The organism is Streptomyces sp. NPDC059201 (genome assembly GCF_042754585.1).
Taxonomy (GTDB): Bacteria; Actinomycetota; Actinomycetes; order Streptomycetales; family Streptomycetaceae; genus Streptomyces.
In genome coordinates this window covers 1-55,925 of record NZ_JBHZBB010000006.1, presented here as the reverse complement: position 1 = coordinate 55,925, position 55,925 = coordinate 1, and the positions used below count along the sequence as shown (strand labels likewise).

Here is a 55,925-nt window from a genome sequence, read left to right as displayed (position 1 = left end):
ATGCCCGCGCCGAGCTGGTACGAGGTCTCGCCGATCGCCGCCGCCCCGCCCGCGCTGCGCGGCGGCGCCTCGCTGAGCATCGACTCGTACGCCGAGAAGAGGGTCGTCTGGAGGCCGAAGCCGAGCAGGACGAAGCCCGCAGTGAGCAGCAGCGGCCGGTCGTGCTGGCCCATGAGCGTGAGCAGCAGCACCGCCGCCGCGGTCAGCAGGAAGCCCCAGCCGACCATCCGGCGGGGCCCTATCCGGCGCAGGGTGTACGAGCCGGTGGCGCCGGCCGCCATGGCGGCGAAGGTGAGCGGGAGGAGCCGCAGCCCGGTCTCCAGGGGGGTGAGTCCGAGGACCAGCTGGAGGTACTGGACGGCGATGAGCTCCAGGCCGACGAGGGCCAGCATGGCGAGGACGATGCAGCCGACGGAGGTGGTGAAGGCGGGCCGGGAGAAGAGCCGCATGTCGATCAGCGGGTGCGGCCTGCGCCGCTGGCGCCGGACGAAGAGGACGAGCAGCAGCGCCCCGACAAGCAGGGGTCCGGCCGTGAGCACGGAGAGCAGCGGTTCGCCCGCGCCGGCGCGCTTCACGCCGAGGACGCAGCCGAGGACGCCGGCCGCGGCCATCAGCGCGCCGAGGACGTCCCAGGGCCCTTCGACGCTCCCCCGGGACTCGGGCAGCAGGCGGCGGGCGAGCGGGAGGATCAGCGCCATCAGCGGGATGTTGATGAGGAAGACGGAGCCCCACCAGTAGTGCTCGACGAGGAAGCCGCCGAGCACGGGTCCCGCGGCGGCGCCGATCGCGGCGACCGCCGTCCAGATGCCGATGGCCGTCGCGCGCTCGCGCCGGTCCGGGAAGACGGTCCGGATGAGGGAGAGGGTCGCCGGCATGATCATGGCGCCGCCGACGCCGAGCAGGGCGCGGGCCGCGATGAGGACCCAGGGCTCGGTGGCGAGGGCGGCGACGGCCGAGGCGAGGCCGAAGATGCCGTATCCGAGGAGGAGCACCCGGCGGCGGCCGATCCGGTCACCGAGGGTGCCGAAGAGGATCAGCAGCGAGGCGCAGACCAGGGGGTAGGCGTCGACGATCCAGAGCAGCTCGGTGGAGCCGGGCCGCAGGTTCTCGGTCAGGGAGGGGACGGCGACGTGGAGGATGGTCGCGTCGAGGGCGACCAGGAGGAGACTGACGCAGAGGACGACGAGGACGGCCCACCGGTTCGCGCCGCCGCCGGCGGCGCTACGTCCTGTTCGGGCCGTGATCGTCCGCGACATGTGCGTACCTCCAAGTGACGCTCTCGCTCTCGGCAGGCGCCGCCGACCTGGGCTGATGTGCGTGCGGCGGCGCGGCGATGAGGGGCGAGTGAGCCGTCAGCGTACGCGAGGACGGGCCCCTGGAGGGTGGCGCACCTCTCACCCCGACGAGGCTCCCGGTGTGGCGTACGCCACTCCGCCGGGCCCGTGCGTCGCATGGAATTCCGCACGGACGGGTGTTTGAAGTAATTCCGTGCCATACAAACAGGCTTCCGGAATCACCCCCGGCGCCCCTAGGGCTGAAGGTCATCGGATTTTCCGACGGGGGTCCGGAATAAGGGGGCCGCTGAGACCCACTCCACATCACATCGTCATCACGAAGGGAGCGGATCGCCGGGGTCGCCTCCTCACCCCCTGTAACGTCGATTGGGTGCGTACCGACATCTTTGCCCGGCTGGACCGGGAGCCGGTCCCGCCGAAGATAGAGGTCCCGCGGATGACCCGGACGCGTCTCGCCCTCTTCGGCGGGACGTCGGCGTTCTATCTCCTGATCGTGGTGGCGGTGTTGCTGTCCACCTGGCTGGTGACCCTCGACTGGAAGATCATGCTCTTCCGTCCTTACCAGCAGTGGCCGGAGCTGCACGCGTTCCTGGACTACTACGTCGTCCTCGGCCAGCGGGGTCCGACGGCGGTGATGGTGGCGGCCTGGCTGGGCTGGCGCTCCTGGCGCCAGCACACCCTGCGGCCGCTCCTCTCCCTCGGCGCGGCGCTGCTGCTCCTCAACGTCACCGTCGGCGCGGTGAAGCTCGGACTCGGCCGCCTCGGCCCCCACTACGCGACACAGATCGGCTCGGCCGAACTGTTCGCGGGCGGCGACATATTTCCTTCCGGGCACACCGCGAACGCGGTGGTGACCTGGGGCATCCTGGCCTATCTCGCCACCACCCCGCGGGCCCGCCGCTATCTGTCGGCACTGTCCGCCGTGGTCGCCCTCGGCGTGGGGCTCACGACGGTCTACCTCGGGACGCACTGGCTGAGCGACGTGCTGCTCGGCTGGGCCGCCGGTCTGCTGATCCTGCTCGCGCTGCCGTGGTGCGAGCCGGTGATCGGCGTGGTGGAGGCGTGGATCCTGGACCGGCGGGACCGGATCAGGGAGCGGCTGCGGGCCCGGCGCCGGCTGGTTCCCTCGCTGCCGGTGGCGGCCGGCGGGCCGCGCCTGTTCCCCGCTCCGGCGGGGCAGGAGGACCCGGCCCGGGAGTCCGTGGGGGTGGCCGCGAGCCACGCCCGGGCGGCCCGTGCCAGGCCGTCGTCGGACCGTCTCACCGCCTGACCGCGACAGCCCGGTTGCGTACGCGAAGGGCCCCGGCCACACCGGCCGGGGCCCTTCGCGCGTCCGGGTCAGCCGATCCAGCAGCGGGTGACGGTGTCGTCCGCGACCTCGAAGTTGAGGCGTCCGGCGAGGTACTCCATGGTGATGATCGCACCGGGCGGGAGGGGCCGGACGACCCGCCAGCCGCGGGTGCGGGCGAGCTGGGCGGCGGCGTCCGCGTCGAGGCCCACATAGGACTCGGGCGCGTCTCGGGGCGGTTCGGGGCTGCGCGACATGGGTGCCATGGGGTTCACGTTAGTCCTCCCGCGGTCACGCTTGCGTCACAACTTCTCGACGGCCTCCGCGATGACCGTGTCCTCGGTGGGACCCCCCGATTCCGGCTGTTTCTCCGGTCATTCGAAAAGGCGGCCGGAGATTCGCACGAAGTGTTCGGGGCGGATTATCCGGGCGTCGCCCATTCCGGCCGAGGGGCCCAACCGGCGAATTCTGCGCGGACGTGTGCGCGGCTCCCTCACTGTTCCCTTACACAATGCTTACGCTGACCGGATGAGCACCGAGACGGCGGCCGGCACGGTGGATTCGGTACGGGAGCGGCACGGCCGGATCCTGATCGACTGGCTCACCACCACGGACCACAAGAAGATCGGTCACCTCTATCTGGTGACCTCGTTCGTCTTCTTCCTCTTCGCCGGTCTGCTGGCGATGGCCATGCGGGCGGAGCTGGCCCGGCCCGGGATCCAGTTCCTCTCCAACGAGCAGTTCAACCAGGCGTTCACCCAGCACGGCACGATCATGCTGCTGCTCTTCGCGACCCCCACCTTCGCCGGCTTCGCCAACGAGCTGGTGCCGCTCCAGATCGGCGCGCCCGACGTCGCCTTCCCGCGCCTGAACATGTTCTCGTACTGGCTGTTCCTGCTCGGCGGGCTGATGGTGATCGGCTCGTTCCTCACCCCGAGCGGACCGCCCGACTTCGGCTGGACCGCCTACGCGCCGCTGAACAGCGCCGAGCGCTCGCCGGGGATCGGCGCCGACCTGTGGATCATGGGGCTCGCGCTCTCCGGCTTCGGCACGATCCTCACCTCGGTGAACTTCCTCGCCACCATCGTCGCGATGCGCGCCCCGGGCATGACCATGTTCCGGATGCCGATCTTCACCTGGAACGTGCTCTTCACCGCGATCCTGGTGCTCATCGCCTTCCCCGTCCTCGCGGCGGCGCTGCTCGCCCTGGAGGCCGACCGGCGGTTCGGGGCGCTGGTCTTCGCCCCCGGCAACGGCGGGGCGCTGCTCTGGCAGCACCTCTTCTGGTTCTTCGGCCACCCCGAGGTCTACATCATCGCCCTGCCGTTCTTCGGCATCGTCAGCGAGATCCTCCCGGTCTTCTCCCGCAAGCCGATCTTCGGGTACGTGAGCCTGGTGGCCGCCACCATGACGATCACCGGCCTGTCGGTGGTCGTCTGGGCCCACCACATGTTCGCGACCGGGGCGGTGCTGCTGCCGTTCTTCTCCTTCCTCTCCTTCCTGATCGCGGTGCCGACCGGCGTGAAGTTCTTCAACTGGACCGGGACCATGCTGCGGGGCTCGCTCTCCTTCGAGACCCCGATGCTGTGGGCGACCGGCTTCCTGGTGTCCTTCCTCTTCGGCGGCCTGACCGGGGTGATCCTGGCCTCGCCGCCGATGGACTTCCACGTCACCGACTCGTACTTCGTCGTCGCCCACTTCCACTACACGGTCTTCGGCACGGTGGTCTTCGCGACCTTCGCCGGCTTCCACTTCTGGTGGCCGAAGTTCACCGGCAAGATGCTCGACGAACGGCTCGGCAAGGTCCACTTCTGGACCCTCTTCACCGGCTTCCACCTCACCTTCCTCGTCCAGCACTGGCTGGGCGCGGAGGGGATGCCCCGGCGGTACGCCGACTACCTGGCCGCGGACGGCTTCACGGCGCTCAACACCCTGTCGAGCCTCGGCGCCCTCCTGCTCGGGATCTCGACCCTGCCGTTCCTCTACAACGTGTGGCGGACCTGGCGGTACGCGCCGAAGGTCGAGGTCGACGACCCGTGGGGCTACGGGCGCTCCCTGGAGTGGGCCACCACCTGCCCGCCGCCCCGCCACAACTTCACGGCCGTGCCCCGGATCCGCTCCGAGTCCCCCGCCTTCGACCTGCACCACCCGGAGTTCGCCGTCTACGAGCGGATGCGGGTCACCAGCCCGCCCCCGACCCGGCGGGACGGGCGGGACCGGCGGGACACCCCGTAACGCCCGTCAGCGCAGCCCGAGGCGGCGCAGGGTGCGGCCGGCCGCGGCCTTGGCGGTGTACGCGGCGTCGATCGCCCGGCCCGTCCACGCGTGCCACGCGGCGGCGGCCGGGGCGTGCGTGCGGCGGGGCGCGTCGCGGGCGAGGAGTCCGGTCCACAGCTCCTCGTGGCGCGCGGCGATCCGCGCGGGGTCGAAGCGCTCCGCCGAGACGAGGGCCGCCCTGCCCGCCTTCGCCCGCAGCTCCTCGTCGGCCATCAGCTCGCGCAGCGCGCGGGCGACCGCGCCGGGGTCGCCGACGGGGACGAGCCGCCCGTCCACCCCGTCCTCGACGATCTCGCGCGGCCCGTGCGGGCAGTCCGCGGCGACCACCGGCAGCCCGCACCGCATCGCCTCCACGATCGTCATGCCGAACGCCTCCCGCTCGGAGGTGACCGCCGCGATGGAGCCCTTCGCCCACTCCGGCTCCATGGGGTGGACCTGGCCCATCAGCCGGACCTGCCCGCCGAGCCCGCGAGCCTCGATCTGCCGGGCCAGCGGCCCGCGCAGGTCCTGCACGGCGTCCCCGCTGCCGTAGATCCGCAGGCTCCAGTCCGGGTGGTCGGCGGCCAGTTCGGCGAAGGCGTCGACGAGGACGTCGTACCGCTTGACCCGGGTGAGCCGGCCGGCCGCCACCACCACCCGGGCGGACGGGTCGGCGGGCGGGACGGCGGGCACGGGCACGCTGTTGGGCACGGACGCGACCCGGACGGCGTCCGGCAGCCCGAGCCGCCGGTAGGCGCGCGCGTCGGCCTCGGTGACGGTGGTGACGAGGTCGAGGAGCGCGTACTCGTGGGCGATGTCCCGGCGCAGCCGGCGGCTGTGCCCGTCGAGGATCAGGTGTTCCTGGGCGACGAGGAGGGGCCCGGTCCCCCCGGCCTGCCGGGCCAGGTGCACGTTGAGCCCCGGCCGGGTGCCGACGACGACGTCCGCCCGCACCCCGCGCAGGTGGTCCCCGATCCGCGCGTCGGTGAGCGCGCTGTACTGCTTCCACCGTCCGTCGCCGCGCGGGAAGACCCGGGCGGGCAGGTGGAAGTCGGGGTGGTCGCCGTCGTAGTCCGGCGAGTCCTGCCGCAGGTCGACGAGATGACGGAGGGTCACCCCGGACGGCAGGCCGAGGCGCGGCCGGTCACGGTGGCGGAAGACCGAGACGATCTCCACCTCGTGACGTTCCGCCAGCTGTTCGGCGAGCGTGAAGGTGGTGCGGATCGTTCCGCCGTAGTGGTAGCCGTTGTGGAGCAGGAAGGAGATGCGCATCTGCCGGTTCCCCCCGGTCAGTTGGTCGGTCGGGCCGACTGTACTGCTCCGCCGGCGGCCTTCCTCACGGCCGGTAACCGAGCTGCGGGACGGTCGCGCAGTTCCGGGTCATCTCGCCCTGGCTCACCCACCCCCGCCCGTCCTGCCAGCGGGCCACCGAGAGACACGTCTCGCGGGTCGCGGGCGGGCTCTCCAGGCGCTCGAAGCGGACGGGCAGCAGCAGCCCCCGCGCGGTGTACGGCTCCGGGCGGTCCAGGTACGCCTCGACGCACGTCCGGGTGAGTCCGCCCTTGTCGGGGCGGGCGAGGCAGGAGCGGGCCGCGTCGGTGAACCACATGGCCGCCGCCCAGCCCTCCAGCTGCCACTGGGACAGCTCCCGGTCCCCCATGGCGGTCCGGAAGGCGCGGACGGCCGGGTGTCCGGTGTCCTCGAAGTTGCGGCTCGACCCGGTCACCCAGAGGGAGTCGCGGCAGGCCGGCGCCTCGGCGTAGGCGCGGGCCACGGAGGAGGTCCAGTTCTGCACGTTCGTCACCTTGGCGGTGACGCGGACGCCGAGCGCCTCCATCGCCTCGCAGAGCCGGGTGTTGCCGTGGGCGTCCAGCGCGTCGAAGACCAGGTCGACCCGGCGCTCGCGCAGATCGGCGGCGACGGCCCGGAAGTCGGGCAGGACGAAGTCGACCCGCTCGGTCACCACCCGGTAGCCCTCCGCCCGCAGCCCCTGCACGACGAGCCGGGCGTAGGCGGCGGAGGCGGGCTGGTCGTACGAGACGACGGCGGCGGTCCGCGCCCCCTGCTCGCGCGCGAACCACCGGTACACCTCGGTCCCGCCGTACAGGGTGCCGTCCCAGCCGGGCGAGGCGCCGGTGCGCGGGGCCGAGCTGCCGTAGAGGGAGTAGAGGTGGGGGTGGGTGTCGTAGGCGGGGGTGAGGGGCTGGCCGCCGATGTCGGGCACGCCGGCGCGGGCGACGAGCGGGGCACCCGCGTAGTCGAGGGCCGTGGTGGCGACGAGCGCGAAGACCTTCCGCTCGTCGAGGAGTTCGTGGACGCAGGCGGTGTTGCCGACGCCGCTGCCGCCGTCGTCGCAGGTCTCGACCTCGACCCGGCGCCCGTCGAGTCCGCCGGCGGCGTTCAGGGCGTCGAACCAGGCCAGGGCGCCGTCGCGCGGCCCGGTGAGGGCCTCGCCGCCGACGGGGCTGGTGGCGCTGGTGATGATGCCGACGCGGAGCGGCTCACCGCCGGAGGGGTTGGCGGTGGGCCGCGTCTCGAAGGCGCGTTCCGGGAGCCGGCTGCCGCACCCCGCGAGGAGGACGAGGAGGAGGACGAGCAGCAGGGCCGGGAGCCGCGCCGCGGCTCTCTCAGCAGCCCGGGACGGTGACACCGCTGAGCTTCACCAGGCCGCACAGGGTCTTCACGGAGACCTTCCAGGTGTCGTCCTGGAACACCGAGGTGCCCCGGGAGTCCGGCAGCAGCGGGTTGCCGCCGGCGAGCAGGTCGTAGGTGACGTCGGCGCCGGTCGCCGAGGTGAAGGCGACCCCGGTGACCTTCGCGGTGGTCGCCGCGGCCTGCGGGTTGCCGGCGAAGGCGGCGAGGACCTCCCGCATCTCCTCGCCGTTCTCCAGCAGCTTCACCCGCTCGGCGGCCGGGGTGTCCGCGGCGAAGAAGGCCGCCCAGTTCCGCTCGATCTCCGCGCGGGCGGCCGCCGGGTCGGCCGGCTCGTCCGCCGCCGGCGGCTCGGCCGTGGTGGGCGGCGCGGTGGTGGTCGTGGTGCCCGTCGAGTACCCGCCGTCGCCGTCCGAGCAGGCCGCCATGGTCGGGGCGAGAAGCAGTGCCGCCGCGGCCGCGAGGGCGGCCGCTCGTCGCCTGAGAACCATCTGGCTCACCACCGGGTGTGCGTGACGCGGGCCGTACGACTGATGGTTCCAGGGTCGGACGATACGGGGCAGATCGCAAGGATACGGGGCATAGTCGAGGGAAGAACCCGAAGCGGCGTGGCGACGGAGGCCCCTGGTGCCGACGGCCCGGATCCTGTGGTGGAGCGGCCTCGTGGCGGCCGCCGGGGGCGCGCTGCTGTGCGTCCTCGGCTGGTACGGGATCTCGGGCGAGCGTTTCGCCGAGCGCCAGCTGCCCTATCTCGCCTCGTGCACGGTCCCGGGGGCGGCCCTGATCGTGGCAGGCGCGGTGCTCGCGGCGACGGCTGCACGGACCCCCGGCCCCACCGGCCCCCTGCCCCCGGCCGAAGCCCCGGACGGAGCCCTGGACGGAGCCCTGGGCGGGTCCCCTGGCAAGGCCCCGCTCGCCGATCCGGGCGCCCCTCCTCCCCCGCCCTCCTCCGACGGCCCCCCGCTGCGCGTCCCCGGCGGCACGCTCGCGCACCGGCCGGACTGCCCGCTGATGGCGGGCCGGGCGGACGCGGTACCGGCCGCCGGGGACCCCGCCCTGGCGCCCTGCCCGGTGTGTGAGCCGTGGCCTCCCTGACGTACGAGCTGACGCTGGCCGGCCTCGCGGTCGGCAGCGCGGCGGCGCTCACCGGCATCGGCGTGATCGTCACCCACCGGGCGACCGGGGTGCTGAACCTGGCGCACGGCGCGGTCGCCATGATCTGCGCGTACGTGCTCCGCCAGTTCGTGGCCGTCTGGGGGTGGCCGCTGTGGCCCGCCGCCCTGGTCACCCTGCTGCTGGTGGCCCCTGGCCTCGGCCTGCTGCTCGACCGGGCGGTCTTCCGCCCGCTGGCCCGCGCCGGCGCGGGACCGGCCCGCACCCTGGTCGCCTCGACCGGCGTCTTCGTCCTCCTCGTCGGCGCGGCGGTCCTCCTCTGGGGCCCAGGGGCCAGGGACGACGCTCCGGTGCTGCTCGGCGACGACCCGTGGCTCCAGCTCGCGACGGTCGTGGCGGTCGCCTGCCTGGTGGCGGCGGTGACCCGGTGGACCCGCTTCGGGCGGCGGCTGCGGGCCGTCGTCGACAACCGGCCGCTCGCGGTCCTCGGCGGGGTGGACGCGGACCGGGTCGCGGCGGCCGGCTGGGCGTTCGGCGCGTTCACCGCCGGACTCACGGGCGTGCTGCTCGCCCCGTACGTCCGGCTCGACCCGTACGGGCTGCCGCTGCTCGTGGTGGAGGTGATGGCGGTCGCGGTCATCGCCCGGATGCGGTCGCTGCCCGTCGCGATCGGCGCGGCGCTGCTCATCGGGGTGACCCAGGCCCAGCTGACCCGCTTCCACCCGGAGGGCTGGGCGGAGCCGCTGCTGCGGTCGGTGGGGGCCAACCTGTTCGTGATCGCGCTGCTGGTCGCGGCCCTCGTCCTGCCGGGCATCGGCGGCAAGGGCCAGGACGCGCTGCCGCCCCCGCCCCGCGCCGCCCGTACGCCCCCGGCGCTCTGGCCCGTCGCCGCCGTCTGCTTCCTCCTCCCGTTGGTCGTGGCGGGCCCGGACCTGCGCACCGCGATCCAGGTCCCGGCGCTGGCGATCGTCCTGCTGTCGCTGACCGTGGTCACGGGCCGCGCGGGCCAGATCGCCCTGGGCCAGGCGGCCTACGCGGGCCTGGGCGCCCTCTTCACCGCGCTCCTCGCGGCCGCCGGCCTGCCCGCCCTCCTGGCCCTCGCCCTGGCCGTCCCCCTGGCCGGCGCGGCGGGCCTGCTGACCGCCGGACCGGCGATCCGGCGCCGCGGCCTCGCCTTCGCCCTGGCGACCCTCGCGGTCGGCGTCGCGGTGAGCCGCTTCGTCCTCACCCAGCCGTACGCGACGGCGGACCTGCCCGCCCCGCTCCGCCCGGCGGGCTTCACCACCGACCGCGCCTACTACGTCCTCGAACTGCTCCTCCTGACGGTCGCCCTGCTCCTGGTGGCGGCCCTCCGCCGGGGCCGGGCCGGGCGGGCGCTGGCGGCCCTGCGCGACCACGAGCCGGCCGCCGAGGCGGCGGGCATCGCCTCGACCGCCCTCAAGCTGCTCGCCTTCACATTGGCCGCGTCCCTGGCGGCCCTCGGCGGCGGCCTCCTCACGATGGGCGTGCAGGCCCTCGACCCGACCGCCTTCGACCCGCTGAGGGGCCTCCTCTGGTTCGCCGCGGTGGTGGTCCTCGGCGCCGACAACCTCCTGACCCCGCTGCTGGCGGCGCCCCTCCTGCTGACCCTCGACACGGCGGGCCCGGCCGGCGCGGCGGCCCTGGCCATCGGTCTCCTGGCCACCCAGACGGGCCGCGTCCCGCCCCTGACCGCCCTCCTCACACGCGCCCCGGCCCAGGACGCCCCGCGCAGCCTCAAGGGCACTCCCGAAGACCTCGGCACCGTCCGCCCTCCGCCGCCCGCGCCCGCCGTGCGGCTCCGCGCGGAGGGCCTGTGGTTCGTGCACCGGGGCGGCGTGACGGCCCTCAGGGACGTCGGACTGGTCGTGCCGACCGCGCAGGTCACCGCCCTGGTCGGCCCGAACGGCGCGGGCAAGAGCACCCTCTTCGACTGCCTGGCCGGGGCCGCCCGGCCCCGCCGCGGGCGGGTCCTCCTGGACGGCGCGGACATCACCGGCCGCCCCGCGCACACCAGGGCGCGGCTCGGCATCGCCCGGACCTTCCAGCAACCGGCCCTCTTCCCGTCACTCTCCGTCGAGGAGAACGTGCGCGTCGGCGCCGAGCACGGCCGGCACCGCGACCGCCCCGCCGCCGCCACCGAGCGCGCGCTGCTCCTGACGGGCCTCGCGGGACCGGTGCGCTCGCTGCCCTCGGCGGGCCTCCCGACCGGCACCCTGCGCCGGGTCGAGCTGGCCCGCGCCCTGGCGGGCGGCCCGCACACGCTGCTCCTGGACGAGCCCGCCGCCGGTCTGGACGCGGCGGAGACCCAGGCCCTGTCCCGGCTGCTCGCCGCGCTCGCCGCCGACGGCCTGACCGTCCTCGTGGTCGAGCACGACCTGGACCTCGTCGCCGGCATCGCCCGTTCCGTCCACACCATGGAGGGAGGCCGGCTCCGGTCATGAGCACGGAGATGGAGCTGTACGGCGCACGGGTCCGCTACGGCCCCCTGGAGGCCCTGCACGGCCTGGACCTGCCCGTCCCCGCGGGCACCGTGACCGTCCTGACCGGCCGCAACGGCGCGGGCCGCACCACGGCCCTGCGCGCGCTGGCCGGGACGGTACGGCTCGCGGCGGGCCGGGTGCTGTGGCGCGGCGAGGACGTGACGGGGCTGCCGCCGCACGAGCGGGCCCGCCGCGGGCTGTGCTTCGTACCGGACCGGGGCGCGGTGTACGAGGGCCTGACCGTCGCCGAGAACCTGGCGCTCGCGGGGCCGGACGCCCCGGTCCCGTACCCCGAGCTCCTCCCCCTGCTGTCCCGCGCCGCGGGGACGCTCTCCGGCGGGGAGCGGCGGATGCTGGCGGTGTCGCGCGCGCTGCTGCGTCCGGCGCGGGTGGTGCTGGTGGACGAGGCGGCCCTGGGCATGGCGCCGCCGGTCGCGGCCCGGACGTACGCGCTGCTCGGCGCCCTCGCCGCCGGGGGCGGGGCGGCGGTGGTGCTGGCCGAGCAGCGCGTGCCGGACGGGCTGCCGCGCGGCACGCTCCTGCACGAGCTGCGGCGCGGCTCCCGCGTCTTCAGCGGCGAGGCGGCGGAGCCGGCCGCCGCGCGGCGCCTCAGAGGGGCGCGATCCTGAGCATCGTCCCGACGTGGAGCTGGTTCGGGTCGGGGCCGATGAGGCTCTTGTTGGCCTCGTAGAGGCGCTGCCAGCCGCCCTTGACGGAGAAGCGGCGGGCGATGCCCGCGAGGGTGTCGCCGGGCTGCACGGTGTGGACGCGGCCGCTGAGCCCGTACCGCTTGGAGCAGACGGGCCAGGCGCCCCAGCCCTGCACGCGCAGGACGTCCTCGGCGACGGTGATCTGCTGCTGCCGGGTGGCCAGGTCGGCGCGGCGGGCGTACTTCAGGCCGCCGTACTCGATCCAGGTCGGCTGCCAGAACTGGAGCCCGCCGTAGTAGCCGTTGCCGGTGTTCACGTCCCAGCGTCCGCTGCTCTCGCACTCGGCGACGCAGCCCCACGGCCACTGGTCCTTGGCGCAGGCGTACGCGGGCGCGCCGGCCGGTCCCGGCGCAGGTGGCGGCGGCATCGCCCCGGTCGCGCCGCCCTTGGCCGCCTCCACGGCGGCCGCGGCGGCGGCGAGCGCGTCGGCTGCGGCCGCGAGCCCGGACTCGGCGGCGGTGCCCGCCACGTCCGGCAGCGCCGGTACGCCGGGGGCTCCCGGCACTCCGGGTGCTCCGGGCGCTCCGCCGCCGGGCCCGTCGTCGCCGGGCGCGGCGGCGGCGACGGGCGCCTGGTGGAGGGCGAGCAGCGCCGCCGCGGAGGCCGCCGCGAGCGAGCCGGCTGTCCAAAATCGGATCATCGACATCGCCGCAGGCTAGGTCGGGCTCCCCGGGCCCGGCCCCGTGCCGCGCGGAACACTGTTCACTTGCCACCCGGTCGGAGTCACCGGCGCCCGTGGCGCCCCGGCCCGCCCCTCCGCACGCGCCGGAGGCCCAAGTTGCCCGGCTTCCGCGCGTGACCCCGCCCGCGCCTGACCCGTTGAACTCGGCATGAGACACCCGGGAAAGGCCCGGGGTCCGTCCTTACCGACTCCAGGGAGCCCTCCGTGCCGCGCATGCTCGACGTCAGCGAGGACGTACGCGCCGAGATCGGCGACGAAGAAGCCGACCGGCTGCTCGCCGGCGACAACGCCCCGGGCAGCTACGACTGCACCTCCTGCCGCACGCCGGGCGACTCCGAGCAGGAGCGGACCAGCACGGTGCTGTTCGTCGGCGACGAGACCGCGGTCCTCGCGTTCGCCCACGCCAGCTGCATCCCGTCGCAGGTCGTCCGGGTCGCCGAGGACCAGCTCCAGGGCGCCGTCGCCTCCATCACGGCCGCCGACGCCGCCGACGCGCTGTCGGCCGCCCACCCCGAGCAGGCCGTGCTCGGCGTCACCAGCGGGCTCGTCCTGATCGACGGCGAGCTGCACCCGGCGCTGGTCGTGGAGCCGACCGCGCCGGTGGCCCGACCGGGGTCCGGCGGGCTCACCGACGAGTTCCTGCCGCTCCTCGCCGAGCAGGGCTTCCACCCGGTCGGCGACCTGAACAGCCGCCCGGCCGCGCTGCCCGGCTGGTCGGTCCTGGTCGCCATGGGCCAGCTGCACTCGGTGCTCCAGCCGGGCATCGGCGGCGCGGGCCAGACCGCCTGGTGGCAGGCGCACCAGCCGCTCCAGGTCACCGAGGGCTGGCGCGCGGCGGCCAACAAGTCGCACACGGTGCTGGTCTTCGCCGCGCCGGTCGGCTCGATCGGCCAGCAGCCGCGCGAGGACCTGCTGCGCGACGCCCTGGAGAAGGCCGCGGCGAACGGGCGCCTGGTCGCCGCCGCGATGCCGCTGGCCGGGACCTGATGGACGACGGGCGGCCGGGGATAGGGCCGGCGCGCGGGCCGGGGGTCCCGACCGTCCCCCGTCCCCGGCGGGCCCCTCTTTCGGAGAGCCGCCCGCATCCGACGGACGGCGGGGTCGTTGGCACCTACGTGCACCCATACGACCCCTTCCCCCAGCCTTATCCGATGCCGATCCCCGCCATGCGCCCGGCGCAGGACGTTCCGGCCGGGTACTCGACGACGCCGATCTTCGACGCCCTGTACTCGGAGTACCTCCGGTCGTTCCGCACGCTCCCGGGTGACCGCAGCGGCGAGGAGGGCCTGGCGTTCCGGGCCTTCGGCACGGCGATGAGCACGGGCCTCTCGGGGCTCTACGGCCAGCACGCGGCGTACCCGTCGGCCTGGTCGACGCCCCAGCACCACCCCCCGCAGGCGGCGCTGCCCCCGGGACCGCGCAGAAGCGTCTGAAGCCTCCGCGCCCCCGGGCGCGGGCGGAGGAACGGCCGAGGGCCGGAGTCGTGTCGGTACGACTCCGGCCCTCGGCCGTGCTCCGGTGCGGGGTCGCCCCCGCGCGGGTCACTTCTTCTTGCCGCGCTTCTCGCGCACGCGGACCGAGATGTGGATCGGGGTGCCCTCGAAGCCGAACTCCTCGCGCAGCCGGCGCTCGATGAAGCGGCGGTAGCCGGCCTCCAGGAAGCCGGAGGCGAAGAGCACGAAGCGCGGGGGCTTGGTGCCGGCCTGGGTGCCGAAGAGGATGCGGGGCTGCTTGCCGCCGCGGATCGGGTGCGGGTGGGCCGCGACCAGCTCGCCGAGGAAGGCGTTGAGCCGGCCGGTGGGGACGCGGGTCTCCCAGCCGGCGAGGGCGGTCTCGATGGCCGGGACCAGCTTCTCCATGTGGCGGCCGGTCTTCGCGGAGACGTTGACCCGGGGCGCCCAGGCGACCTGCTGCATCTCCGTCTCGATCTCGCGCTCCAGGTAGTAACGGCGCTCCTCGTCGAGCTCGTCCCACTTGTTGTACGCGATGACGATGGCGCGGCCGGACTCGACGGCCATCGTGATGATCCGCTGGTCCTGGACCGAGATGTTGTCGGTGGTGTCGATGAGGATGACCGCGACCTCGGCCTTCTCCACGGCGGCGGCCGTGCGGAGGGAGGCGTAGTAGTCGGCGCCGGCCTGGAGGTGGACCTTCTTGCGGATGCCGGCGGTGTCGACGAACTTCCAGGTCACGCCGCCGAGCTCGATGAGCTCGTCGACCGGGTCGCGGGTGGTGCCGGCCAGCTCGTTGACGACCACGCGGTCCTCGCGGGCGACCTTGTTGAGCAGGGAGGACTTGCCGACGTTGGGGCGGCCGATGAGGGCGATGCGGCGGGGGCCGCCGACGGCCTTGCCGAAGGTCTGCTCGGGGGCCTCGGGCAGCTTCTTCAGGACCTCGTCGAGGAGGTCGCCGGTGCCGCGGCCGTGCAGCGAGGAGACGGGGAACGGCTCGCCGAGGCCCAGCGACCAGAGCGTGGCCGCGTCGGCCTCGCCGGACTGGCCGTCGACCTTGTTGGCGGCCAGGACGACCGGCTTGCCGGCGCGGCGGAGCAGCTTGACGACGGCCTCGTCGGTGTCGGTGGCGCCGACGGTGGCGTCCACGACGAAGAGGCAGGCGTCCGCGGCCTCGATGGCGTACTCGGCCTGGGTGGCGACGGAGGCGTCGATGCCGAGGACGTCCTGCTCCCAGCCGCCGGTGTCGACGACCTTGAAGCGGCGGCCCGCCCACTCGGCCTCGTAGGTGACGCGGTCGCGGGTGACGCCGGGCTTGTCCTCGACGACCGCCTCGCGGCGCCCGATGATGCGGTTCACCAGGGTCGACTTGCCGACGTTCGGGCGGCCGACGACGGCGAGGACGGGGAGCGGGCCGTGGCCCGCCTCCTCGATCGCCTCCTCGACGGCCTCGACGTCGAAGCCCTCTTCCGCGGCGAGCTCCATGAACTCCGCGTACTCGGCGTCGCCAAGTGCCCCGTGGTCGTGCTGGTCGTTCATGAAGTCCGTTCCTTGATCATTCGTGGTCGGTGGTCCCGGCCGGCCGGAGCCGTGGTCCCACTACTGAAGTGTCACTCAGCGCCCGGTGAGGCGCCTGGCGTTTTTCAGGTGGCCGGTGAGGTGCTCCTGGATGCGGAGCGTGGCCTCGTCCAGCGCCTTGCGGGTACGCCGCCCGCTGCCGTCCCCGGCGTCGAAGGCGTCGCCGAAGACGACGTCCACCCGGCTGCGGAGGGCCGGCAGCCCCTTCACCAGCCGTCCGGGCCGCTCGGTGCTGCCCAGCACCGCGACCGGGACGATCGGGGCGCCGCTGCGGACGGCGAAGTAGGCGAGACCGACGCGGAGCGAGGCGAAGTCGCCCTCGCCGCGGGTCCCCTCGGGGAAGATCCCGAGGACACCGCCCTGCTCCAGCACGCCGAGCGCGTTGCCTATCGCGTGGCGGTCGGTGGAGTCCCGGTCGACCTTGAGCTGTCCGATGCCTTCCAGGAAGTTGCCCAGCGGCCCGACGAACGCCTCCTTCTTGATGAGGAAGTGCACGGGGCGCGGGGCGGTGCCCATGAGCATGGGGCCGTCGATGTTGTGCGCGTGGTTGACGGCGAGGATGACGGGGCCGGAGGCCGGGACCCGCCAGGCGCCGAGGACACGCGGCTTCCAGAAGCCGTACATCAGCCCGATGCCGATGCGACGGCCGACGGCGGCGCCCTTCGCCGAGGGCTGGGTCACTTGGCGGCCGTCCGCTTCTCCTCGACGAGGGTGACGACGCACTCGATGACCTGGTCGAGGGTGAGCTCGGTGGTGTCGACCTCGACCGCGTCCCCGGCCTTGGCGAGCGGGGAGGTCTTGCGGCTGGAGTCCGCCGCGTCCCGCTTGACCAGGGCCTCCTGCGTGGCCCGCACGTCGGCGCCCTTCAGCTCGCCGGAGCGGCGGGCGGCGCGGGCCTCGGGCGAGGCGGTGAGGAAGATCTTGAGGTCGGCGTCGGGCAGGACGGTCGTGCCGATGTCCCGGCCCTCGACGACGATGCCGGGCACGGCCTCGCGGGCGATGCCGCGCTGGAGCTCGGTGATGAGCGCGCGGACCTCGGGGACGGCGCTGACCGCGCTGACCCGGGAGGTGACCTCCTCGGTCCGGATCGGGCCGGACGCGTCGACGCCGTCGACCGTGATGGTCGGGCGGGACGGGTCGGTGCCGGAGACGATGACGGGCTTGCCGGAGGCGTCGGCGACGGCCACGGCGTCGTTCACGTCGATCCCGTTGCTGATCATCCACCAGGTGATCGCCCGGTACTGGGCACCGGTGTCCAGGTAGTTCAGCCCCAGCTTGGCGGCGACCGCCTTCGAGGTGCTCGACTTGCCCGTGCCGGAGGGGCCGTCGATGGCGACGATCACGGATTCCACGGTGAGGGGGACCTTCCTGGGGGAGCGGCGACCCCGGCGGCAGTCCGGGACCCCTACAAGGTTACCGAGTCCCCCACCCCGTCCGGCCCAACGGTTCCCCGCCCCCCGTTCCGGCGCCCCTGAGGGTGACGGGCGTCTCAGGAGGTGACGGGCGTCTAGGGGGTGCGGAGGGCCCACCCCTGCGACTGGAGGGCCTGGGAGAGGGCCGGGGCAGCCTTGGGGTCGACCATGAGCTGGACGAGGCCCGCCTGCTGGCCGGTCGCGTGCTCGATGCGGACGTCCTCGATGTTGACCCCCGCCCGGCCGGCGTCCGCGAAGATGCGGGCCAGCTCGCCGGGCCGGTCGCTGATGAGGACGGCGACGGTCTCGTACGCGGTGGGCGCGGCGCCGTGCTTGCCGGGCACCCGGGCCCGCCCGGCGTTGCCGCGCCGCAGCACGTCCTCGACGCCGGTGGCGCCCGCCCGCCGCTTCTCCTCGTCCGTGGACTGGAGCGCCCGCAGCGCCCGTACCGTCTCGTCCAGGTCCGCCGCGACGCCGGAGAGGACGTCGGCGACGGGGCCGGGGTTGGCGGCGAGGATCTCGATCCACATGCGCGGGTCGGAAGCGGCGATCCTCGTGACGTCCCGTATCCCCTGCCCGCAGAGGCGTACGGCCGACTCCTCGGCCTCTTCCAGGCGCGCCGCGACCATCGAGGAGACGAGCTGCGGGGTGTGGGAGACGAGGGCGACGGCGCGGTCGTGGGCGTCGGCGTCCATGACGACGGGCACGGCCCGGCAGAACGCGACGAGCTCCAGCGCGAGGTTGAGGACCTCGGTGTCGGTGTCCCGGGTCGGGGTGAGCACCCAGGGCCGGCCCTCGAAGAGGTCGGCGGTGGCCGCGAGCGGGCCCGAGCGCTCCTTGCCGGACATGGGATGGCTGCCGATGTACGGGGCGAGGTCGAGGTCCATCGCCTCCAGCTCCCGCCGCGGGCCGCCTTTGACGCTGGCCACGTCGAGGTAGGCGCGGGCGGCCCCCGCGCGCATGGCCTCGGCGAGGGTGGCGGCGACGTGCGCCGGCGGTACGGCGACGATCGCGAGGTCCACCGGGCCCTCGGGCTCCGCGTCGGTGCCCGCCCCGAGGGACGCGGCGGTCAGGGCGCTCGCCGGGTCGTGGTCGCGGAGGTGGACCGTGACGCCCCGGCCGGCGAGGGCGAGGGCGGCGGAGGTGCCGATCAGTCCGGTACCGATGACGAGCGCTGTTCTCACGGGGCGATGTCCTTGGGGGCGCGGGTTCGTGGGGCGGGGCCCCTGCCCGCTGTGGCGTACGGGGCGGGGCGGGCAGGGGCCCAGCCTAGTCAGCCGCCGGGCCCACGCGCGCGTGCGCCCGCCCTGCGGGACGCGGGGCGGGCGCGGAGCCGGGGTACGGACCCGGGGTACGGATCCCGGGGTACGGCCCAGGGGTACGGCCCAGGGGTACGGACCCGGGCTCAGAGCTTCTGGGACCGGATGATGTCCTCCAGCGAGCCGCCCTGCGGCAGCGATCCGCCCGGCGTCAGCTTGTCGACGGCCTGCGGCAGCGACTGCGCGATCTCGTCGGCGGCCTGCTGCGGGGTGACCCCGGCCTCCTGCGCGACCTTCTGGAGGGTCTCGTCGGGGAGGGCCTGGGCGATCTGGGCGCCGTCGACGGGCTTGTTGTCGCCGGTGCCGATCCAGGACTGGGCCTGGTCGGCGAGGCCGGACTTCGTGAGCATGTCGAGGAGCCCGCCGAGCGGGTTCTGGCCTGCCGCACCGGCCGCACCGGCCGCGCCGCCGCTCCCCTGACCGCCGCTCGTGAGGGCGCCGAGCAGGGAGCCCAGGATGCCGCCGGCCCCTCCGCTGCCGCCCTGCCCTCCGCCCCCGCCGAGCAGGGAGCCGAGGAGACTGCCGAGATCGTTTCCCGCCATGGTTCTGCCTTTCGTGCGGAGCGCCCCGGCGAGGACCGGGGCGGAACAGCCCCAATCTCACCCATACCGACCCATTCCGCCACCCGGCGTAAGAGCGGACCCGAGCGCGGACCGGCGACCCGGTAGAAAGGGCGGATGCTGCTCCATGTCGTACCGCTGGCCGAGTGGTCCGCGGACCCCGGTCTCCCCTACGCCCCGCCGTCGCTCGCCGCCGAGGGCTTCGTGCACTGCTCGCCGGACGAGCGGGCCGCCCTGGCGATCGCCGACGCCCACTACCGGAAGGTGCCCGGCCCCCTCCTGGTGCTGGTCATCGACGAGTCCCTGCTCTCCGGGGAGGTCCGCTGGGAGGGCGCGGAGGGCCGGCTCTTCCCGCACGTGTACGGCCCGGTCGAGCGGGCCGCGGTGACCGCCGTCCTGGAGGTGCTGCGGGACGCGGACGGCCGTGCGAGGGAGTTGGCGCCCCGGGTGTAGCCCGGGTCCGGCGTGTTGCGGGGGCGGTGGCCCGGACGGCGCGAAGCTGGGCCGTATGACTTCACGGACGACACCCCGCCGGACGGTCCTCCTCGCCGCCGCGGCCCTCACGACGGCGACCGCGGCGACGACCACCGGCTGCGGCTCGGACGGCGGGGGCGGCGACGGCGGTACGGAGACGAGCGCCCCGGCCACCACCTCGCCGACCGCCACCGCGGAGCAGACCGCGACCGAGCCCACCGGCACGGCGACCGCGACCACGACGGGCCCGGCCGGCACCCCGCTGGCGAGCACCTCGGAGATCCCGGTGGGCGGCGGCACGGTCTTCGCGGACCGCAAGGTGGTCGTCACCCAGCCGACCGAGGGCGAGTTCAAGGCGTTCTCGGCGATCTGCACCCACCAGGGCTGCACGGTGAACAAGGTGGCGGACGGCACGATCGACTGCCCGTGCCACGGCTCGAAGTTCGCCATCACCGACGGGGCGGTGAAGGCGGGGCCCGCGCCCCGGCCGCTGCCCGCCGAGGAGATCACCGTCTCCGGGGAGACGATCACCCTCGCGTAGCCTGACCGCCATGGACATGTCCCCCGAGGCACTGGTGCGCGAGCACACCGTCTACGCCTGCGTGATGGGCTCGCGCGCCTTCGGTCTGGCGACCGAGGACAGCGACACCGACGTGCGGGGCGTCTACCTCGCCCCGACGCCGCTGTTCTGGCGCTTCGACAAGCCTCCGGCACATGTGGAGGGCCCGGCCCCGGAGCAGTTCAGCTGGGAGCTGGAACGCTTCTGCGAGCTGGCCCTCCGGAACAACCCCAACGTCCTGGAGTGCCTCCACTCCCCCCTCGTCACCCACACCACCGAGTGGGGCCACGAACTCCTCGCCCTGCGCGGCGCCTTCCTCTCCCGCCAGGCGCACGGCACCTTCGTGCGGTACGCGGGCGGCCAGCGCCGCAAGCTGGAGGCGGACGTCCGCCAGTACGGGCATCCGCGCTGGAAGCACGCCATGCACCTGCTGCGCCTGCTCCGCAGCTGCCGGGACCTGCTCCGCACCGGCGAGCTGCGGATCGACGTGGGCGAGGACCGCGAGCGGCTGCTCGCCGTCAAGCGCGGCGAGCTCACCTGGCCGGAGGTCGAGACCTGGATGAACCGCCTCCAGGACGAGGCCGACACCGCCCTCGACACCAGCCCGCTGCCCGCCGCCCCCGACCACGCGCGCGTGCAGGACCTCCTGGTCCGCGCCCGCCGCGCCTCAGCCCTTCAGGACGTCTAGCCGGGCCCGTACGACGAGGTCGTGGAGGGCGTCGCCGGCGCGGACCGCGTCGGCGAGTCCCGAGGACTCCTGCGCCGCGTCGAGCGTCCCGTGCAGCGCCTCCACCTCGGCTCGTACGTCCTCCGTCACGACCCCGGCGGCGCCGTGCTCGGCGGCCGTCTTCGCGGCGACCAGGTCGGGGATCCGCGCGGGGGCCTCCGGCACCTCCCCGACGAGGGTCGGCAGATGGGCCTGGACCTCGCCCGAGCGCATCAGGTGGATGCCGGTGAGCAGCGCCCGGTAGGTGTAGAGCAGCGGCTTCAGCTCGCCGTTCTTCTCGAAGAGCCGCCACTGGGTCGCGGCGAAGCCCCGGTAGTGGTGGGCGTGGTGGGAGGTGAGCACCCCGGGCACGAGCGCGGTCAGCTCGGCGTGGACCGGGGTGGTGTGCACGACCAGCGGCGAGGTGAGCTGCTCCAGGACGTAGCCGTTGCGGCGCAGCATCAGCCGGGCGAACTTCCGCAGGTCGTGCGTGACGAGGTCCATCTCGACGCCGTCCCGGTCCCACATCCGGTCCCGGGTCTCCTCGGGCTCGCGGAGCCCGACCAGCGCCTCCGCCGGGAGCAGGTGGGCGCCCCGCAGGTCCACGTCGGAGTCCTGGGAGGGGAAGCCGTACAGGTGGGCACCGGAGACCGTGGCGAAGAGGAGGGGGTCCGGTTCCCCGGCCACCACGGAGGTCAGTTCGGCCTGGTGGGCCTCAAGGGTGAGCGTCATGGGCCCACAGCCTCCCAGACTCCGCTCACGCGTCCCAGAGGGCCCCGAGGGCCAGCAGCTCGTCCCGGTGCTCGATCCGCGCGGTCCACGCCTCCGGCCAGGCGGCGGCGCCGAGGTGCGCCCCGGCGAAGGCTCCGGCGAGGGCGGCGATCGAGTCGGAGTCGCCGCGCGTGCAGGCGGCCCGGCGCAGCGCGGTCAGCGGCTCGCCGGGGAAGAGCAGGAAGCAGAGCAGCCCGGTGGCGAGCGCCTCCTCCGCGATCCACCCGTCGCCCGTGTACGTACAGGGGTCGAGCTCCGGGTCGGCGGTGCGCTGCACGGCGTCGAGCCGTTCGAGCACGGCGAGGCACTCGTCCCAGCCGCGCCGGACGAAGTGCAGGGCGTCGGGGTCCTGGGAGCGGGTCCACAGGTCGCCGAGCCACCGCTCGTGGTACCGGTCGCGGTTCTCGTACGCGTACGAGCGCAGCTGTCCGACGAGCCCGGCCGGGTCGACCCCCTGGGCGAGCAGCCACACGGCCCGCGCGGTGAGGTCGGAGGCGGCGAGCCCGGTGGGGTGCCCGTGGGTGAGCGCGGCCTGGAGCTGGGCGGCCCCCGCGGCGGCCTCCCCGTACTCGCGCATCAGGCCGAGGGGCGCGACCCGCATGTTGGCGCCGCAGCCCTTGGAGTGGATCTGACTGGCGTCCTGCCAGCGGCGGTCGGTGGTGAGGAGGCCGCAGGCCATCAGGCAGGTGCGGCCCGGGGCCCGGTTGTTCTCGGGCGAGCGGTACCAGTCGACGAACTCCTTGCGCAGGGTGTCGGCGAACCGTTCCGGCCCGGCCACCCCGCGTTCCTGGCAGGCACGGAGGGCCCGGGCCACCGACAGGGTCATCTGGGTGTCGTCGGTGATCTTGCCGTCGTCGGGCAGCGGCAGCTCACGCCAGGGCCCGTACCAGCTGGTGATCTTCGGTACGTCGATGAACTCGGTGAGGCGGCCCAGCGCGTCCCCCAGCGCCAGCCCCATCAGCGTCCCCGTCGCGGCCTGCTTGGTCATGCGGAGGGTCATGTGGTTCGTCCTTCCGGTCGGAGCAGTGGCGGGTGGAGGGCCGTGGCCTCTCCCGCCCGGTAGAGCGCGGCCGGTTTCCCCCGTCCGCCGGTGCGGCGCGGCGGTCCTTCCAGGGCCTCGACGAAGCCGGGCGTGGTGAGGACCTTGCGCCGGAAGTTGGGGCGGTCCAGCGGGACGCCCCAGACCGTCTCGTACACCTCCCGCAGCTCGCCGAGGGTGAACTCGGGCGGGCAGAAGGCGGTGGCGAGGCAGGTGTACTCCAGCTTGGCGCCGACGCGCGTCCGGGCGTCGGCGAGGATGCGGTCGTGGTCGAAGGCGAGCGGCGGGACCTCGTCGTAGGGCAGCCAGCGGGCCTCCGCGGCGTCGCCGCCGCCGCGCGGTTCGGGCAGGTCGGGGACGAGCGCCGTGTACGCGACCGAGACGACCCGCATCCTCGGGTCGCGGTCGGGTTCGGTGTAGGTGCGGAGCTGTTCGAGGTGGAGTCCGGCGACGGTGGCGCCGGGCAGCCCGGTCTCCTCGGCGAGCTCGCGGCGCGCGGCGGCGCCGGCGGACTCGCGGGGCAGCACGAAGCCGCCGGGGAGCGCCCAGGCACCGGCGTACGGTTCCTGGCCGCGCTGGACGAGGAGGACGTGCAGCCGTCCCGCGCGGACGGTGAGGACGGCGAGGTCGACGGTGACGGCGAAGGGCTCGAAGGCCCGGGGGTCGTACCCCTCGGGGGGGTTCATCGGCGCTCCGGAAGGGGTGCGGTGAGGTGCGCGCCCTCGGCGAGGAGCGCGTCGACGGCGGCGACGGCGGTGGCGAGGCGTTCCTCGTGGGGGCCGGTGAGGACGACGGTGCGGCGGCCGCTGTGGCTGAGCCGGGTGAGGAGGCGGGCGGTGGTCCAGGCCCGCAGGCCGTCCGCGTCGCCCTCCCCGGCGCGGACGCCCCGGTGGTCGGTGAGGAGCCAGAGGTGGTGCCGGCCCCGGGCGGCGACGGCGCCGGTGTCGGGGCTGGCGGTGCCGAGGCGGCGCTCGTGCCGGACGGTGGCGGTGAAGGCGTCGGTGTCGCAGACGAGGAGGGGCGAGCCCGCGCGGGCGGCCTCCTCCTCCCGCTCGGCCTGCTCCTGCGCGAGGACGGCGAAGTCGGCGGAGCGCGTACGGGTCCCGGTGCCGGCTCCCGCCTCGCGCCCCGGTCCGTACGCGTACCCGGCGTCGGGGACGTACCGGGTGCGCGCCCAGACGCCGCCGCGCCGCCGGTAGTGGGCGGCGAGGGCGCGGGCCAGGGTGGTGGTGCCGGTGGAGCCGGCGCCGAGGACGACGACCCGGCGGGTGAGCGCGGCCCGTACGGGCGCGGCCAGCTCCTCCCAGTGGGCGGCGGGGTCGGCGCGGACGTCGGCGCCGGAGACGGGGTGGGTGCGGCGCTCGGGGTCGACGAGGACGTGGACGGCGCCGAGCCTTCGGGCGAGCGCGTTCCCGTCCGGCGCCGAGGTGAACAGCGCGTCGACGGGCTCGGTCACGGCGGTCAGGACGGTCTCCACCGAGGCCGGGTGTCCGGTGAGGTCGGCGCCGACGACCAGGGCCTCGGGGTGGATCTCGCGCATCCATCCCACCCGCTCCTCCAGCGTCAGCGGCGGCGGGTCCTCGGCGGAGCCGGTGACGAGGACGGTGACGCGCGCGCAGCGGTCGAGGGCGGTGCGGACGAGGAAGTGGTGGCCGGCGTGGGGCGGGCGGAACCGGCCGGGGACGAGGCCGTGCCCGTGGCGCGTACCGCTCATGAGGTCACCTCCGGAGGTCGCCGGAGGGTCTCCACCGTCCTCGCCGCCGACGGCCGCGTCCCTGGTCCACCCCCGTGGGCCCAGGTCCGCCGGCCGTGGTCGGCGAGGACGGTGGAGAGGTTCATGCCGGCTCCTTAAGAGTCACCTTGACTATAAAAGACGGCGGGCCCCGGACACAAGGCCGGACATGGGAGGAGGCCCGTGCCCCGCGCGGATCGCGCGGGGCACGGGCCTCCTGCCGGAAGAACCTCGCCGGAACCCTTACAGGCCGACTTCCTTCATCAGCATGCCGACCTCGGTGTTGGACAGGCGGCGCAGCCAGCCCGACTTCTGGTCGCCCAGCCCGATGGGGCCGAAGGCGGTGCGGACCAGCTTCTCCACCGGGAAGCCCGCCTCGGCGAGCATGCGGCGCACGATGTGCTTGCGGCCCTCGTGGAGCACGACCTCGACCAGGTAGTTCTTGCCGAGCTGCTCGACCACGCGGAAGTGGTCGGCGCGGGCGTAGCCGTCCTCCAGCTCGATGCCGTCCTTGAGCCGCTTGCCGACCTCGCGGGGCAGCGGGCCGGTGACGGCGGCGAGGTAGGTCTTCTTCACCCCGTACTTGGGGTGGGTGAGACGGTGGGCCAGCTCGCCGTGGTTGGTGAGCAGGATGATGCCCTCGGTCTCCGTGTCGAGCCGGCCGACGTGGAAGAGCCGGGTCTCGCGGTTGGTGACGTAGTCGCCCAGGCACTGGCGGCCGTCCGGGTCCTCCATGGTGGAGACGACGCCGGCCGGCTTGTTCAGCGCGAAGAACTGGTACGACTGGGTGGCGACGGACAGGCCGTCGACGCGGATCTCGTCGCTCTCCGCCACGCGGAGGCCCTGCTCCAGGACGATCTCGCCGTTGACCTCGACGCGGGCCTGCTCGATCAGCTCCTCGCAGGCGCGGCGCGAGCCGTAGCCGGCGCGGGCCAGGACCTTCTGGAGCCGCTCGCCCTCCTGCTCGGCGCCCGGGAAGGTCTTGGGGGTCTTGACCTGGGGCTTGTTCGCGTACCGCTCCCGGTTGCGCTCCTCGGCCCGGGCGTCGTACTCGCGCGAGCGCGACGGCGCGGCCGTGCGGCCGCCGCCCCGCTGCTGCTGCTGCCTGGGGGACTGCTTCGGGCCGCCCTTGGCGCCGCCGCGGGCCGCGTCGCCGCGGCCCTTGCGGGCGCCGGTGCCGCCCTTGGGGCTGTCGGAGGGCATGCTCACGTCGTAGCTGCGCTCCTCGGGGCGGGCCTTGCGCGGGCGGCCGGCGCTCTGGCCGCGCTCGTCGCGGCCGTTGCCCGCTCCCCGGTAGTTGTCGCCGCGGCCGCCGCTCTTGGCACCACGGCTCCCGCCGTTGTTTCCGCTGTTCCTGCCGCTGCTGCTTCGCATCACGCTTCCGTCGTCTCTTCGTCCACTGGTTCGTCCCTGTCGGGATCGAACGACGGAACGCCTTCCAGGGAATCCGGTTCGACCGCGTCCGCCTCGGGGAGGAAGGGCGCGAGCTCCGGGAGCTCGTCCAGGCCGCGCAGGCCCATCCGCTCCAGGAAGTAGTTCGTCGTCCTGTACAGGATCGCACCTGTTTCGGGTTCCGCGCCCGCCTCCTCCACCAGACCCCGCTGGAGCAGGGTCCGCATCACGCCGTCGCAGTTGACCCCGCGGACGGCGGAGACCCGGGAGCGGCTGACCGGCTGGCGGTACGCGACCACCGCCAGGGTCTCCAGGGCCGCCTGGGTCAGCCGGGCCTGCTGGCCGTCCAGGACGAAGGACTCGACGGCGGCGGCGTGGGCGGGGCGGGTGTAGTAGCGCCAGCCGCCGGCGACCCGGCGCAGCTCGAAGCCGCGCCCGTCGGCGGTGTACTCGTCGGCCAGCTCGTGCAGGGCGTCGGCGACCTCGCGCGGGGTGCGGCCGAGGACCTTGGCGAGGTGGGTCTCGGTGGCGGGCTCGTCGACGACCATGAGGACGGCTTCGAGGGCGGGCTTGAGGTCGCTCATGCGGGCTCCGGTGCTTCCTGGTCGAACTCTGCCGTGACACGGGTCTCACCGTCGCCGCCGGTCCAGGAGACGGTGAGGTCGCCGAGGGGGTCCTCCTGGTCGAGGGAGACGGCCTTCTCCCGGTAGAGCTCCAGGAGGGCGAGGAAGCGGGCGACGACGGTGAGGGTGTCCCCCGCGTCCTCGATCAGCTCCCGGAAGTGCGCGGTGCCGCGCTCGCGCAGCAGGGCGGCGACGATCCCCGCCTGCTCCTGGACGCTGACGAGCGGGGCGTGGATGTGGTCGACGTAGACCTGCGGTTCGGCCCTGGGCTGCATGGCCTTCACGGCGAGCTTCGCGAAGCCCTCGGCGCCGATGGAGATGACGACCTCGGGCAGCAGCTCGGCGTGGTGCGGCTCCAGGCCGACGGTGCGGGGGTGGCGCCGGCCCTCGGTCTCCCAGCGCTCGGCGAAGATCTCGGCGATCCGCTTGTACGCGCGGTACTGGAGGAGCCGCGCGAAGAGCAGGTCCCGGGCCTCCAGGAGCACGAGGTCCGCCTCGTCCTCGACCTCGGCGGCGGGCAGCAGCCGGGCGGCCTTGAGGTCCAGGAGGGTGGCGGCGACGACCAGGAACTCGGTGGTCTGGTCGAGGTCCCCGTCCGGCCCGAGCGCCCGCAGGTGGGCCATGAACTCGTCGGTGACCTGCGAGAGCGCGACCTCGGTGACGTCCAGCTTGTGTTTGGTGATCAGCTGGAGCAGCAGATCGAACGGCCCCTCGAAGTTGGCCAGCCGCACGGTGAACCGCCCGTCCCCCGGCGCTTCGGGGGGTACGGCCCCGGCCTCGCCGTCCGGCGCTTCAGGAGCCGGTACGACCTCCGGTACGGCCTCCGGCTCCGCGTCCGGCAGCCCGCCGCCCCGTCCCAGCGCGCGGCGGCGCGGTGGGCGGGACGTTTCGTCAGCGTGCGGGTGCATCGGGGGCGGTTCCAGGGGTGCGGGGGCGGGGCCGCCCGCAGGCTACCGTCAGCGGCCGCGCAGACGGCGGACGAGGATGCTCGCGTCGCCGCGGGACTCCAGGTCCGCCAGGACCACGGCGACCGCCTCGCGGACGATCCTGCCGCGGTCGACGGCGAGGCCGTGCTCGCCGCGCAGCACGAGCCGGGCGTGCTCCAGGTCCATCAGCTCCTCGGCGGAGACGTAGACCGTGATCTTCTCGTCGTGCCGTTCCCGGCCGCTGGGGCGCCGGTTGGCGGCCCGGCCCCGGCGCCGTGCGGGTGCGGCCGCCTGCGCGGCCGCCTTCACGGGGGCGGGCTGCTGCGCGGGGACCGGCTCGTTCTCCCGGGCGCGCGGCTCGGCCGCCTCCGAGTCGGCCGCCGCGTGCTCGGCGGAGCCGGCGGCACCGCCGTCCGCGCCGGCCGCCGTGTCGCTCTCACCCGCCGGAGCGGGAACGGTTCGGCGGGGCGAGGACGACTGAAGCGCCATCCCCCCGGTCGTACGGAAGAGTTCGTCGGCTCCGGGCAGACTCACTCGGCGTGACACCGGGCGAGCACCTCCCTGGCGAGCTGGCGGTAGGCGGCGGCGCCCACGGAGTTGGAGGCGTACGTGGTGATGGGCTCGCCGGCGACCGTGGTCTCCGGGAAGCGCACCGTCCGGCCGATCACCGTGTGGTACACGTGGTCGTCGAATGCCTCGACGACCCGCGCGAGCACCTCGCGGGAGTGGACGGTCCGGGAGTCGTACATCGTGGCGAGGATGCCGTCGAGCTCCAGCTCGGGGTTGAGCCGCTCCTGCACCTTCTCGATGGTCTCGGTCAGCAGGGCGACACCGCGCAGCGCGAAGAACTCGCACTCCAGCGGCACGATCACCTTGTGAGCCGCCGTCAGGGCGTTCACGGTCAGCAGGCCGAGCGAGGGCTGACAGTCGATCACGATGTAGTCGTAGTCGTTCATCAGCGGCTTGAGGGCGCGCTGGAGCGTGGACTCGCGCGCGACCTCGGAGACCAGCTGCACCTCGGCGGCGGAGAGGTCGATGTTGCTCGGCAGCAGGTCCATGTTGGGGACCGCCGTCTTGAGCAGCACCTCGTCCGCCGACATGCCCCGCTCCATGAGCAGGTTGTAGACGGTGAGGTCGAGCTCCATCGGGTTCACGCCGAGGCCGACCGACAGGGCGCCCTGCGGGTCGAAGTCGACGAGCAGCACCCGTCGTCCGTACTCGGCGAGCGCGGCGCCCAGATTGATGGTCGACGTGGTCTTTCCGACGCCGCCCTTCTGGTTGCACATCGCGATGATCTTGGCGGGACCGTGGTCGGTCAGCGGGCCCGGGATCGGGAAGTACGGCAGCGGCCGTCCGGTCGGGCCGATCCGCTCGCGGCGCTGGCGGGCAGCGTCGGGCGCGAGGGTGGCCGCGTACTCCGGGTCGGGCTCGTACTCGGCGTCGGGGTCGTAGAAGTGCCCCTCGGGCAGCTCGTCGTAGGCGGCGAAGTGGGTGGACTCTCGGCCCATCTCGTTGCCGGCCGTGGCGTTCACGTGTAGGCCGTCCATCGTCTTCAGCGTGTGGGTTGTCGTCATGGGCTGGTGCGTCGCGAAGGTCCGCACCGCGACGGAACCGACCGGGGCACCTGGCGCAGCGCTCCCGGGAGTAAATGTCGACTCATTCACAAGTCGTCTTACCTCCTTGGACGTGACCAGGAACATTTATCGATAGGTCAGCGTGGCACCATGCCGACGGTTGGCGACTCTATGGCGTGTCACCGCTCCGCAGCAACACAATCGCCCGGACCCGGCCGGTTGTGTCGGCAACCGAAGACGCCTCTGTCAAGGGTGCGCAGCCACGCATCCACACGTTTCAGGGGTGTGCGAAACGGTTAAAGGGTTACGTTCGAGGCGAGTTGACCGAACGTTTTGGCGTGGCCGGAGACACAGCCGGCCGGACCTTGTCGAACAAGGTCCGGCCGGGTGCGTGACATTGACGGTGGGGTTGACGGGGAGGCCCGTCGGGACCGCCGGTGGGCGCCTGAGCGTCAGCCGATGAGGGTGCTCAGCTCGACGTGCTCGTAGCCGTGCGCCTCGGCGACCTCCTTGTAAACCACCTTGCCGTCATGGGTGTTGAGACCCAGGGCGAGGGCGGAGTCGCGGCGGATCGCCTCGGCCCAGCCGTTGTTCGCCAGCGACACGATGTAGGGCAGCGTGGCGTTGGTGAGCGCGTAGGTGGAGGTGTTCGGGACGGCGCCGGGCATGTTGGCGACGCAGTAGAAGACCGAGTTGTGGACCTGGAAGGTCGGCTCGGCGTGGGTGGTCGGGTACGAGTCCTCGAAGCAGCCGCCCTGGTCGATCGCAATGTCGACAAGGACACTTCCGGGCTTCATCTTGGCGACGAGCTCGTTGGTGACCAGCTTCGGGGCCTTGGCGCCCGGGATGAGGACGGCGCCGATGACGAGGTCGGCCTCGACGACGGCCTTCTCCAGCTCGTAGGCGTTGGAGACCATCGTCTGCACCTGGGTGCCGAAGATCTTGTCGGCCTCGCGGAGCTTGTTGATGTCGCGGTCGAGCAGGGTCACGTGGAAGCCCATGCCGACGGCGATCTGGGTGGCGTTCCAGCCGGAGACGCCGCCGCCGATGACGACGGCCTTGCCGGCGTGGGTGCCGGGGACGCCGCCGGGGAGGACGCCGCGGCCGCCGGCCGGGCGCATCAGGTGGTAGGCGCCGACCTGCGGGGCCAGGCGGCCCGCGACCTCGGACATCGGGGCGAGCAGCGGGAGCGCGCGGTTCGCGGTCTCGACCGTCTCGTAGGCGATGGCGGTGGTGCCGGACTCCAGGAGGGCGTCCGTGCACTCCTTGGAAGCGGCCAGGTGCAGGTAGGTGAAGAGCGTCTGGTCCTTGCGGAGGCGGTGGTACTCCTCCGCGATCGGCTCCTTGACCTTGAGCAGCAGGTCGGCCGTGGCCCACACCTCGTCGGCGGTGGGGAGGATCAGGGCGCCCGCGGCGACGTACTCCTCGTCCGTGATCGAGGAGCCGACGCCGGCGTTCTGCTCGATGAAGACCTGGTGGCCGTTGCGGACGAGCTCGTGGACACCGGCGGGGGTGATGGCCACGCGGAACTCGTTGTTCTTGACCTCGCGGGGGATGCCGACCTTCATCGTCGATCACGGTCCTTGAATCAGGGGGATAACTGGTGCACTGCGATACATACCCGGATGCACTGCGGCACACCGAGGCAGACCACGTTCGAACGCGGCGGAACCAGTCTAATGAAGGAGTTCCCGCTGTCTAGCCTTTCAAAGTACTAATCTTCTGCGGACCCACTGCGGATTTCGTAGGCGAAGCGTTCCGTTTCCAGCAGACGGTCCGCCGCGGCCCGGTGCAGCCGCGCCGCGGCGGGGTCTCCGAGCCGGTCGAGGGTGTCGGCGAGCCGCAGCTGGAGGGCCGCCTGGAGCCGGGTGTCCTGGGCGCGGCGGGCCCACTCGACCGCCTCCTCGCAGGTGCGCAGCGACTCCTCGGGACGCCCCGCGTACTCCTGCACCCGGGCCGCCTCGCTCAACGCCCGTGCGTGGCCCGGGAGATCGCCGAGCCTGCGGTATCCGGCCGCGGCCGCCCGCCAGTGCCGCAGCGCCTCCCCGTACCGCCCGGCATAGGTCTGTACGGCGCCGAGGCGGGCGTACAGGCGCGCCTGGTCGGCCCGCTCGTCGTGGGCGAGGCGCTGGGCGAGGGCGCGGCCGTACCAGTCGCCGGCCCGCTGCCAGTCGCCGAGCTCCTGGTAGCTGCCACCTACGGATTCCATTGCGCGACCGGTCGCGTACGGATCATTTGCTTGCCTTCCGGCCTCCCATGCCAACCGATATCGCAGCAGAGCGTCCTTCGCGCGGCCGGTCCCGGCATCGAGGTCGCCGAGGTTGAGCAGGGCCGCGGCCCGCTCGCGGTGCAGTCCGCGCCGCTCGGCCACGTCGAGGACGAGCCGGTGCAGCCCGTACAGGTCGGGGGCGGCGGCCTCGGCGCCGCCGTGCGCGGTGAGCGCGCGCACCAGGGAGGCGATGAGCCGGCGGGCGAGCGTGTCCAGTTCGCCGTCGGCGACGGCGAGCCGGGCGCAGGCCAGCAGCTCCGTCCGGCGGGAGGCCAGCCACCGCGCGGCGTCGTCGGGGGTGGGGAAGCGCAGGGCGCGCGGCAGTCCGGCGAGCTTGCGCCGGGCCGGTGAGCCCTCGGGTTCGGTGACCGCGCGGCAGGACTGGAGGAGCCGTACGGTCCGCTCCAGCATCCGAGCCCGGGCGAGCTGCACCTCGGCGGGCCGGTCGCGCTCCTCCAGCTGGGCGCGGAGCAGGGGGACGAGATGGCCGGGGACCTCGTACCGCCCGTCGGCGGGGTCGGCGGCCCCGGCGACCAGGCCCAGGCGGGCGAAGTCCGCGAGCGTGGTCGCCGCCGCCTGGACCGAGCAGCCGGCCAGGGCGGAGGCGGTGTGGGCGTCGGCCCGGCCGAGCGGGGCGAGCGCCAGGTAGCGCAGTATCCGGGCGGCCGGCTGGGGCAGCGCCTGGTGGGCGAGGAGGAAGGTACGGGTGAGGGGGTCGCCGTTCAGGCCGCGCAGCCGCTTCGCGAGGTCGGCGACGGAGGTCTCGGGCCGGCCGGCCAGCCAGCCGCCGGCGAGGACCACCGCGCCGGGCAGTCCGCCGCACTCCTCCACGAGGGCCTCGGCGGCCTGCGGGTCGACGGTGATGCGGACCGAGCCGGTGGCGGAGGTCAGCAGTTCGATGGCGGACTTCGCGTCGAGCCCGCCGAGGGTGCAGGGCCGGACGTCCGGGATGCCGGTGAGCGGGCCCCGGGCGACGGCGACGACGAGGGCGGCGGGGTTGTCGGGGAGCAGCGGATCGGCCTGTTCGGCGTCGACGGCGTCGTCGAGCAGCAGCACCGCCCGGCGTCCGGCGAGCGCCTCGCGGACGAGCTCGGTCAGCTCGTCCTCGGCGGCGCCGGGCGGTTCGGCGACCCCGAGGTCGCGGAGGAGTCCGCGGGCGGCGCGGGCGGTGGGGACGGGCTCCCCGCCGGGCTCGGTGAGCCGGACCCGGTAGACCCCGTCGGGGTAGCGGGAGGCGACCGAGGCGATCAGTTCCTCGGCGAGCGCGGTGCGGCCGGAGCCGGGGCGCCCCGCGACGAGGAGGACGCGGGCGCGGGGCTCCTTGCGGCCGGTGAGGGTGTCCAGACCGGTCCGCTCGATGTCGGCGCGGAGGGCCTTCAACTCCCGCTGCCGGCCGTAGAACTGCCGGCTGCCGGCCGCCGCCACCGCCTGATCCGTCACGGGCCACACTCCCGTCCACCTGCGCACGAGCCGATCCCGCGAGGGACTCCGCACGGGCGTGTACGAGCGTAGTTCAGCCCCCGCGGCGGACCCGGCGGAGCGCGGCGGACACATCCCCCGATCGGATCAGCACACAGTCACACCGGCGGCCCCACGTCGCCCCCGCCTCGCCCCGTGTGGGCAATCGTCCCGCAGGGCGGGACGGGTGGGCACACGGGACGGTGCCCTCAGCGGCACCTCCGCGCTCCGCGCCCCGACCCGCAGCGCGAGCGCGGCGCACAGGCAGTGCGGGTTCAGGCACGGAAGCCTCTGGCGCCGGCAAGGCGCCGTCCGTTGTGCCCACCCGTTCCGCCCCGGCGGAACGCATGCCCACAACGGACGGGGGCGCGGCCCGCAGCGGGACCCGGGTGCGTTACGGCGAGAAGGGGCGGGCCGGCCAGGGGGCTTCGGCGGGGCGGAGGGCTTCCAGGGTGTCGGTCGCGCGGGCCGCGGCGAGCGCCAGGACGCCCACCACCAGGCAGTTGTTGTGCAGCTCGCCCGCGAAGACCCCCCGCACCAGCTCGTCCAGCGGCACCCGCGCCACCTCCATGTCCGCCTCCTCCTCGGAGACCGCGTACCGCTCCCCCTCCGCCTCGGCGAGATCCCGCGCCAGGAAGATCCGTACCGCCTCGTCGCAACCGCCCGGCGTGGTGTAGACGTCCGTCAGCACCCGCCACTCCCCCGCCTTGGCGTGCGCCTCCTCGTACAGCTCCCGCTGCGCCGCGTGCAGCGGGTTCTCGCCGGGCACGTCGAGCAGTCCGGCCGGGATCTCCCACAGCTTCTGCCGCACCGGGTGCCGGTACTGCCGCAGCACGAGCACCCGGTCCTGGTCGTCCAGGGCCAGGACGGCCACGGAGCCCGGGTGGACCTGGTAGTCGCGGCGGGCGACGGAGCCGTCCGGCATGACCACGTCGTCCGTGCGGACACTCGTCTTGTTTCCCTTGAAGGGGGTGGTCGTGGCGACGACCCGCCACTCCTCCGGGGTGTCCTGCACCTGCATCGTCTGGTCCTCCCACATACGAAAGCCGGGGTACGCGTCCTCGTGCGAGAACCCGTACCCCGGCTACGTTAACGCGCCGTGCTACTTGGCCGTCTTGCGCTCGACGGCCGCCTTGACCAGGCCCGCGAAGAGCGGGTGGGGCCGGGTCGGGCGGGACTTCAGCTCCGGGTGCGCCTGGGTGGCGACCAGGTAGGGGTGGATCTCCTTCGGGTACTCGACGAACTCGACGAGCTTGTTGTCCGGGGAGGTGCCGGAGAAGACCAGGCCGGCCTTCTTCTCCAGCTCGGCGCGGTAGGAGTTGTTCACCTCGTAGCGGTGACGGTGCCGCTCCTCGACGTACGGCTCGTCGGCGTAGGTCTCGCGGACGACGGAGCCCTCGGCGAGCTTCGCCGGGTAGAGGCCCAGGCGCATCGTTCCGCCGAGGTCGCCGGCGCCCTCCACGTAGGCGAGCTGCTCCTCCATCGTGGAGACGACGGGGTGCGCGGTGGCCGGGTCGAACTCGGTGGAGTTCGCCTCGGGGATGCCCACCAGGTTCCGGGCCGCCTCGATGACGATGCACTGGAGGCCGAGGCAGATGCCGAGCAGCGGCACCTTGTGCTCGCGGGCGTACTGGATGGCGCCGACCTTGCCGGAGACACCGCGGTCGCCGAAGCCGCCGGGGATGAGGATCGCGTCGCAGTCGCCGAGCTGCTTCTCGGCGTCGGCCTGGGTCTTGCAGTCGTCGGAGGTGACCCACTTGACCTTGACCCGCGCCTTGTTGGCGAAGCCGCCGGCGCGCATGGCCTCGGTGACCGACAGGTAGGCGTCGGGCAGGTCGATGTACTTGCCGACGAGCGCGACGGTGACCTCGTGCTCCGGGTTGTGGACGCGGTCCAGGAGGTCCTCCCAGACGGTCCAGTCCACGTCGCGGAAGGGCAGGTCGAGCTTGCGGACGACGTAGGCGTCCAGGCCCTCGGTGTGCAGCACCTTCGGGATGTCGTAGATCGACTTGGCATCGATGGCGGCGACCACGGCGGCCTCGTCGACGTCGCACATCAGCGAGATCTTGCGCTTGATGGCGGTCGGGACCTCGCGGTCGGCACGCAGCACGATCGCGTCGGGCTGGATGCCGATGTTGCGCAGGGCGGCGACGGAGTGCTGGGTCGGCTTGGTCTTCAGCTCGCCGGAGGGGCCGATGTAGGGCAGCAGCGAGATGTGCACGACGAAGACGTTGTCGCGGCCGACCTCGTGGCGGACCTGGCGGACGGTCTCCAGGAACGGCAGCGACTCGATGTCGCCGACCGTGCCGCCGACCTCCGTGATGACGACGTCGACGTCGTCGGTGGCCATGCGGCGGATCCGGGACTTGATCTCGTTGGTGATGTGCGGGATGACCTGCACGGTGTCGCCGAGGTACTCGCCGCGCCGCTCCTTGGCGATGACCTGCGAGTAGACCTGGCCGGTGGTGACGTTGGCCGAGCCGTCGAGGTCGACGTCGAGGAAGCGCTCGTAGTGGCCGATGTCCAGGTCGGTCTCGGCGCCGTCGTTGGTGACGAACACCTCACCGTGCTGGAAGGGGTTCATCGTGCCGGGGTCGACGTTGAGGTAGGGGTCGAGCTTCTGCATCGTGACCCGCAGGCCCCTGGCCTTGAGGAGCGCACCCAGGCTGGAGGCGGTGAGGCCCTTGCCGAGGGAGGAGGCGACACCCCCGGTGACGAAGATGTGCTTGGTCGTCGTGGTGTTGGGCGGCATCGCCAAGAGGGGGCTCCCGTGGTCGCGTTCTGGAGGTGCGAAGCGGCAGGTCCTCCGGAAGAATCGGGGGTGCCGTCGCTGCGGTTTCGGGGGTTTCGGCTGGCGCCGTTTCCCACCGGTCCACGGGGTACCAGGGTATCAGTGACATCAGGAGACCGCTTCCGGCCACACGGTCGGCACACCGGCCGACCGGGTGGGACGCGCCGCCGCGCGGCCTTCCGGAGGCTCCTGCGGACCGTGGGATTCCGCTCCGGCGGGCCGGTCCAGCAGGGCGGTGACGCCTCGCCCGAAGGGGCGGGAAAACCGCCGGAAGCGGGCCCTGACCAGGGACGGAGCGCTGGACGCGGGAGGGGAGGGAGCAGGGGTGGGAGCGACGTGGGAGGCCGCGGGGAAACGTTCGGGCGAACGTCCGGGGAACATTCTTTTCACCCGTGTGGAGCAGCGCGTTACCCGGGTGATCACCACGGTCACTACTGTGCGGTCCATCCCGCCCGGCCCTCGTCGCCGGGCGGCCGGCCGCCGGCACCACCCCCGCCCGTGGAATCCGGACCGGGAGCCCGTGTCGCTTCCTTCGACCCGCTGTCGGAGCCGGCCATCCCGCACACTGGCACCGCGGGCACCTCCCGCGACTCGCAACTCGCAACATCTGCTGCACGCGCCCCGAGGGGCGGACAGGCCGTACGACTGGAGTGAAGCACGTGGCCGGGCGTATCGAGGATTACGCACTCATCGGAGACATGCAGACCGCGGCACTGGTCTGCCGGGACGGCAGTGTCGACTGGCTCTGTCTCCCCCGCTTCGACTCTCACGCGGTCTTCGCGGGACTGCTCGGCACGGAGGAGCACGGCTTCTGGAGAGTGGGCCCGGCCGGCCCGGAGGACTCCGAGCCGGCCCCCGCCGACCGCCGCCGCTACCGGGGCGACTCGCTGATCCTGGAGTCCGAGTGGGACACCCCGCGCGGCACGGTCCGGGTGACCGACTTCATGCCCCCGCGTGACGGCGCCCCCCAGCTGATCCGGATCGTGGAGGGGATCAGCGGCAGGGTGCGGATGCGCTCGGCGCTGCGGATGCGGTTCAGCTACGGCCGGATCGTGCCCTGGGTGCACAAGGTGGGCGACCGCACGGTCGCGGTGGCCGGACCCGACTCCGTCTGGTTCGACACCGACGCCGAGACCCACGGCGAGGACCTCACCACCTACTCCGAGTTCACCGTCACCCCCGGCGACCGGATCACCTTCACCCTCTCCTGGCAGCCCTCGCACAAGGAGCCGCCGGCGCTGCCGGACCCGGAGGGCTCCCTGGAGGCCACCGCCGGCTTCTGGCGCGAGTGGGTCGAGCACTGCACGTACCACGGCCCCTACCGGGAGGCCGTGGTCCGCTCCCTGATCACCCTGAAGGCGCTGACGTACGCGCCGACCGGCGGGATCGTCGCCGCCCCCACGACCTCGCTGCCGGAGGAGATCGGCGGCGTACGGAACTGGGACTACCGCTACACCTGGCTGCGGGACGCGGCCATCACCCTCTCCTCGATGCTGCGCACCGGCTACCGCGAGGAGGCCCGCGCCTGGCGGGACTGGCTGCTCCGCGCGGTCGCGGGCGACCCGGAGAACCTCCAGATCATGTACGGCATCGCGGGCGAGCGGGAGCTCGGCGAGGCGGAGCTGGACTGGCTGCCGGGGTACGAGAACTCGGGCCCGGTCCGGGTCGGCAACGGCGCCGCGAGCCAGCTCCAGCTCGACGTGTACGGGGAGGTCACCGAGGCCCTGCACCTGGCCCACATGACGGGCCTGTCCCGGAACGACTACGCCTCCCTCCTCCAGCTCAAGCTGATCGCCTACCTGGAGAAGAACTGGGACCAGCCCGACGAGGGCATCTGGGAGGTCCGCGGCCCGCGCCGGCACTTCACCCACTCCAAGGTGATGGCCTGGGTGGCCGTCGACCGCACGATCAAGCTGATCGAGTCCGGGGACGCCGACGGCCCGCTGGAGCGCTGGCGCGTGCTGCGCGACGACATCCACCGGGACGTCTGCGAGAAGGGCTACGACAAGGAGCGGAACACCTTCACCCAGTCGTACGGCTCCAAGGAGCTGGACGCCTCGCTGCTGCTCATCCCGCAGATGGGCTTCCTGCCGCCGGACGACAAGCGGGTGATCGGCACGATCGAGGCGATCCAGCGCGAGCTGTCCACCTCGGACGGCTTCGTGCTGCGCTACCCGACGGCCGGCGAGGAGGCGGGCGTGGACGGTCTGGAGGGCGACGAGGGCGCGTTCCTGGCCTGCTCCTTCTGGCTCGCCGACGACCTGGCGATGATCGGCCGGGTCGACGAGGCCCGCACCCTCTTCGAGAAGCTGCTGGCGCTCCGCAACGACCTGGGGCTGCTCGCCGAGGAGTGGGACCCGCGGCTCCAGCGGCAGGTGGGCAACTTCCCGCAGGCGTTCAGCCACGTCCCGCTGATCGACACCGCCCTGCGGCTGACGGCCAGCGGGGCCTACGGCGGCTGAGGGGCGACCCCCGGGGGCCGGACCTACCATGAGAGTGTCCTGGCCCCCGTACGAAAGGGGGGGCTCCCGATGGCTCCCCAGCTCACCGTTCCGGACACCGCCCTGGCCGGCCTCCGCGAGGATCTGGCCGGTGAGGTCCTCGTACCCGGCGATCAGGGCTACGCCGAGGCCAGGACCGTCCACAACGGCATGATCGACCGGCGGCCCGCCGTCATCGCCCAGTGCGCGACGCAGGCGGACGTGGCCAACGCGGTCCTCTTCGGGCGGGAGACGGGGCTGCCGATCGCCGTGCGCGGCGGCGGCCACAGCGTCGCCGGGGCGTCCACCGTGGCCGGCGGCCTGGTGGTCGACCTGCGCCGGATGCACGCCGTGGTCGCGGACCCCGAGCACATGACCGTACGGGTCGAGGGCGGCGCGCTGATGAGCCACCTGGACCACGCCACCCAGCCCTTCCACATGGCGACCACCGGCGGCCGGGTCTCCACGACCGGCGTCGGCGGCTTCACCCTGGGCGGCGGCTCCGGCTGGCTGGAGCGGAAGTTCGGGCTCGCCTGCGACAACCTGCTGTCCGCCGACCTGATCACGGCCGAGGGCAAGCACGTCGTGGCGAGCGCCGAGGAGAACCCGGAGCTGTTCTGGGCGCTGCACGGCGGAGGCGGCAACTTCGGGGTGGCGACCTCGCTGACCCTGCGGCTGCACGAGCTGCCCGCGATGAGCTTCGCGCTGATGCTCTTCCCGCCGCGCTCGGGGCCCGACGTGGTGGCGGCCTACCGGGAGCTGGCGGAGACGATGCCGGACGCGGCGGGCGGCGGGGTGCTGTACTTCCCCGCCCCGCCCGAGCCCTTCGTCCCGGCGCACCTGGTCGGCGAGCTGGTGGTGGCCGCGCTGATCACCTTCGCCGGGCCGGTGGCGGGCGTCCGCGACCTGGCCGGGCAGCTGTCGGCGCTGCGGCCGGTGGTGGAGCTGGTCCGGCAGGTGCCGTACGCGGACCTCCAGTGCATGCTGGACGACCCGCCGGGGCTGCGGAACTACTGGTCGGCGGAGTACCTGGGCTCGCTCCCGGACGAGGCGGTGGACGTGTTCTGCGCCCGCGGGGAGCGGATCCCGGTGGGCACGACCACCCAGCACGTGCTCTTCCCGGTGGGCGGCGCGGTGGCCCGCGGGCCCGCCGACTACCCCGTGCCATGGCGGTCCGACCCCTGGGTCGTGCACCCCTTCGCGACCTGGGAGGACCCGGCGGACGACGGCCGGGCCATCCAGTGGGTGCACGACGTGCGGACGGACATGCGGCCGTGGACGACGGACGCGGTGTACCTCAACTTCATCGGGACGGAGGGCGAGCAGCGGGTCGTCGCCGGTTTCGGCGCCGGCAACTACCCGCGGCTCGCCGCCGTGAAGGCCGCGTACGACCCCGACAACGTCTTCCGCTTCAACCACAACATCGCGCCCGCGAAGAGCTGAGGCTCCGGCGGCGCGCGTCAGCTCCGTACGACCGGTACGGGCTCCGCCCGCTCGTCGTCGTCGCGTTCGGCGGCGTCCTCCAGGACGATCCGGCCGATGATCTCGTACCGCTCGGGCCGTCTGGCCTTGAGGAAGAACCCGAGGCCGAGGCCGCCGAGGAAGACCCCGCCGACGATCCACGGGATCGCCTCGAAGAACAGGGAGTCGGCGGCGAGCCCGGCCGCGGTCTCCAGGTTGACGACCAGGAGGACGACGACGGCGGTCATGCCGACGCCGCCGAGGAGGGGCGCGGTGAGGGTCCTGAACCAGTGCCGGTCCTCGGGGTGGTGCGTGCGGAAGTAGCCGATGACGGCGAAGGAGCACAGCGTCTGCACGATGAGGATCGCCATCGTGCCGAGGATCGCGAGCAGCGTGTAGAGGTGGATGTAGGGGTCCTGGCCGGTGAGCCAGAAGGCGCCGACGAGGCCGACGGCGATCACGCTCTGCACGAAGGAGGCGAGGTACGGGGAGCCGTGCCTCGGGTGGGTGCGGCCCAGCGCCGGGTGGAGGAAGCCCTCGCGGCCGATGGCGTAGAGGTAGCGCGAGGCGCACTGGTGGAAGGCCATGCCGCAGGCGAAGGAGCCGGTGAGCAGCAGCCACTGGAAGGCGTCGACGGCCCAGGCGCCGATGAAGGTCCGGGTGGGCGCGAAGAAGAGGTCGAGCGGGGCGGCGGAGGAGGAAAGCTCGACGGAGCCTGTCAGGCCGTTCCCGGCGATCGCCATCCACGACACGTAGATGTAGAAGAGGCCGACGCCGACGACCGAGATCAGGGTGGCGCGGGGGATGACGCGCTTGGGGTCGCGGGACTCCTCGCCGTACATGGCGGTCGACTCGAAGCCGACCCAGGACCAGAAGGCGAAGAAGAGGCCGAGGCCGGCGGAGGCGCCGGTGAAGGCGTTCCTCGGGTCGATCGGCTCGGCGGGGATGCCGTCCGGTCCGCCGCCGTGGATCAGGACGGCGGTGGCCACCGCGAAGAGGACGGCGATCTCCGCGACGAGCATGACGCCGAGGGCCCTGGCGGTCAGGTTGATGTCGAAGTACGACAGGACGGCGGTGACGGCCAGCATGGCGGCCGCGTACAGGATCCACGGCAGCTCGACGCCGAGCTGGTCCGCGACGGTGGTCTGCGCGAAGTAGGCGAAGACGCCGACGATGGACGCCTCGAAGACGATGTACGCGAGGACGGCGAGCATGCCGGAGGCCATGCCGGCGATCCGGCCGAGACCGTGCGAGATGTAGCCGTAGAAGGCGCCGGCGGCGGTGATCCGCTTGGCCATGGCCACGTATCCGACGGAGAAGACGGTCAGGACGAGGGTGGCGAAGAGGTACCCCGCGGGGGCACCGGTGCCGTTGCCGAAGCCGACGGCGATGGGGAGGTTGCCGGTCATGGCGGTGATCGGCGCGGCGGTGGCCACGGCCATGAAGACGACGCCGACGAGACCGACGGAGTTCGCCTTGAGGCGGTCGACGCGGGGGGCCGGGCCCCGCGGAGTGGAGGTGTCTGCCATGGCGCGAGAGCATCCTCGGGAGTGACGTAGGCCACAAGTGACAGGTGGTCATACAATTCCCGCCACACCACGACGAGTTGTCGCCCTCTTGTACGAAGTGTCCGGTCACGTGACCGTCGGGTGATACCCCGGAAACACCGCGGACGATACCGTCCGCCCATGGACACGCAGGGCGGCATCACCGTACAACGGGCACTCGAACTCCCGGGGCTCCGCAGCGGCCTCCCGGAGGTCGTCGCCGGCGCCGACCGGCTCCAGCGCACCGTCCGGTGGGTGCACGCGGGCGAGGTGCCCAACATCGCGTCCCTGCTGAAGGGCGGCGAGCTGCTGCTGACCACCGGCCTCGGCCTGGGCACCCGCCCGGCCGAGCAGAGGGCCTTCGTGCGCCGCCTCGCCGACCGGGGCATCGCGGCCCTCGTCGTCGAGCTCGGCCCGCGCTTCGCCCGCCTCCCGGCGACGATAGTGGAGACCGCCCGCGCCGCCGGGCTGCCGCTGGTCCAGCTCCACCGCGAGGTGCCGTTCGTCGCGGTCACCGAGGAGATCCACACCGAGATCGTCAACGGCCACTACGCGCTCCAGCGCCAGGCCGAGGAGGTCCACCGGCAGTGCACCGAGGCGCTGCTCGGCGGCGGCGGCGTCCCGCAGGTGCTCCGCATCCTCTCCGACTTCGCCGCGAACCCCGTCTTCCTGGAGACCGCCGACGGACAGCTGCTGTACGCGGCGGGCACCGAGTCAGGACCCGCCGACCCGCTCCAGGTCTGGGACGGGCTCCGCGGCCAGCGCGCGGCCCGCGAGTCCGGCCCGCCGACCGGCACCGTCCTGGTCGACGTCCCCGGCGGAGGTCCCGGCACCGGCTCGGTCCGGGCCCGCCTGGTGCTGCTCGCGGTGGACGGCGCCCTCTCCCCCGTCCACCGGATGGCCGCCGAGCGGGCCGCGGGCCTCCTCGCGGTCGTCCTCATGCAGGCCCGCCAGGAGGAGGAGCTGGCCGCCCGGGGCCGCGGCGACTTCCTGACCGACCTCGCCGAGGGCCGGATCACCGCGGAGGACGCCCCGGCGCAGGCCCGCGTCCTCGGCTTCAAACCGGGCGAGGGCCCGCTGCTCCCGGTCGTCATGCGCCTCGCCCCCGAACTCTCCCCCTCCGGCAGCTGGGCCCTGCTCGCCCGCGCCGTCCACGAGGAGCTCTCCTCCGTCGGCGTCCCCGCCCTCCTCGGCGTCCGCCCGGTCGAGGGCCGGGTCCCGCTCCTCCTGGGGCTGCGCTCGGAGTCGGAGCGGACGGCGGTCGCGGACCGGGTCGCGGCGGCGCTGCGGGCGGGCGTCGAGCGGGCCGGCCTCGAAGGCGCGGGCCCGCACCCGCCCGTCGTCGTGGTCGGCATGGCGGGCGGCTGGGCGGCCGCGTCGGCCGGGCTGCGGCACGCGGCCGAGACGGCGACCGCGGCCCAGGGCCTCATGGACCGCCCCTGGTACGACGCCCGGCGCCTCGACATCGACCTGCTGCTGTGGCGGCTGCGCGACCACCCGGACCTGGCGGCCTTCGTCGACCGCGCGATCGGCCCCCTCCGCGACCACGACCGCGCCTCCCGCCCCCCGCTGCTCCCCACCCTGGAGACGTACCTGGCGCACGCGGGCCGCAAGGCCGAGACGGCCCGCGAGCTCCACCTCAACCGCCAGACCCTCTACAACCGCCTCGCCCGCATCTCCGAGCTCCTCGGCACGGACCTGGACGACCCCCAGACGGTCCTGGCCCTGTCCCTGGCGCTGCGGGCCCGCCGGCACACCCCGTGAGTCAGCGGGCGGACAGCTCGTCGTAGACGCTCAGGACGTGGGCGATGGTGTCGTCCTCCGTCGGCCACGTCCCGGCCTGTACCCGCCCCGCCGCCGCGAGGTCCATCCGCCGCTCCTCGTCCTCCAGGAGCCCCCGGACGGCCGCCGCGAGCGCGCCCGCGTCGCCGTACGGCACCAGCTCCGCCGCGTCGCCGACCAGCTCCGGCACGCCGCCGACCGCCGTGGCGACCAGCGGCACGCCGAGCCGCAGCGCCTCCTGCGCCAGCAGAGACCGCGCCTCCCAGCGGGACGGCAGCACCGCGAGGTCCGCGGCGGCGAGGAGTTCGGCGACGTCGTCGCGGCGCCCGACGATCCGGACGGCGAGCCCCTCGGCGACGATCCGCCGCTGGAGCGCGGCCCGTTCCCGCCCCTCGCCCGCGATGACGAGCAGCGGCTGCGGGTCCAGCTCCCGCCACTCCCGCGCCGCGTCGAGCAGCGTCCCGTACCCCCGTCCGGGTTCGAGCGCGCCGACGGCGACGAGCAGCGGCCGGTCGACGGCGCCGAGTTCGGCCCTGGTCTTGCCGTCGTGAAGGCAGACGGGCCCGCGCGCGGCGGGCACGGTGACGGGGGCGAGGCGCGCGTCGCGGGCCCCGCGCCGCCGGGCCCGGTCGACGAGTTCGGAGGAGGTCCCGAGGACGACGGCCGCCGCCCGCACGGTCCGGCGCTCCAGGAGCCGTACGATCCCGGCCCGGGGCCCGTCGGCGTGCGGCCGGCCGTGCCAGGTGGTGACGAGCGGGGTGCGGGCGAGCCCGACGCCGCCGGAGACGGCGAGCGCGGCCCGCACCGAGGCGTGCAGCCCGTGCGCGTGGACGACGTCGGCGCCGATGCAGGCGTTGCGGAGCACGCCGACGGTCGCCGGGTCGTTGCGGCGGGGCAGCGGCACGACATGGGCGCCGGCCCCGGAGTAGTCGTAGAGGCGGTCGAGTTCGGACGGAGCGCACACGGTCACCCGGACGCCCCTCGCCACCAGCCCCGAGGCAAGTGATCGGACGTGAGCGCTGCTGCCCGCGCTGCCGCCGCCCAGCACTTGGACCGTACGGAGCTGTGTCACGCGCCCAAGGATGCCAGCCCCGGCGCCCGACCGTACGCACGTTCCGGCACCGACATGGCATCGTTCCCGTGTCCGAAGGCGCCCCAACGCCCCACCCGGCGACCCGGATTCACCCGCCCGAGCGAGCGCACGCGCCCCCTCCGCGCGCCCCCGGCCGACCTCGCGGCCGGGCGCGCCGGTTCAGCCGTCCGCCCTGGCCGTGGCCAGCAGCTCCTCGGCGTGGGCGCGGGCGGTCTCGGAGTCCTCCTGCCCGGCGAGCATCCGGGAGAGCTCGCGCACCCGCTCCTCGCCCTCCAGGACGGTGACGCCGGAACGGGTGACGGAGCCGTCGTTGGTCTTCTCCACCAGCAGCTGCCGGTCGGCGAAGGCCGCCACCTGCGGGAGGTGGGTGACGACGACGACCTGCGCGGTACGGGCGAGCTTGGCCAGCCGCCGGCCGATCTCCACGGCCGCCTTGCCGCCGACGCCCGCGTCGACCTCGTCGAAGAGGTACGTCGGCACCGGGTCGACCCCGGCGAAGACCACCTCGACGGCGAGCATCACCCGGGACAGCTCACCGCCGGACGCGCCCTTGGCGATGGGCCGCGGCGGCGCGCCGGGGTGCGGGGCGAGCAGCAGCTCGACCTCGTCGGCACCGGCCGGCCCGTAGGCCACCCACCGCCCGCCGACCTCGACACCGGTCGCCTCGTCGGCGGACTCGGTCTGCCGGATGTCGAAGGACACGCGCGCGTGCGGCATGGCGAGCGAGGCCAGCTCGGCGGTGACCGCCCCGGCGAACCGGTCCGCGGCCTCGGTGCGGGCGTCGGTGAGCCGCTGCGCGAGGACGGACAGCTCGTCGCGGAGCCGGTCCCGCTCGGCGGTCAGCTCCCCGACCCGGTCGTCGTCGCCGTCCAGCTCCCCGAGGCGTTCCGCGCTCTCCTCCGCCCACGCCAGCACGCCCGCGACGGAATCGCCGTACTTCCGGGTGAGCTGGGTGAGGGCTGCCCGCCGCTCCTCGACCGCGGCGAGCCGCAGCGGGTCGGCGTCCAGGTCGTCTGCGTAACCGGCCAGCTCCTGCGCCACGTCGGCGAGCAGGATGGAGATCTCCCCCATCCGGTCGGCGAGCGCCGCGAGCGCCGGATCGTGCGCCCGTACGCCCTCCAGGGCCCGGCCCGCACCCGCGACCAGCGTGGTCGCGTCGACGGACTCGGGGTCCTCCGGGTTCCCGGCGAGCGCGGCGTGCGCGAGCGCGGCGGCGGAGGCCAGCGCCTCGGCGTGCCCGAGCCGCTCGGCCTCGGCGGCCAGCTCGGTGTCCTCCCCGGCTAGCGGCGCGACGGCCTCGATCTCGGAGAGCCCGAAGCGCAGCAGATCCGCCTCCTGGGCTCGCTCACGTGCCCGGGTGGTGATCTCGTCCAGCTCGGCGGTGACGGCCCGCAGCCGGCGGTACACCGCTGTGTAGGCGGCGAGCGGCCCGGACACCGCCTCGCCCGCGTACCGGTCGAGCGCGCCGCGCTGCCGGGCGGGCTTCAGCAGGCCCTGCTGATCGGTCTGGCCGTGCACGGCGACGAGTTCGTCGGCGAGCTCGGCGAGCAGCCCGACCGGCACCGAACGCCCGCCGAGGTGGGCCCGTGAGCGCCCCTCGGCGGAGACCGTACGGGTCACCAGCAGGGCACCCTCGTCCAGCTCCGCCCCGGCCTCCTGGGCCCGCAGCGCGGCGGGCGCGCCGGGCGGCAGACTGATCCGCCCCTCGACGACCGCCGAGCCCGCCCCGATCCGCACCAGGGCCGGGTCGGCCCGTCCGCCGAGCAGCAGCCCCAGGCTCGTGACGACCATGGTCTTGCCCGCGCCGGTCTCACCGGTCACCGCGGTGAAGCCGGGCGACAGCTCGACCACCGCGTCGTCGATGACCCCGAGCGACCGTATCCGCATCTCCTCCAGCACGCCCCAGACCATACGAGGTTTCCGTGCCGCGACGCGACATCACCCCCACCGAGGAGGCCCCGGGGCGGTCAGTGGGGCGCGCCCCGCCAGCCCGAGACCGGCAGGGCGAACTTGGCGACGAGCCGGTCGGTGAAGGAGGCGTGGTGGAGCCGGGCGAGCCGGACCGGGACGGCGCCGCGCCGGACCTCGACCCGGGCGCCCGCGGGCAGCTCGACGGTCCGCCGCCCGTCGCACCACAGCACCCCGTGCGGGGTGCGCGGCTCGACCTCGACGGCGAGGACCGAGTCGGGGGTGGTGACGAGCGGCTTGGCGAACAGCGCGTGCGCCCCGATCGGCACCATGAGCAGCGCCTCCACCTCGGGCCAGATGACCGGGCCGCCGGCCGAGAAGGCGTACGCGGTCGAGCCGGTCGGCGTCGCGCAGATCACCCCGTCGCAGCCGAAGCCGGTCACCGGCCGCCCGTCGATGGCGAGGACGACCTCCAGCATCCGCTCGGGGGACACCTTCTGCACGGCCGCCTCGTTGAGCGCCCAGTCGCTGTGCAGGACGTCACCGTTCTCGTAGACGGCGACGTCGAGCGTCATCCGCTCCTCGACCTCGTACGCCCTGGTGACGACCCGGTCGACGACCTTGTCGAGGTCGTCCCGCTCGGCCTCGGCGAGGAAGCCGACGCGGCCGAGGTTGACGCCGAGCATCGGCACGCCGGAGGCGCGGGAGAACTCGGCGCCGCGCAGCAGCGTCCCGTCACCGCCGAGGACGATGATCAGTTCGCAGCCGTCGAGCGCCTCGGGGCAGTGGTCGGGGATCTTCTCCACCGAGGGCGGCACCGGCAGGTCCGCCGCCTCGGCCTCCAGGACACGGACGCCGATGCCGCTGCGCAGCAGCCCCAGCACGACGAGTTCGGCGCTGCGCACGGCGGCCGGCCGGCCGGTGTGCGCGAGCAGGAAGACGGTACGTGGTGCCTGTGGTGCCGCTGTCTCTGTCAACGAGGTCCCTCCGCCACGGCGCGGTCGACATCCGCCGGATCGAGTGCGGGCGCGCCGGCCCGCAGCCACAGAAAGTACTCGACGTTCCCGGACGGCCCGGGCAGCGGGCTGGCGGTGACGCCGAGCACGCCGAGCCCGAGCTCCGCCGCCTGCCGGGCGACGTTCTTCACGGCGTCGGCGCGCAGTTCGGTGCTGCGGACGACGCCGCCGGAGCCGAGCCGTTCCTTGCCCACCTCGAACTGCGGCTTGACCATCATGACGAGGTCGGCGCCGGGCGCGGTGCAGGCGGCGAGCGCGGGCAGCACGAGCCCGAGCGGGATGAAGGAGAGGTCGCCGACGACGAGGTCGACGGGGACGCCGTCGAGGGAGTCGAGCGTCAGCTCGCGCACGTTGGTGCGGTCCTTGACGGTGACCCGCGCGTCGCTCTGGAGCGACCAGGCGAGCTGCCCGTAGCCGACGTCGACGGCGACGACGTGTCCGGCGCCGGCGCGCAGCAGCACGTCGGTGAAGCCGCCGGTGGAGGCGCCGGCGTCGAGCGCCCTCCGGCCCTCGACCTCAAGGCCGAGGGGGACGAAGGCGGCGAGGGCGCCGGCGAGCTTGTGGCCGCCGCGCGAGACGTAGTCGGGGTCGGAGTCGTCCTGGGAGACGACGATCGCCGCGGCGGTCTCCACCTGGGTGGCGGACTTGGTGGCGACGGTCTTGCCGACGGTCACCCGGCCCGCGGCGATCAGCTGGCCGGCGTGCTCGCGCGAGCGGGCGAGTTTGCGCCGCACCAGCTCGGCGTCGAGTCGGCGGCGTGCCACTCCTGCCACGTTCGGTTCAGCTCCTGGGGTCGTGCGGACGGTGTACGGGGGCGGGGTGCGCGTCGAGCGTGGTCAGCTCGGCGCGCAGGGCCCGGTGTACATCCTCGTACACCGCGAGGTGTCCGTCCGCCGGGAGGTGGTCTGCCTCGCCGAGCCGCTCCAGGAGCGCGTCGACGGCCGGCAGGCCGGTGGGCTCCCGGTCCACCCCCAGCGGGGCGGCCGCGGCGGGCTCGTCCGGCTCCGCCGGCGCGCCGCCGTCCACGGGGTCCGTACCGGCCTCCGCCTCCGTCATCGCTTCGCTCATCCCCCGACGCTATCGCGAAGCCCTGGGGTACGGTCGACGGCGATGGCGACGATCACGGAGTGCCGCGGCGCACTCGACAAGCTGGCGGACAGCCTTTCGCGCGCGGACGGCGACGTCCGGGGCGCGACGGCGCTCGACCGCACCCTGAGCTGCCACCTCACCGACCTCGACACGACCTTCCTCGGCCGGCTCACCGGCGGCCGGATGGTCGTGGAGTCGACGGTGGAGGGCCCGCCGCCGCAGAAGGCCCAGATCCGGCTGGCGATGACCGGCGACGACCTGGTCGCGATGGTGAACGGCGGGCTGAACTTCGCGAAGGCGTGGGCCTCCGGCCGGGTCAGGCTGGAGGCCGGCTTCCGCGACCTGCTGCGGCTGCGCTCACTTCTGTAGCTTCTGTGGCTTCTGTGGCTTCTGTGGCGCGGGGCTCACTTCTGTAGCGCGGGCTCCTGCTGGGGGAGGGACCGCCGGGCCCGGGCCTGGCGGCCGGCCGGGACGACGAGCGGGGTGCCCGTCTCCGGGTCGTCGATGACCTGGCAGCGCAGCCCGAAGACCCGCTCGACCAGCTCGGCGGTCACCACCTCGGACGGCGGGCCCTCGGCGACGACCTCGCCGCCGCGGACCGCGATGAGGTGGGTGGCGTACCGGGCCGCGTGGTTGAGGTCGTGCAGGACGGCGACGAGCGTCCGCCCCTGGGTCTCGTGCAGCTCGGCGCAGAGGTCGAGGACGTCGATCTGGTGCTGGATGTCGAGGTACGTCGTCGGCTCGTCGAGCAGCAGCAGCGGGGTCTGCTGGGCGAGGGCCATGGCGATCCACACGCGCTGGCGCTGCCCGCCGGAGAGCTCGTCGACGAAGCGGTCGGCGAGCTCGGCGACCCCGGTCGACTCCATCGACTCCTGCACGATCCGCTCGTCCTCGGGCGACCACTGGCGCAGCAGGCCCTGGTGCGGGTAGCGGCCGCGGGCGACGAGGTCGGCGACGGTGATGCCGTCGGGCGCGATGGAGGACTGCGGCAGCAGGCCGAGGGTCCGGGCGACCTTCTTCGCCGGCAGGGAGTGGATCGACTGCCCGTCGAGCAGCACCCGGCCCTGCGCCGGCTTGAGCATCCGGGAGAGGGCGCGCAGCAGCGTGGACTTGCCGCAGGCGTTGGGCCCGACGATGACGGTGAAGGAGTTGTCGGGGATCTCGACGGACAGGTCGCGGGCGATGACCCGCTGCTCGTACGCGAGGGTGACCGACTCGGCCCCGAGGCGCTGCTGCTGCCGTTCGCTCATGGGCGTACTCCTGTTGTCCTTGTCCGTAGTGCGCTGGTTCGTGGTCATATCCGGCCCGCCTTGCGTTCGCTGACGAGCAGCCAGAGCAGGTAGCAGCCGCCGAGGATGCCGGTGATGACGCCGACCGGCAGCTGGCGCTCGCCGAAGGCGTTCCCGGCGATCCAGTCGGCGCTCAGCAGCAGCGCGGAGCCCATGACGGCGGAGACCGCCAGGTTGGGGCCGGGCGCGCGGGTGAGCCCGCGGGCCACCTGCGGGGCGCTGAGGGAGACGAAGACGATGGGCCCGGCCGCCGAGGTCGCGACGGCGACGAGCAGCACCGCGGAGGCCATCAGCACGATCCGGGTCCGCTCGACCTTCACGCCGAGCGCGTACGCCGCGTCGTCGCCCATCTCCAGCATCCGCAGCGCCCGGCCGTGGCCGAGGACCAGCGGCACGAGCACGCAGCAGACGGCGAGCAGCGGCCAGAACTGCGTCCAGTCGCGCCCTTCGAGCGAGCCGGTCATCCACACGGTGGCGCGGGTGGCGTCCACCAGGTTCGCCTTGGTGATCAGGTAGTGGATGACGGAGGTCAGCATGGCGGCGGCGCCGATGCCGACGAGCACCAGCCGGTAGCCGTGCACCCCCCGCTTCCAGGCGAGCAGGTAGATCGCGACGCCGGTGACGACACCGCCGACGACCGCGCCGAGGGCGGTGGCGACCGCGCTGCCCTGGAAGAGGACGATCACGATCAGCGCGCCGACCGTGGCGCCCTGGCCGAAGCCGATGACGTCGGGACTGCCGAGCGGGTTGCGGGAGACCGACTGGAAGACGGCCCCGCCGAGGCCGAGCGCCGCGCCGACGAGGATCGCGACGAGGACCCGCGGGAGCCGCAGCTCGAACACCGCGAACTCCTGGACGACCGTCCCCCGCCCGAGGAGGGTGTCGAGGACCTCGCCCGGCGTCATCGGGAAGTCGCCGGTGCCGACGAGGACGGTGGCGACGCCGAGGGTGAACAGGATCAGCCCGAGGCCGCAGAGCGCGGCCCGCGGCACGTACCGTACGGAGACTCCGCCGCCGGCCCGCAGGGTCTTGGTGGTCACAGCTGGGCCATCCTCTTGCGGCGTACGAGTCGGATGAAGACGGGCCCGCCGATGAGGGCCGTCACGATGCCGACCTGGAGTTCGGCGGGCCGGGCGACGACCCGGCCGAGGACGTCGGAGCCGAGCAGCAGCACGGGCGCGAGCACCGCCGCGTACGGCAGGATCCACCGCATGTCGGGCCCGGTGATCGCCCGCACCATGTACGGCACCATCAGGCCGAGGAAGACGATCGGCCCGCAGGCGGCGGTCGCCGCCCCGCACATCAGGGTGACGGCGAGCATGGCGACGATCCGGGTCCGGTTGACGCTGACGCCGAGCGCGCGGGCGGAGTCGTCGCCCATCTCCATCGCGTTGAGCGGCCGCGCGATCCCCAGCGCCAGCACGGCGCCGACGAGGATGAACGGCGCGACCCGCCCGACCGTGCCCATGTCGGCCGAGGCCAGCGACCCGACCGTCCAGAACCGGAGCCGGTCCAGGGCGGCCGAGTTGAGCAGCTGCACGGCGTTGACGTAGCCGTACAGGGCGGCGGTGGCGGCCGTACCGGCGAGCGCGAGCCGCACGGGGGTGGCGCTGCGGCTGCCGCCGAGCAGGTACACGACGACGGAGACCACGGCGGCGCCCACGAAGGCGAACCACACGTAGTCACGGACGTCGGTGACGCCGAGGAAGGCGATGGCCGAGACCACGGCGGCGGCCGCGCCCGCGTTCACCCCGAGCAGTCCGGGCTCCGCCAGCGGGTTGCGGGTCAGCCCCTGCATCACCGCGCCGGCCAGACCGAGCGCGAGCCCGACGAGCAGCCCGAGCAGGGTGCGCGGCACCCGCACGTCGTGGATCACGACGTCGTTGCCGACGCCGCTGTTGTGGAACAGCCCGTGCCACACGTCGCCGAGCGGCACCGGCTTGGCACCGATCATGATGCTGAGGACACAGACAAGCAGCAGGACACCGACGGCGGCGAGCAGACCGAAGGCGCGCACGGAGTTCCGGCGCCTCGGAGCCTGCCCTGACATCACCGGCTCCGCGCTCGTACGGGAGGGACTCTCGACCAACACCCGGTTAGGTTAGCCTACCCAACTTTCCCCGAGCAGAGGCCAACAGCCGCAGCCCCAAACCCCCGGGACCACCCGCCCACCCGTCCCAAGCCGAAAGCTCCACCCGACCCAGGCCGAAAGCTCCCTCCGACCGATCGGAAAGCTCCGACCGGCCCGAACCGAAAGTCTCCGCCCCGCCCCATCCGAAAGCTCCGCCCGGCCCAGGCCAAAAGTCTCCGCCCCGCCCCGAAGGCTCCCTCCGGCCGATCCGAGAGCTCCACCCGGCCCGAGCCGAAAGTCTCCGCCCCGCCCCAATCCGAACGCTCCGCCCAGCCTGATCCGAGAGCCCCGCCGCCCATCCGAACGCTCCGCCCGGCCCGAGCCGAAAGCTCCGCCCCGCCCCAACCCGAACGCTCCCTCCCACCCGAGCCGGCAGCTCCGCCCGCCCCGGCCCGAAGGACACCTCCTACAGCCCGAGCCGCGCCAGCGCCTTCCCCGCGTCCAGCCCGCACGCCCCGGAGCCGGCCGACGTCCACGCCGCACCGCACAGCGCCCGCAGCCCGTCGAGCGCGTCGTCGAGCGCGTCGGGCTCCCCCGCGCCCTCCAGCACGAGCGCGTCCCCGCTCGCCGAGGCCCGCCACCCGCCGCACCGGAACCCGCCGTCGCCGTCCGCGACGACCTCCGGCTGACCGACGAGCAGCCCCCGCAGGTCCGCCGCCACATACGTCGGCCGGTGCTCCGGCACCGCCGCCAGCAGCGTCGCCCCGTCGGTGACCCCGGTCAGCACGAGCAGCGAGTCGACACCCCCGTGGAAGGCCCCCTCGATGTCGGTGTCCAGCCGGTCCCCGACCACCAGCGGCCGCTCGGCCCCCGTCCGCAGCACCGTCTCCCGGTGCATCGGCGGCTGCGGCTTCCCCGCCACCTTCGGCTCGACCCGCCCGCCGGTGGCGATCCGCACGACCTCGACGGCCGCCCCGTTCCCGGGCCCGATCCCCCGCGCGCCGGGAATCGTCAGGTCGGTGTTGGAGGCGTACCACCGCACGCCCCGCCCGATCGCGTACGCCGCTTCCGCGAACCGGCCCCAGCCCATCTCCGGGCCGCCATACCCCTGCACGACGGCCACCGGCCCGTCATCGGCCGACTCGACGGGCACGAGCCCCCGCTCCCGCAGCGCCACCCGCAGCCCCTCGCCGCCGACGACGAGCACCCGGGACCCCGCGGGCACGTCCTCGGCGACGAGCCGCGCCACGGCCTGCGCCGAGGTGACGACGTCGCCCGCCTCGGCCGGCACGCCCAGCTCGGTGAGGTGCGCGGCCACCGCGTCCGGCGTCCGGAGCGCGTTGTTCGTCACGTACGCGAGCCGCATCCCGCCGTCCCGGGCCGCCCCGAGCGCCTCCACGGCGTACGGGATCGCCTCCCCGCCCGCGTACACGACCCCGTCGAGGTCGAGCAGCGCCGTGTCGTACGCCGCGCTCAGCGCGACCGCGCTGCCGCCGGGCCGGCTCCGTTCCGTCCGCCGCTCCTGGCCGTCTCGCGCCATGACCACCCGCTCCTCACTCACCGCCGGTAAATCCCCCGCTCCCCCGATCATCGCTCATCGCCGCCGCGCGCCTACGATGACGAGATGAACACCTCAGGTCACGCGGCCGACGCCGTCCGCGACGACACGGCGGGACTGCGCCTGCATCCGTTCCGCGGCATCCGGTACGTCCCCGAGCGGGTGGGCAGCCTCGCGGCCGTCACCTCCCCGCCCTACGACGTCGTCGTACGACCTGACGGACTGCTCCACCTGGAGTCCGCCGACCCGCACAACATCGTCCGGCTGATCCTCCCTCAGGCGGTCACGGCGGGCACCCGCCACCGCAAGGCGGCGGTCACGATGGACCGCTGGCTGGCCGACGGCGTCCTCGCCCCCGACCCCCGCCCCGCGCTGTACGTGTACGAACAGCAGGGCGACGGCATCCTCCAGCGCGGCATCATCGGCGCCCTCGAACTCACCACCCCCGACGAGGGCGTCGTCCTCCCCCACGAGGACGTCATGCCGCACGTCGTCGAGGACCGCGCCGCCCTGATGCGCACGACGGCCGCCAACCTGGAGCCGCTGCTCCTCACCTACCCGGGCGGCGGCGACGGCGCGGACACGGTGATCGAGGCCGCGATCCTGCGCGAGCCGCTGCTCGCCACGACGACCGAGGACGGCTTCCACCACCGCCTGTGGGCGGTCACCGATCCGACCGAGCAGGCGGCGGTCGCCACCGAGCTCACCCGCCACCAGGCGCTCATCGCCGACGGGCACCACCGCTGGGCCACCTACCTGCGGCTGCGCGACGAGCACCCCTCCCCCGGCCCCTGGAACCAGGGCCTGGTGCTCCTCATCGACACCGTCCGCTACCCACTGCGGGTCCGCGCGATCCACCGCCTCCTGAGCCGGCTGCCGGTCGCCGACGCCCTGGACGCCGTCGGCGACTCCTTCCGCGTCCGCCGCGTCGAACGCCCCCTCCCGGAGGCCCTGGAGGCCCTGGCCGAGGCCACCGCAGAGGGCAACGCCTTCCTCCTCGCCGGCGACGGCGCCTTCCACCTCCTGGACCGCCCCGACCCGGCCCTGCTGGCCCGCACCGTCCGCGCCGACCGCCCGGAGTCCTGGCGCACCCTGGACGCGACGGTCCTCCACGCCACGCTCCTGGAGCACGTCTGGAACGTCCCGGACGCCCCCGAGGACATCGCCTACATCCACGACACGGCGGCGGCCGTCGCCCAGGCCGAGCGCCGCGGCGGCACGGCGGTCCTGATGCATCCGGTACGGGAGGAGGTCGTCCGCGACCTCGCCCGCCAGGGCGTCACGATGCCCCGCAAGTCGACGTCCTTCGGCCCCAAGCCGGCGACGGGCCTGGTCCTCCGCAGCCTCGCCATCGACTGACGCCGACAGAACGACGAAGGGGCGGCACCCATCGGGTGCCGCCCCTTCGTCATGTCACGGAGCCTCAGCGCTCCAGGCCGTCCTCGTCGTCGTCCTCGTCGATGTCGTCGACGTCGCCGAGGTCCGACTCATCGTCCTCGCGGGCGTCACCCTGCTCGGCCGCGCGGTCCGACCCGTCCTCGTCCTCTTCCTCGTCCTCGAAGGCGTCGACGAACTCGACCCCGTCCAGCTCGGCGAGCCGGTCGGAGGCGTCCGTCGCCCCGTCCTTGTCGGCCTCCAGGGCCTTGGCGAACCACTCACGGGCCTCCTGCTCCCGCTCCGCGGCGAGCAGGGCGTCGGCGTAGGCGTACCGCAGCCGCGCGGTCCACGGGTGGTGGGCGCTGGACGCCAGCTCGGGGCTCTGGAGGGTCACGATGGCGGCCTCCAGCTGCCCCATGTCCCGGCGGGCGCCGGCGGCGACGAGCCGCATCTCGACCTGCCCGGCCTTGTCGAGCTTCGCCACCTCGGGCTCACCGGCCATGGCGAGCGCCCGCTCGGGCCGGCCGAGGCCGCGCTCGCAGTCGGCCATGACGGGCCACAGGTCCACGCCACCGCTCATCCGCCGCGCGGCCCGGAACTCGGCCAGCGCCTCGGAGTACTTCTGGTTGGCGTACGCGGCGAAGCCGGCGGCCTCTCGGACGGCGGCGACGCGCGAGGCGAGCCGCAGCGCGACCCGGGAGTAGCCGTACGCCTTCTCCGGGTCCTCGTCGATCAGCTGCGCGACCATGACCAGGTTGCGCGCGACATCGTCGGCGAGCCCCTTGGGCAGGCTCATCAGCTCCTGGCGCACATCGGGGTCGATCTCCTCACCGGTGACCTCCGGCGGGATCGGCAGCCGCTTGATCGGCGCGCGGTCGCTCCGCTCCCGGTCCCCACGCTCGTCCCGACGCCCGTAACCACCCCGGTCGTCCCGCCCGCGGTACCCACCACGGTCGCCACCCCGGTCGTCCCGCCCACGGAATCCACCACGGTCGTCCCGACGGTCATCGCGACGGAAGCCACCACCGCGCTGGTCGCCACCACGGTCGTCACGACGGAACCCGCCGCCACCGCCACCGCCACGGTTGTCATCCCGACGGAAGCCACCACCGCGCTGGTCGCCGCCACGGTCATCGCGACGGAAGCCACCACCACGGTTGTCGTCACGACGCTCATCGCGACGGTCGTCACGGGGGTACGAGGGACGGTCATCGCGCCGGAACGACGAAGGCCGCTCATCGCGACGCTCATCGCGACGGAAGCCACCGCCACCGCCACGGTTGTCGTCACGACGGAACCCGCCGCCACCGCCGCCACGGTTGTCATCCCGACGGAAACCGCCACCGCGCTGGTCACCACCACGGTCATCGCGACGGAAGCCACCACCACGGTTGTCGTCACGCCGCTCATCGCGCCGGTCATCACGACGGTCATCACGCGGGAAGGAAGGACGGTCGTCACGACGGAACGACGAAGGCCGCTCGTCCCGACGGTCATCGCGACGGAAGCCACCGCCACGGTTGTCGCCACCACGGTCGTCACGACGGAAACCGCCGCCACCACCACGGTTGTCATCCCGACGGAAGCCACCACCACCGCGCTGGTCGCCGCCACGGTTGTCTCCACCGCGGTAGCCGCCGCCACCGCCACGGTTGTCATCGCGGCGGAAACCGCCACCACCGCGCTGGTCGCCACCCCGGTCGTCGCGACGGAAGCCGCCGCCACCGCCACGGTTGTCTCCGCCGCGGTTGTCGCCGCCACGGTCGTCCCGGCGGTAGCCACCACCACGGTTGTCGTCACGGCGGGGCCCACGGAAGCCGCCCCGGTCGCCACCGGCACCGTCCCTGCGACGCGGCTCGCGCTCCGGACGGTCGTCGGGAGAGTTGGTGGACATCGGTGTGACTCCTGTCTTCGGGTACTTCAGTCATTCTCGCGCAGCCGGCACCCGGCCGCGCCTCGGAAAAGTCAAGCAAAAAACAAAAGGACCCCTGGTCCCAGCGTGAACGCTGGGACCAGGGGTCCTGAAGAATTGTTCGGCGGCGTCCTACTCTCCCACAGGGTCCCCCCTGCAGTACCATCGGCGCTGAAAGGCTTAGCTTCCGGGTTCGGAATGTAACCGGGCG

General features: G+C 73.8%; 51 protein-coding genes and 1 rRNA gene (1 of these 52 running past the window's edge). 15 read left to right on the top strand and 37 right to left on the bottom strand.

The window, feature by feature from the left end:
* Positions 1-1,256, bottom strand: the 5' portion of a protein-coding gene (locus ACFXMG_RS20395; RefSeq protein ID WP_383818313.1) for an MFS transporter. Its footprint begins 580 nt before the window's first position; the window shows 1,256 of its 1,836 coding nt (coding positions 1-1,256); the start codon lies at positions 1,254-1,256; its stop codon lies off the left edge, out of view.
* Positions 1,257-1,665: 409 nt separating this feature from the next.
* Between ACFXMG_RS20395 and ACFXMG_RS20390 the strand changes: the two genes are divergently transcribed.
* Entirely contained in the window at positions 1,666-2,565 is a 900-nt protein-coding gene (locus ACFXMG_RS20390) for a phosphatase PAP2 family protein (protein WP_383818315.1), read from the top strand.
* Between the two features lie 68 nt (positions 2,566-2,633).
* On the opposite strand, the gene ACFXMG_RS20385 is transcribed toward ACFXMG_RS20390, so the two are convergent.
* Positions 2,634-2,849, bottom strand: coding sequence for an I78 family peptidase inhibitor (locus tag ACFXMG_RS20385; protein WP_383818317.1), 216 nt, complete (start codon positions 2,847-2,849; stop codon positions 2,634-2,636).
* A 262-nt stretch (positions 2,850-3,111) separates the two neighbouring features.
* Between ACFXMG_RS20385 and ctaD the strand changes: the two genes are divergently transcribed.
* Positions 3,112-4,818, top strand: a complete 1,707-nt coding sequence (gene ctaD, locus ACFXMG_RS20380) for a cytochrome c oxidase subunit I (protein ID WP_383818319.1) — start codon at positions 3,112-3,114, stop codon at positions 4,816-4,818.
* Between the two features lie 6 nt (positions 4,819-4,824).
* On the opposite strand, the gene ACFXMG_RS20375 is transcribed toward ctaD, so the two are convergent.
* From ACFXMG_RS20375 to ACFXMG_RS20365, 3 genes are all read right to left on the bottom strand, one after another.
* On the bottom strand, positions 4,825-6,111 hold the full coding sequence (locus ACFXMG_RS20375) for a glycosyltransferase (protein ID WP_383818320.1): 1,287 nt from the start codon (positions 6,109-6,111) through the stop codon (positions 4,825-4,827).
* 64 nt (positions 6,112-6,175) lie between these two features.
* Complete coding sequence (locus ACFXMG_RS20370; protein ID WP_383818322.1) at positions 6,176-7,489, bottom strand: ABC transporter substrate-binding protein; 1,314 nt, start codon at positions 7,487-7,489, stop codon at positions 6,176-6,178.
* Positions 7,467-7,982, bottom strand: coding sequence for a hypothetical protein (locus ACFXMG_RS20365; RefSeq protein ID WP_383818324.1), 516 nt, complete (start codon positions 7,980-7,982; stop codon positions 7,467-7,469). Before ACFXMG_RS20365 ends, ACFXMG_RS20370 begins: the two co-directional genes overlap by 23 nt.
* A gap of 136 nt (positions 7,983-8,118) precedes the next feature.
* Here ACFXMG_RS20365 and ACFXMG_RS20360 point away from each other — a divergent pair, with 136 nt between their 5' ends.
* From ACFXMG_RS20360 to ACFXMG_RS20350, 3 genes are read left to right on the top strand one after another with little or no spacing between them, the layout of a single operon-like run.
* Positions 8,119-8,586: a hypothetical protein gene (locus ACFXMG_RS20360; RefSeq protein ID WP_383818325.1), complete on the top strand. Its 468-nt coding sequence runs from the start codon at positions 8,119-8,121 to the stop codon at positions 8,584-8,586.
* Positions 8,574-11,066 (top strand): ATP-binding cassette domain-containing protein, encoded by a 2,493-nt coding sequence (locus ACFXMG_RS20355; RefSeq protein ID WP_383818327.1) that lies wholly within the window; start codon positions 8,574-8,576, stop codon positions 11,064-11,066. The genes ACFXMG_RS20360 and ACFXMG_RS20355 overlap by 13 nt, the downstream gene beginning before the upstream one ends.
* Positions 11,063-11,734 (top strand): ATP-binding cassette domain-containing protein, encoded by a 672-nt coding sequence (locus ACFXMG_RS20350; RefSeq protein WP_383818328.1) that lies wholly within the window; start codon positions 11,063-11,065, stop codon positions 11,732-11,734. Before ACFXMG_RS20355 ends, ACFXMG_RS20350 begins: the two co-directional genes overlap by 4 nt.
* On the opposite strand, the gene ACFXMG_RS20345 is transcribed toward ACFXMG_RS20350, so the two are convergent.
* Entirely contained in the window at positions 11,715-12,461 is a 747-nt protein-coding gene (locus ACFXMG_RS20345; RefSeq protein WP_384119766.1) for a transglycosylase family protein, read from the bottom strand. The genes ACFXMG_RS20350 and ACFXMG_RS20345 overlap by 20 nt on opposite strands.
* Before the next feature lie 240 nt (positions 12,462-12,701).
* Between ACFXMG_RS20345 and ACFXMG_RS20340 the strand changes: the two genes are divergently transcribed.
* A complete protein-coding gene (locus ACFXMG_RS20340) occupies positions 12,702-13,484 on the top strand; it encodes a hypothetical protein (RefSeq protein WP_383831069.1) in 783 nt (260 codons plus the stop codon).
* A 164-nt stretch (positions 13,485-13,648) separates the two neighbouring features.
* Positions 13,649-13,930, top strand: coding sequence for a hypothetical protein (locus tag ACFXMG_RS20335; protein ID WP_383831066.1), 282 nt, complete (start codon positions 13,649-13,651; stop codon positions 13,928-13,930).
* Positions 13,931-14,038: 108 nt separating this feature from the next.
* Here ACFXMG_RS20335 and der read toward each other — a convergent pair whose 3' ends face one another.
* The 5 genes from der to ACFXMG_RS20310 all read right to left on the bottom strand — a co-directional run bounded on the left by der (position 14,039) and on the right by ACFXMG_RS20310 (position 18,799).
* Positions 14,039-15,487: a ribosome biogenesis GTPase Der gene (gene der / locus ACFXMG_RS20330; RefSeq protein WP_383830619.1), complete on the bottom strand. Its 1,449-nt coding sequence runs from the start codon at positions 15,485-15,487 to the stop codon at positions 14,039-14,041.
* A gap of 75 nt (positions 15,488-15,562) precedes the next feature.
* Positions 15,563-16,249: a lysophospholipid acyltransferase family protein gene (locus ACFXMG_RS20325; RefSeq protein ID WP_383830616.1), complete on the bottom strand. Its 687-nt coding sequence runs from the start codon at positions 16,247-16,249 to the stop codon at positions 15,563-15,565.
* Positions 16,204-16,878, bottom strand: a complete 675-nt coding sequence (gene cmk, locus ACFXMG_RS20320) for a (d)CMP kinase (RefSeq protein ID WP_383830613.1) — start codon at positions 16,876-16,878, stop codon at positions 16,204-16,206. Before cmk ends, ACFXMG_RS20325 begins: the two co-directional genes overlap by 46 nt.
* Positions 16,879-17,033: 155 nt before the next feature.
* Positions 17,034-18,122, bottom strand: coding sequence for a prephenate dehydrogenase (locus ACFXMG_RS20315; RefSeq protein ID WP_383830610.1), 1,089 nt, complete (start codon positions 18,120-18,122; stop codon positions 17,034-17,036).
* 221 nt (positions 18,123-18,343) lie between these two features.
* Positions 18,344-18,799, bottom strand: coding sequence for a YidB family protein (locus tag ACFXMG_RS20310; protein ID WP_383830607.1), 456 nt, complete (start codon positions 18,797-18,799; stop codon positions 18,344-18,346).
* A 135-nt stretch (positions 18,800-18,934) separates the two neighbouring features.
* On the opposite strand from ACFXMG_RS20310, the gene ACFXMG_RS20305 reads away from it, so the two are divergent.
* Genes ACFXMG_RS20305 through ACFXMG_RS20295 form a run of 3 tightly spaced genes read left to right on the top strand, consistent with a single transcriptional unit; the run spans position 18,935 to position 20,538 of the window.
* Positions 18,935-19,270 carry a DUF952 domain-containing protein gene (locus tag ACFXMG_RS20305; protein ID WP_383830604.1) on the top strand — a complete coding sequence of 112 codons (336 nt, stop codon included), beginning with the start codon at positions 18,935-18,937 and terminating at the stop codon, positions 19,268-19,270.
* A gap of 55 nt (positions 19,271-19,325) precedes the next feature.
* On the top strand, positions 19,326-19,832 hold the full coding sequence (locus ACFXMG_RS20300) for a Rieske (2Fe-2S) protein (RefSeq protein WP_383830601.1): 507 nt from the start codon (positions 19,326-19,328) through the stop codon (positions 19,830-19,832).
* Positions 19,833-19,848: 16 nt separating this feature from the next.
* Positions 19,849-20,538 (top strand): DNA polymerase beta superfamily protein, encoded by a 690-nt coding sequence (locus ACFXMG_RS20295; protein ID WP_383830622.1) that lies wholly within the window; start codon positions 19,849-19,851, stop codon positions 20,536-20,538.
* On the opposite strand, the gene ACFXMG_RS20290 is transcribed toward ACFXMG_RS20295, so the two are convergent.
* The 13 genes from ACFXMG_RS20290 to ACFXMG_RS20230 all read right to left on the bottom strand — a co-directional run bounded on the left by ACFXMG_RS20290 (position 20,518) and on the right by ACFXMG_RS20230 (position 35,092).
* On the bottom strand, positions 20,518-21,288 hold the full coding sequence (locus ACFXMG_RS20290; protein WP_383830598.1) for a DNA polymerase beta superfamily protein: 771 nt from the start codon (positions 21,286-21,288) through the stop codon (positions 20,518-20,520). The genes ACFXMG_RS20295 and ACFXMG_RS20290 overlap by 21 nt on opposite strands.
* Positions 21,289-21,313: 25 nt before the next feature.
* Positions 21,314-22,327 (bottom strand): ADP-ribosylglycohydrolase family protein, encoded by a 1,014-nt coding sequence (locus ACFXMG_RS20285; RefSeq protein ID WP_383830595.1) that lies wholly within the window; start codon positions 22,325-22,327, stop codon positions 21,314-21,316.
* Positions 22,324-23,052: an NUDIX domain-containing protein gene (locus tag ACFXMG_RS20280; protein ID WP_383830592.1), complete on the bottom strand. Its 729-nt coding sequence runs from the start codon at positions 23,050-23,052 to the stop codon at positions 22,324-22,326. Before ACFXMG_RS20280 ends, ACFXMG_RS20285 begins: the two co-directional genes overlap by 4 nt.
* A complete protein-coding gene (locus tag ACFXMG_RS20275) occupies positions 23,049-24,080 on the bottom strand; it encodes an AAA family ATPase (RefSeq protein ID WP_383830589.1) in 1,032 nt (343 codons plus the stop codon). The genes ACFXMG_RS20280 and ACFXMG_RS20275 overlap by 4 nt, the downstream gene beginning before the upstream one ends.
* Before the next feature lie 261 nt (positions 24,081-24,341).
* Positions 24,342-25,472: a pseudouridine synthase gene (locus tag ACFXMG_RS20270; RefSeq protein WP_383828751.1), complete on the bottom strand. Its 1,131-nt coding sequence runs from the start codon at positions 25,470-25,472 to the stop codon at positions 24,342-24,344.
* The gene (gene scpB, locus ACFXMG_RS20265) at positions 25,472-26,074 is read right to left on the bottom strand and encodes an SMC-Scp complex subunit ScpB (RefSeq protein WP_383828749.1); all 603 of its coding nucleotides are present in this window, start codon (positions 26,072-26,074) and stop codon (positions 25,472-25,474) included. Before scpB ends, ACFXMG_RS20270 begins: the two co-directional genes overlap by 1 nt.
* Positions 26,071-27,021 (bottom strand): segregation and condensation protein A, encoded by a 951-nt coding sequence (locus ACFXMG_RS20260; protein WP_383828747.1) that lies wholly within the window; start codon positions 27,019-27,021, stop codon positions 26,071-26,073. The genes scpB and ACFXMG_RS20260 overlap by 4 nt, the downstream gene beginning before the upstream one ends.
* A gap of 48 nt (positions 27,022-27,069) precedes the next feature.
* Positions 27,070-27,573: a hypothetical protein gene (locus tag ACFXMG_RS20255; RefSeq protein WP_383828757.1), complete on the bottom strand. Its 504-nt coding sequence runs from the start codon at positions 27,571-27,573 to the stop codon at positions 27,070-27,072.
* Positions 27,570-28,613 (bottom strand): ParA family protein, encoded by a 1,044-nt coding sequence (locus ACFXMG_RS20250; RefSeq protein ID WP_226651714.1) that lies wholly within the window; start codon positions 28,611-28,613, stop codon positions 27,570-27,572. Before ACFXMG_RS20250 ends, ACFXMG_RS20255 begins: the two co-directional genes overlap by 4 nt.
* A gap of 452 nt (positions 28,614-29,065) precedes the next feature.
* Positions 29,066-30,181, bottom strand: a complete 1,116-nt coding sequence (ald, locus tag ACFXMG_RS20245; RefSeq protein WP_383828745.1) for an alanine dehydrogenase — start codon at positions 30,179-30,181, stop codon at positions 29,066-29,068.
* Between the two features lie 146 nt (positions 30,182-30,327).
* A complete protein-coding gene (locus ACFXMG_RS20240; protein WP_383828743.1) occupies positions 30,328-32,322 on the bottom strand; it encodes a tetratricopeptide repeat protein in 1,995 nt (664 codons plus the stop codon).
* A 412-nt stretch (positions 32,323-32,734) separates the two neighbouring features.
* Complete coding sequence (locus ACFXMG_RS20235; RefSeq protein ID WP_383828741.1) at positions 32,735-33,361, bottom strand: NUDIX domain-containing protein; 627 nt, start codon at positions 33,359-33,361, stop codon at positions 32,735-32,737.
* Positions 33,362-33,442: 81 nt separating this feature from the next.
* A complete protein-coding gene (locus ACFXMG_RS20230; protein ID WP_383828739.1) occupies positions 33,443-35,092 on the bottom strand; it encodes a CTP synthase in 1,650 nt (549 codons plus the stop codon).
* Between the two features lie 698 nt (positions 35,093-35,790).
* On the opposite strand from ACFXMG_RS20230, the gene ACFXMG_RS20225 reads away from it, so the two are divergent.
* Both ACFXMG_RS20225 and ACFXMG_RS20220 read left to right on the top strand, forming a co-directional pair.
* Positions 35,791-37,593, top strand: coding sequence for a glycoside hydrolase family 15 protein (locus ACFXMG_RS20225; protein ID WP_383828737.1), 1,803 nt, complete (start codon positions 35,791-35,793; stop codon positions 37,591-37,593).
* Between the two features lie 69 nt (positions 37,594-37,662).
* Positions 37,663-39,054 carry an FAD-binding oxidoreductase gene (locus ACFXMG_RS20220; RefSeq protein ID WP_383828735.1) on the top strand — a complete coding sequence of 464 codons (1,392 nt, stop codon included), beginning with the start codon at positions 37,663-37,665 and terminating at the stop codon, positions 39,052-39,054.
* Between the two features lie 17 nt (positions 39,055-39,071).
* Here ACFXMG_RS20220 and ACFXMG_RS20215 read toward each other — a convergent pair whose 3' ends face one another.
* The gene (locus ACFXMG_RS20215; RefSeq protein WP_383828733.1) at positions 39,072-40,601 is read right to left on the bottom strand and encodes an APC family permease; all 1,530 of its coding nucleotides are present in this window, start codon (positions 40,599-40,601) and stop codon (positions 39,072-39,074) included.
* 159 nt (positions 40,602-40,760) lie between these two features.
* On the opposite strand from ACFXMG_RS20215, the gene ACFXMG_RS20210 reads away from it, so the two are divergent.
* Complete coding sequence (locus tag ACFXMG_RS20210; RefSeq protein ID WP_383828731.1) at positions 40,761-42,383, top strand: PucR family transcriptional regulator; 1,623 nt, start codon at positions 40,761-40,763, stop codon at positions 42,381-42,383.
* Between the two features lies 1 nt (position 42,384).
* Here ACFXMG_RS20210 and ACFXMG_RS20205 read toward each other — a convergent pair whose 3' ends face one another.
* The 5 genes from ACFXMG_RS20205 to ACFXMG_RS20185 all read right to left on the bottom strand — a co-directional run bounded on the left by ACFXMG_RS20205 (position 42,385) and on the right by ACFXMG_RS20185 (position 47,486).
* On the bottom strand, positions 42,385-43,473 hold the full coding sequence (locus tag ACFXMG_RS20205; RefSeq protein ID WP_383828729.1) for a glycosyltransferase family 4 protein: 1,089 nt from the start codon (positions 43,471-43,473) through the stop codon (positions 42,385-42,387).
* A gap of 180 nt (positions 43,474-43,653) precedes the next feature.
* Positions 43,654-45,405 (bottom strand): DNA repair protein RecN, encoded by a 1,752-nt coding sequence (recN, locus tag ACFXMG_RS20200; RefSeq protein WP_383828727.1) that lies wholly within the window; start codon positions 45,403-45,405, stop codon positions 43,654-43,656.
* 56 nt (positions 45,406-45,461) lie between these two features.
* The gene (locus ACFXMG_RS20195) at positions 45,462-46,379 is read right to left on the bottom strand and encodes an NAD kinase (RefSeq protein WP_383828725.1); all 918 of its coding nucleotides are present in this window, start codon (positions 46,377-46,379) and stop codon (positions 45,462-45,464) included.
* Entirely contained in the window at positions 46,376-47,191 is an 816-nt protein-coding gene (locus ACFXMG_RS20190; RefSeq protein WP_383828723.1) for a TlyA family RNA methyltransferase, read from the bottom strand. Before ACFXMG_RS20190 ends, ACFXMG_RS20195 begins: the two co-directional genes overlap by 4 nt.
* Positions 47,192-47,198: 7 nt before the next feature.
* Positions 47,199-47,486, bottom strand: a complete 288-nt coding sequence (locus tag ACFXMG_RS20185; protein WP_383828721.1) for a hypothetical protein — start codon at positions 47,484-47,486, stop codon at positions 47,199-47,201.
* 42 nt (positions 47,487-47,528) lie between these two features.
* Here ACFXMG_RS20185 and ACFXMG_RS20180 point away from each other — a divergent pair, with 42 nt between their 5' ends.
* A complete protein-coding gene (locus ACFXMG_RS20180) occupies positions 47,529-47,876 on the top strand; it encodes an SCP2 sterol-binding domain-containing protein (protein WP_383828719.1) in 348 nt (115 codons plus the stop codon).
* A 35-nt stretch (positions 47,877-47,911) separates the two neighbouring features.
* On the opposite strand, the gene ACFXMG_RS20175 is transcribed toward ACFXMG_RS20180, so the two are convergent.
* From ACFXMG_RS20175 to ACFXMG_RS20160, 4 genes are all read right to left on the bottom strand, one after another.
* The gene (locus tag ACFXMG_RS20175) at positions 47,912-48,757 is read right to left on the bottom strand and encodes an ABC transporter ATP-binding protein (RefSeq protein ID WP_383828717.1); all 846 of its coding nucleotides are present in this window, start codon (positions 48,755-48,757) and stop codon (positions 47,912-47,914) included.
* Between the two features lie 44 nt (positions 48,758-48,801).
* Positions 48,802-49,836, bottom strand: a complete 1,035-nt coding sequence (locus ACFXMG_RS20170) for a FecCD family ABC transporter permease (protein WP_383828715.1) — start codon at positions 49,834-49,836, stop codon at positions 48,802-48,804.
* Positions 49,833-50,846 carry a FecCD family ABC transporter permease gene (locus ACFXMG_RS20165; RefSeq protein ID WP_383828755.1) on the bottom strand — a complete coding sequence of 338 codons (1,014 nt, stop codon included), beginning with the start codon at positions 50,844-50,846 and terminating at the stop codon, positions 49,833-49,835. The genes ACFXMG_RS20170 and ACFXMG_RS20165 overlap by 4 nt, the downstream gene beginning before the upstream one ends.
* Before the next feature lie 487 nt (positions 50,847-51,333).
* Complete coding sequence (locus tag ACFXMG_RS20160; RefSeq protein WP_383828713.1) at positions 51,334-52,407, bottom strand: HAD hydrolase-like protein; 1,074 nt, start codon at positions 52,405-52,407, stop codon at positions 51,334-51,336.
* Between the two features lie 84 nt (positions 52,408-52,491).
* Here ACFXMG_RS20160 and ACFXMG_RS20155 point away from each other — a divergent pair, with 84 nt between their 5' ends.
* Positions 52,492-53,784 carry a DUF1015 family protein gene (locus tag ACFXMG_RS20155; protein WP_383828711.1) on the top strand — a complete coding sequence of 431 codons (1,293 nt, stop codon included), beginning with the start codon at positions 52,492-52,494 and terminating at the stop codon, positions 53,782-53,784.
* A gap of 64 nt (positions 53,785-53,848) precedes the next feature.
* On the opposite strand, the gene ACFXMG_RS20150 is transcribed toward ACFXMG_RS20155, so the two are convergent.
* The 3 genes from ACFXMG_RS20150 to rrf all read right to left on the bottom strand — a co-directional run.
* A complete protein-coding gene (locus tag ACFXMG_RS20150) occupies positions 53,849-54,658 on the bottom strand; it encodes a hypothetical protein (protein ID WP_383828753.1) in 810 nt (269 codons plus the stop codon).
* Entirely contained in the window at positions 54,598-55,602 is a 1,005-nt protein-coding gene (locus ACFXMG_RS20145; protein ID WP_384119769.1) for a hypothetical protein, read from the bottom strand. Before ACFXMG_RS20145 ends, ACFXMG_RS20150 begins: the two co-directional genes overlap by 61 nt.
* A gap of 231 nt (positions 55,603-55,833) precedes the next feature.
* Positions 55,834-55,925 (bottom strand): 5S ribosomal RNA (gene rrf / locus ACFXMG_RS20140); the annotation flags it as partial.

Excerpts from the sequence above, each read along its gene's own strand:
- ACFXMG_RS20385 (WP_383818317.1), bottom strand. The coding sequence starts at position 2,849 with ATGGCACCCATGTCGCGCAGCCCCGAACCGCCCCGAGACGCGCCCGAG.
- ctaD (WP_383818319.1), top strand. The coding sequence starts at position 3,112 with ATGAGCACCGAGACGGCGGCCGGCACGGTGGATTCGGTACGGGAGCGG.
- ACFXMG_RS20375 (WP_383818320.1), bottom strand. The coding sequence starts at position 6,111 with ATGCGCATCTCCTTCCTGCTCCACAACGGCTACCACTACGGCGGAACG.
- ACFXMG_RS20365 (WP_383818324.1), bottom strand. The coding sequence starts at position 7,982 with ATGGTTCTCAGGCGACGAGCGGCCGCCCTCGCGGCCGCGGCGGCACTG.
- ACFXMG_RS20350 (WP_383818328.1), top strand. The coding sequence starts at position 11,063 with ATGAGCACGGAGATGGAGCTGTACGGCGCACGGGTCCGCTACGGCCCC.
- ACFXMG_RS20345 (WP_384119766.1), bottom strand. The coding sequence starts at position 12,461 with ATGTCGATGATCCGATTTTGGACAGCCGGCTCGCTCGCGGCGGCCTCC.
- ACFXMG_RS20335 (WP_383831066.1), top strand. The coding sequence starts at position 13,649 with ATGCCGATCCCCGCCATGCGCCCGGCGCAGGACGTTCCGGCCGGGTAC.
- der (WP_383830619.1), bottom strand. The coding sequence starts at position 15,487 with ATGAACGACCAGCACGACCACGGGGCACTTGGCGACGCCGAGTACGCG.
- ACFXMG_RS20310 (WP_383830607.1), bottom strand. The coding sequence starts at position 18,799 with ATGGCGGGAAACGATCTCGGCAGTCTCCTCGGCTCCCTGCTCGGCGGG.
- ACFXMG_RS20305 (WP_383830604.1), top strand. The coding sequence starts at position 18,935 with ATGCTGCTCCATGTCGTACCGCTGGCCGAGTGGTCCGCGGACCCCGGT.
- ACFXMG_RS20300 (WP_383830601.1), top strand. The coding sequence starts at position 19,326 with ATGACTTCACGGACGACACCCCGCCGGACGGTCCTCCTCGCCGCCGCG.
- ACFXMG_RS20295 (WP_383830622.1), top strand. The coding sequence starts at position 19,849 with ATGTCCCCCGAGGCACTGGTGCGCGAGCACACCGTCTACGCCTGCGTG.
- ACFXMG_RS20290 (WP_383830598.1), bottom strand. The coding sequence starts at position 21,288 with ATGACGCTCACCCTTGAGGCCCACCAGGCCGAACTGACCTCCGTGGTG.
- ACFXMG_RS20285 (WP_383830595.1), bottom strand. The coding sequence starts at position 22,327 with ATGACCCTCCGCATGACCAAGCAGGCCGCGACGGGGACGCTGATGGGG.
- ACFXMG_RS20280 (WP_383830592.1), bottom strand. The coding sequence starts at position 23,052 with ATGAACCCCCCCGAGGGGTACGACCCCCGGGCCTTCGAGCCCTTCGCC.
- ACFXMG_RS20275 (WP_383830589.1), bottom strand. The coding sequence starts at position 24,080 with ATGAGCGGTACGCGCCACGGGCACGGCCTCGTCCCCGGCCGGTTCCGC.
- ACFXMG_RS20270 (WP_383828751.1), bottom strand. The coding sequence starts at position 25,472 with ATGCGAAGCAGCAGCGGCAGGAACAGCGGAAACAACGGCGGGAGCCGT.
- scpB (WP_383828749.1), bottom strand. The coding sequence starts at position 26,074 with ATGAGCGACCTCAAGCCCGCCCTCGAAGCCGTCCTCATGGTCGTCGAC.
- ACFXMG_RS20260 (WP_383828747.1), bottom strand. The coding sequence starts at position 27,021 with ATGCACCCGCACGCTGACGAAACGTCCCGCCCACCGCGCCGCCGCGCG.
- ACFXMG_RS20250 (WP_226651714.1), bottom strand. The coding sequence starts at position 28,613 with ATGACGACAACCCACACGCTGAAGACGATGGACGGCCTACACGTGAAC.
- ald (WP_383828745.1), bottom strand. The coding sequence starts at position 30,181 with ATGAAGGTCGGCATCCCCCGCGAGGTCAAGAACAACGAGTTCCGCGTG.
- ACFXMG_RS20235 (WP_383828741.1), bottom strand. The coding sequence starts at position 33,361 with ATGCAGGTGCAGGACACCCCGGAGGAGTGGCGGGTCGTCGCCACGACC.
- ACFXMG_RS20230 (WP_383828739.1), bottom strand. The coding sequence starts at position 35,092 with ATGCCGCCCAACACCACGACGACCAAGCACATCTTCGTCACCGGGGGT.
- ACFXMG_RS20220 (WP_383828735.1), top strand. The coding sequence starts at position 37,663 with ATGGCTCCCCAGCTCACCGTTCCGGACACCGCCCTGGCCGGCCTCCGC.
- ACFXMG_RS20215 (WP_383828733.1), bottom strand. The coding sequence starts at position 40,601 with ATGGCAGACACCTCCACTCCGCGGGGCCCGGCCCCCCGCGTCGACCGC.
- ACFXMG_RS20210 (WP_383828731.1), top strand. The coding sequence starts at position 40,761 with ATGGACACGCAGGGCGGCATCACCGTACAACGGGCACTCGAACTCCCG.
- recN (WP_383828727.1), bottom strand. The coding sequence starts at position 45,405 with ATGGTCTGGGGCGTGCTGGAGGAGATGCGGATACGGTCGCTCGGGGTC.
- ACFXMG_RS20185 (WP_383828721.1), bottom strand. The coding sequence starts at position 47,486 with ATGAGCGAAGCGATGACGGAGGCGGAGGCCGGTACGGACCCCGTGGAC.
- ACFXMG_RS20180 (WP_383828719.1), top strand. The coding sequence starts at position 47,529 with ATGGCGACGATCACGGAGTGCCGCGGCGCACTCGACAAGCTGGCGGAC.
- ACFXMG_RS20175 (WP_383828717.1), bottom strand. The coding sequence starts at position 48,757 with ATGAGCGAACGGCAGCAGCAGCGCCTCGGGGCCGAGTCGGTCACCCTC.
- ACFXMG_RS20165 (WP_383828755.1), bottom strand. The coding sequence starts at position 50,846 with ATGTCAGGGCAGGCTCCGAGGCGCCGGAACTCCGTGCGCGCCTTCGGT.
- ACFXMG_RS20160 (WP_383828713.1), bottom strand. The coding sequence starts at position 52,407 with ATGGCGCGAGACGGCCAGGAGCGGCGGACGGAACGGAGCCGGCCCGGC.
- ACFXMG_RS20155 (WP_383828711.1), top strand. The coding sequence starts at position 52,492 with ATGAACACCTCAGGTCACGCGGCCGACGCCGTCCGCGACGACACGGCG.